Source organism: Mycobacterium leprae TN (assembly GCF_000195855.1).
Classification (GTDB): domain Bacteria; phylum Actinomycetota; class Actinomycetes; order Mycobacteriales; family Mycobacteriaceae; genus Mycobacterium; species Mycobacterium leprae.
The window spans coordinates 2,652,889-2,710,559 of the sequence record NC_002677.1 but is presented as its reverse complement, the minus strand read 5'-3'; the positions used below and the strand labels follow the sequence as shown (position 1 = coordinate 2,710,559).

Annotated in this window: 44 protein-coding genes, 2 tRNA genes and 14 pseudogenes (1 of these 60 running past the window's edge); 34 read left to right on the top strand and 26 right to left on the bottom strand. The window is 57.7% G+C overall.

Annotation, left to right across the window (positions count from 1 at the left end):
- Positions 1-292 precede the first annotated feature (292 nt).
- Positions 293-436: a hypothetical protein gene (locus tag ML_RS19570; RefSeq protein WP_368730472.1), complete on the bottom strand. Its 144-nt coding sequence runs from the start codon at positions 434-436 to the stop codon at positions 293-295.
- A gap of 190 nt (positions 437-626) precedes the next feature.
- Here ML_RS19570 and ML_RS19565 point away from each other — a divergent pair.
- Positions 627-1,185, top strand: a pseudogene (locus ML_RS19565) (LysE/ArgO family amino acid transporter).
- 577 nt (positions 1,186-1,762) lie between these two features.
- On the opposite strand, the gene ML_RS11680 reads toward ML_RS19565, so the two are convergent.
- The 3 genes from ML_RS11680 to ML_RS11670 form a co-directional block, all read right to left on the bottom strand.
- Positions 1,763-2,122, bottom strand: coding sequence for a nucleotidyl transferase AbiEii/AbiGii toxin family protein (locus tag ML_RS11680; protein WP_010908807.1), 360 nt, complete (start codon positions 2,120-2,122; stop codon positions 1,763-1,765).
- Positions 2,123-2,513: 391 nt separating this feature from the next.
- Complete coding sequence (locus tag ML_RS11675) at positions 2,514-2,828, bottom strand: hypothetical protein (RefSeq protein WP_010908806.1); 315 nt, start codon at positions 2,826-2,828, stop codon at positions 2,514-2,516.
- Positions 2,829-3,091: 263 nt separating this feature from the next.
- Positions 3,092-3,175: transfer RNA gene (locus ML_RS11670), tRNA-Tyr, on the bottom strand.
- A gap of 69 nt (positions 3,176-3,244) precedes the next feature.
- Here ML_RS11670 and ML_RS11665 point away from each other — a divergent pair.
- Positions 3,245-3,732: pseudogene (locus ML_RS11665) on the top strand (DUF520 family protein).
- A 62-nt stretch (positions 3,733-3,794) separates the two neighbouring features.
- Here ML_RS11665 and ML_RS16740 read toward each other — a convergent pair.
- Complete coding sequence (locus ML_RS16740; protein ID WP_231846629.1) at positions 3,795-4,166, bottom strand: hypothetical protein; 372 nt, start codon at positions 4,164-4,166, stop codon at positions 3,795-3,797.
- Between the two features lie 323 nt (positions 4,167-4,489).
- Here ML_RS16740 and ML_RS16735 point away from each other — a divergent pair, with 323 nt between their 5' ends.
- From ML_RS16735 to ML_RS11650, 3 genes and pseudogenes are all read left to right on the top strand, one after another.
- Positions 4,490-4,672 (top strand): hypothetical protein, encoded by a 183-nt coding sequence (locus ML_RS16735; RefSeq protein ID WP_231846628.1) that lies wholly within the window; start codon positions 4,490-4,492, stop codon positions 4,670-4,672.
- Positions 4,673-5,140: 468 nt separating this feature from the next.
- Positions 5,141-6,136, top strand: a pseudogene (locus tag ML_RS11655) (NAD(P)H-dependent glycerol-3-phosphate dehydrogenase).
- Positions 6,137-6,411: 275 nt separating this feature from the next.
- Entirely contained in the window at positions 6,412-7,902 is a 1,491-nt protein-coding gene (locus ML_RS11650) for a SulP family inorganic anion transporter (protein WP_010908805.1), read from the top strand.
- A 527-nt stretch (positions 7,903-8,429) separates the two neighbouring features.
- Here the strand turns inward: ML_RS11650 and htpX are convergent.
- Entirely contained in the window at positions 8,430-9,293 is an 864-nt protein-coding gene (htpX, locus tag ML_RS11645) for a zinc metalloprotease HtpX (protein ID WP_010908804.1), read from the bottom strand.
- Between the two features lie 110 nt (positions 9,294-9,403).
- Complete coding sequence (gene grcC1 / locus ML_RS11640; protein WP_041323298.1) at positions 9,404-10,411, bottom strand: nonaprenyl/(2E,6E)-farnesyl/geranylgeranyl diphosphat synthase; 1,008 nt, start codon at positions 10,409-10,411, stop codon at positions 9,404-9,406.
- A 15-nt stretch (positions 10,412-10,426) separates the two neighbouring features.
- On the opposite strand from grcC1, the gene menJ reads away from it, so the two are divergent.
- From menJ to ML_RS11630, 3 genes are all read left to right on the top strand, one after another.
- The gene (gene menJ, locus ML_RS11635) at positions 10,427-11,653 is read left to right on the top strand and encodes a menaquinone reductase (RefSeq protein ID WP_010908802.1); all 1,227 of its coding nucleotides are present in this window, start codon (positions 10,427-10,429) and stop codon (positions 11,651-11,653) included.
- 400 nt (positions 11,654-12,053) lie between these two features.
- Positions 12,054-12,176, top strand: a complete 123-nt coding sequence (locus ML_RS17595; RefSeq protein ID WP_269147031.1) for a hypothetical protein — start codon at positions 12,054-12,056, stop codon at positions 12,174-12,176.
- A gap of 28 nt (positions 12,177-12,204) precedes the next feature.
- Positions 12,205-12,543 (top strand): DUF732 domain-containing protein, encoded by a 339-nt coding sequence (locus ML_RS11630; protein WP_010908801.1) that lies wholly within the window; start codon positions 12,205-12,207, stop codon positions 12,541-12,543.
- A gap of 17 nt (positions 12,544-12,560) precedes the next feature.
- Here ML_RS11630 and ML_RS11625 read toward each other — a convergent pair whose 3' ends face one another.
- The 7 genes and pseudogenes from ML_RS11625 to ML_RS19560 all read right to left on the bottom strand — a co-directional run bounded on the left by ML_RS11625 (position 12,561) and on the right by ML_RS19560 (position 20,389).
- The gene (locus ML_RS11625) at positions 12,561-13,253 is read right to left on the bottom strand and encodes a demethylmenaquinone methyltransferase (RefSeq protein WP_010908800.1); all 693 of its coding nucleotides are present in this window, start codon (positions 13,251-13,253) and stop codon (positions 12,561-12,563) included.
- A gap of 129 nt (positions 13,254-13,382) precedes the next feature.
- A pseudogene (locus ML_RS18190) lies at positions 13,383-14,376 on the bottom strand (glycosyltransferase).
- Between the two features lie 153 nt (positions 14,377-14,529).
- Positions 14,530-15,057: a DUF3592 domain-containing protein gene (locus ML_RS11615; RefSeq protein ID WP_010908799.1), complete on the bottom strand. Its 528-nt coding sequence runs from the start codon at positions 15,055-15,057 to the stop codon at positions 14,530-14,532.
- A 27-nt stretch (positions 15,058-15,084) separates the two neighbouring features.
- Positions 15,085-16,755 (bottom strand): 2-succinyl-5-enolpyruvyl-6-hydroxy-3-cyclohexene-1-carboxylic-acid synthase, encoded by a 1,671-nt coding sequence (gene menD / locus ML_RS11610; RefSeq protein ID WP_010908798.1) that lies wholly within the window; start codon positions 16,753-16,755, stop codon positions 15,085-15,087.
- Between the two features lie 243 nt (positions 16,756-16,998).
- On the bottom strand, positions 16,999-17,796 hold the full coding sequence (locus ML_RS11605) for an alpha/beta fold hydrolase (protein ID WP_010908797.1): 798 nt from the start codon (positions 17,794-17,796) through the stop codon (positions 16,999-17,001).
- The gene (locus tag ML_RS11600) at positions 17,759-18,763 is read right to left on the bottom strand and encodes an o-succinylbenzoate synthase (protein ID WP_010908796.1); all 1,005 of its coding nucleotides are present in this window, start codon (positions 18,761-18,763) and stop codon (positions 17,759-17,761) included. The genes ML_RS11605 and ML_RS11600 overlap by 38 nt, the downstream gene beginning before the upstream one ends.
- Positions 18,760-20,389 (bottom strand): annotated as a pseudogene (locus ML_RS19560) (amidohydrolase). The gene ML_RS11600 and the pseudogene ML_RS19560 overlap by 4 nt, the downstream one beginning before the upstream one ends.
- An 82-nt stretch (positions 20,390-20,471) precedes the next feature.
- Between ML_RS19560 and ML_RS11590 the strand changes: the two are divergent.
- From ML_RS11590 to ML_RS11535, 12 genes and pseudogenes are all read left to right on the top strand, one after another.
- A pseudogene (locus ML_RS11590) lies at positions 20,472-21,991 on the top strand (AMP-binding protein).
- A gap of 70 nt (positions 21,992-22,061) precedes the next feature.
- Positions 22,062-22,498 (top strand): annotated as a pseudogene (locus tag ML_RS16710) (PNPOx family protein).
- 196 nt (positions 22,499-22,694) lie between these two features.
- Positions 22,695-23,102: a hypothetical protein gene (locus ML_RS11580; protein ID WP_231846624.1), complete on the top strand. Its 408-nt coding sequence runs from the start codon at positions 22,695-22,697 to the stop codon at positions 23,100-23,102.
- Positions 23,099-24,001: a 1,4-dihydroxy-2-naphthoyl-CoA synthase gene (locus ML_RS11575; RefSeq protein WP_010908793.1), complete on the top strand. Its 903-nt coding sequence runs from the start codon at positions 23,099-23,101 to the stop codon at positions 23,999-24,001. Before ML_RS11580 ends, ML_RS11575 begins: the two co-directional genes overlap by 4 nt.
- A gap of 22 nt (positions 24,002-24,023) precedes the next feature.
- Positions 24,024-24,907: pseudogene (locus ML_RS11570) on the top strand (SDR family oxidoreductase); the annotation flags it as partial.
- Positions 24,908-25,654: 747 nt separating this feature from the next.
- On the top strand, positions 25,655-26,071 hold the full coding sequence (locus ML_RS11565; RefSeq protein WP_010908792.1) for a VOC family protein: 417 nt from the start codon (positions 25,655-25,657) through the stop codon (positions 26,069-26,071).
- A 97-nt stretch (positions 26,072-26,168) separates the two neighbouring features.
- Positions 26,169-27,413: an inorganic phosphate transporter gene (locus ML_RS11560; RefSeq protein WP_010908791.1), complete on the top strand. Its 1,245-nt coding sequence runs from the start codon at positions 26,169-26,171 to the stop codon at positions 27,411-27,413.
- Positions 27,410-27,700 carry a hypothetical protein gene (locus ML_RS11555; RefSeq protein WP_010908790.1) on the top strand — a complete coding sequence of 97 codons (291 nt, stop codon included), beginning with the start codon at positions 27,410-27,412 and terminating at the stop codon, positions 27,698-27,700. Before ML_RS11560 ends, ML_RS11555 begins: the two co-directional genes overlap by 4 nt.
- Positions 27,701-27,729: 29 nt before the next feature.
- Positions 27,730-28,032, top strand: coding sequence for a DUF3349 domain-containing protein (locus ML_RS11550; protein WP_010908789.1), 303 nt, complete (start codon positions 27,730-27,732; stop codon positions 28,030-28,032).
- 68 nt (positions 28,033-28,100) lie between these two features.
- Positions 28,101-29,183: an o-succinylbenzoate--CoA ligase gene (menE, locus tag ML_RS11545; protein WP_231846811.1), complete on the top strand. Its 1,083-nt coding sequence runs from the start codon at positions 28,101-28,103 to the stop codon at positions 29,181-29,183.
- A gap of 256 nt (positions 29,184-29,439) precedes the next feature.
- On the top strand, positions 29,440-29,577 hold the full coding sequence (locus ML_RS11540) for a hypothetical protein (protein WP_156511821.1): 138 nt from the start codon (positions 29,440-29,442) through the stop codon (positions 29,575-29,577).
- Between the two features lie 64 nt (positions 29,578-29,641).
- Positions 29,642-29,806 carry a hypothetical protein gene (locus tag ML_RS11535; protein ID WP_156511822.1) on the top strand — a complete coding sequence of 55 codons (165 nt, stop codon included), beginning with the start codon at positions 29,642-29,644 and terminating at the stop codon, positions 29,804-29,806.
- Between the two features lie 1,328 nt (positions 29,807-31,134).
- Here the strand turns inward: ML_RS11535 and ML_RS19555 are convergent.
- The 4 genes and pseudogenes from ML_RS19555 to ML_RS14440 all read right to left on the bottom strand — a co-directional run bounded on the left by ML_RS19555 (position 31,135) and on the right by ML_RS14440 (position 34,235).
- Positions 31,135-31,748: pseudogene (locus ML_RS19555) on the bottom strand (hypothetical protein).
- Between the two features lie 52 nt (positions 31,749-31,800).
- A complete protein-coding gene (locus ML_RS11525) occupies positions 31,801-33,297 on the bottom strand; it encodes an alpha,alpha-trehalose-phosphate synthase (UDP-forming) (RefSeq protein ID WP_010908787.1) in 1,497 nt (498 codons plus the stop codon).
- Positions 33,298-33,462, bottom strand: a complete 165-nt coding sequence (locus tag ML_RS11520; RefSeq protein ID WP_111481079.1) for a hypothetical protein — start codon at positions 33,460-33,462, stop codon at positions 33,298-33,300. It lies immediately after the preceding gene.
- 551 nt (positions 33,463-34,013) lie between these two features.
- Positions 34,014-34,235, bottom strand: coding sequence for a hypothetical protein (locus tag ML_RS14440; protein ID WP_172591923.1), 222 nt, complete (start codon positions 34,233-34,235; stop codon positions 34,014-34,016).
- Between the two features lie 321 nt (positions 34,236-34,556).
- Between ML_RS14440 and ML_RS11510 the strand changes: the two genes are divergently transcribed.
- The gene (locus ML_RS11510) at positions 34,557-34,793 is read left to right on the top strand and encodes a hypothetical protein (RefSeq protein ID WP_010908785.1); all 237 of its coding nucleotides are present in this window, start codon (positions 34,557-34,559) and stop codon (positions 34,791-34,793) included.
- 366 nt (positions 34,794-35,159) lie between these two features.
- A pseudogene (locus tag ML_RS11505) lies at positions 35,160-35,998 on the top strand (enoyl-CoA hydratase).
- 898 nt (positions 35,999-36,896) lie between these two features.
- On the opposite strand, the gene ML_RS18185 reads toward ML_RS11505, so the two are convergent.
- Together ML_RS18185 and ML_RS18180 are read right to left on the bottom strand one after the other, a co-directional pair.
- Positions 36,897-37,169, bottom strand: a complete 273-nt coding sequence (locus tag ML_RS18185) for an NAD(P)-binding domain-containing protein (RefSeq protein ID WP_306455880.1) — start codon at positions 37,167-37,169, stop codon at positions 36,897-36,899.
- Between the two features lie 386 nt (positions 37,170-37,555).
- Positions 37,556-37,762, bottom strand: coding sequence for a hypothetical protein (locus tag ML_RS18180; RefSeq protein WP_330944724.1), 207 nt, complete (start codon positions 37,760-37,762; stop codon positions 37,556-37,558).
- An 88-nt stretch (positions 37,763-37,850) separates the two neighbouring features.
- On the opposite strand from ML_RS18180, the pseudogene ML_RS18175 reads away from it, so the two are divergent.
- A pseudogene (locus ML_RS18175) lies at positions 37,851-38,568 on the top strand (SDR family NAD(P)-dependent oxidoreductase).
- Between the two features lie 119 nt (positions 38,569-38,687).
- Here the strand turns inward: ML_RS18175 and ML_RS11490 are convergent.
- The gene (locus ML_RS11490) at positions 38,688-40,238 is read right to left on the bottom strand and encodes an LCP family protein (protein ID WP_010908783.1); all 1,551 of its coding nucleotides are present in this window, start codon (positions 40,236-40,238) and stop codon (positions 38,688-38,690) included.
- A 271-nt stretch (positions 40,239-40,509) separates the two neighbouring features.
- Here ML_RS11490 and ML_RS11485 point away from each other — a divergent pair, with 271 nt between their 5' ends.
- From ML_RS11485 to ML_RS11450, 8 genes are all read left to right on the top strand, one after another.
- Complete coding sequence (locus ML_RS11485; protein ID WP_145985215.1) at positions 40,510-40,692, top strand: hypothetical protein; 183 nt, start codon at positions 40,510-40,512, stop codon at positions 40,690-40,692.
- Between the two features lie 1,634 nt (positions 40,693-42,326).
- The gene (locus tag ML_RS16705) at positions 42,327-42,530 is read left to right on the top strand and encodes a hypothetical protein (RefSeq protein WP_049769868.1); all 204 of its coding nucleotides are present in this window, start codon (positions 42,327-42,329) and stop codon (positions 42,528-42,530) included.
- Positions 42,531-43,565: 1,035 nt separating this feature from the next.
- Positions 43,566-43,856 (top strand): PPE domain-containing protein, encoded by a 291-nt coding sequence (locus tag ML_RS19920; RefSeq protein ID WP_041323279.1) that lies wholly within the window; start codon positions 43,566-43,568, stop codon positions 43,854-43,856.
- A gap of 1,366 nt (positions 43,857-45,222) precedes the next feature.
- Positions 45,223-45,390 (top strand): hypothetical protein, encoded by a 168-nt coding sequence (locus tag ML_RS11475; protein WP_156511942.1) that lies wholly within the window; start codon positions 45,223-45,225, stop codon positions 45,388-45,390.
- A 16-nt stretch (positions 45,391-45,406) separates the two neighbouring features.
- Positions 45,407-45,637, top strand: a complete 231-nt coding sequence (locus tag ML_RS11470) for a hypothetical protein (RefSeq protein ID WP_111481078.1) — start codon at positions 45,407-45,409, stop codon at positions 45,635-45,637.
- A 522-nt stretch (positions 45,638-46,159) separates the two neighbouring features.
- Positions 46,160-46,420, top strand: a complete 261-nt coding sequence (locus tag ML_RS11465) for a hypothetical protein (RefSeq protein ID WP_145985214.1) — start codon at positions 46,160-46,162, stop codon at positions 46,418-46,420.
- Between the two features lie 2,364 nt (positions 46,421-48,784).
- Positions 48,785-49,516: a chymotrypsin family serine protease gene (locus ML_RS11455; protein WP_010908781.1), complete on the top strand. Its 732-nt coding sequence runs from the start codon at positions 48,785-48,787 to the stop codon at positions 49,514-49,516.
- A gap of 1,104 nt (positions 49,517-50,620) precedes the next feature.
- Entirely contained in the window at positions 50,621-50,761 is a 141-nt protein-coding gene (locus ML_RS11450; protein WP_156511940.1) for a hypothetical protein, read from the top strand.
- Between the two features lie 32 nt (positions 50,762-50,793).
- On the opposite strand, the gene ML_RS11445 is transcribed toward ML_RS11450, so the two are convergent.
- Positions 50,794-50,868 (bottom strand) — tRNA-Thr (locus ML_RS11445).
- A 25-nt stretch (positions 50,869-50,893) separates the two neighbouring features.
- A pseudogene (locus ML_RS16700) lies at positions 50,894-51,445 on the bottom strand (hypothetical protein); the annotation flags it as partial.
- Between the two features lie 88 nt (positions 51,446-51,533).
- Between ML_RS16700 and ML_RS11440 the strand changes: the two are divergent.
- Positions 51,534-52,231: pseudogene (locus tag ML_RS11440) on the top strand (response regulator transcription factor).
- Positions 52,232-52,294: 63 nt separating this feature from the next.
- Positions 52,295-53,701 (top strand): annotated as a pseudogene (locus tag ML_RS11435) (sensor histidine kinase).
- Between the two features lie 8 nt (positions 53,702-53,709).
- On the opposite strand, the gene ML_RS11430 reads toward ML_RS11435, so the two are convergent.
- Positions 53,710-54,114 (bottom strand): HIT family protein, encoded by a 405-nt coding sequence (locus tag ML_RS11430; protein ID WP_010908780.1) that lies wholly within the window; start codon positions 54,112-54,114, stop codon positions 53,710-53,712.
- A 441-nt stretch (positions 54,115-54,555) separates the two neighbouring features.
- Positions 54,556-54,840, bottom strand: a complete 285-nt coding sequence (locus ML_RS11425) for a DUF222 domain-containing protein (protein ID WP_049769866.1) — start codon at positions 54,838-54,840, stop codon at positions 54,556-54,558.
- Positions 54,841-55,954: 1,114 nt separating this feature from the next.
- On the opposite strand from ML_RS11425, the gene purD reads away from it, so the two are divergent.
- Entirely contained in the window at positions 55,955-57,223 is a 1,269-nt protein-coding gene (gene purD / locus ML_RS11420; RefSeq protein WP_010908779.1) for a phosphoribosylamine--glycine ligase, read from the top strand.
- A gap of 374 nt (positions 57,224-57,597) precedes the next feature.
- Here the strand turns inward: purD and ML_RS17585 are convergent, their stop codons facing one another.
- A protein-coding gene (locus ML_RS17585) for a gamma-glutamyltransferase (protein ID WP_269147029.1) crosses the window boundary here: on the bottom strand, positions 57,598-57,671 show its final stretch. 151 nt of this gene lie beyond the right edge of the window; 74 of the gene's 225 nt are visible here — the last part of the coding sequence; the start codon falls outside the window, past its right edge; its stop codon occupies positions 57,598-57,600.

Here is a 57,671-nt window from a genome sequence, read left to right as displayed (position 1 = left end):
TAGGTTGCTAGCGTTTGATGTAGGACGCACTGGCGACCGGCGCATAACTCCCGAGGGCCGCACTCGACGATCTGACATCGGTGCGCGTTCTGTGGTCTATCGTACTCACCACGTCCTCCTCACGCAACAACTGTGCCGGAATAGTCCTGGTCCTCAATGCGGATTCGAACAGGACCTCGTCCAGCCGGCTTAAGACCTGGAGCAACCAGGCCCGCCAACAAGGCAGTGTTCGCAGCCAGCGCGGCGCGAGTGCACGTCACGTCGTCCCGCAGCCGGCTGATAGCCTAAGAACTCAAGCAAATCGTGGTATGTGCTGTAAGTCGCAGCAGCGGTATGCTGGCCGTCGTTGCCACACAAGGCTTTTCTTGACCACCAGCGCCCTCCCTATCCGCTGCTCAAGCAGCTTAACGCGCTGGCTGACCGTCGACCGGGTAATTTGTAACCTTCGGCCTCCGCATCAAAACTGCCCAGTTCGATCACGGGCATTAAGGCGGCCAGCTGGTTGTCATCCAACAGCTGTGTAACAATTAGACATTCTACTGATAGCTAAAACTATTTTTAGCTCGACTGAAATCGCTGGTAGCCTTAGCGTCGATGCGGTCACTTCCCCTTTCCTGCTCGGCGTTATGATTGGAATGGCACTGATTGTGGCGAGTGGCGCTCAGAACGCCTTCGTGCTACGCACAAGATACCCGACGGCAGCATGTATTGGCTGTGCTGGCGGTATGCGCGATTTCCGATCTCGTACTGATCGCAACTGGCGTGTCCAGATTCGGAGCGGCTGGTCACCAGCCAACCTCGACGTCGTCGCAATGACGAAGTTAGGCGGCACGGCGTTTCTAATCTGTTATGGCCTGCTAGCCGCCCGGAGTGTGTGCCGTCCCAGCGTCCTGAAGCCCATTGACTCCGCGCCGGCATGATTGGCCAGCGTGGTGTTGACCTTTTAGCCTTCACCTGGCTCAACCCCCACGTTTACCCTAGACACCGTGGTGCTGCTCGGCACGCTGGCCAACCAGTAGTGGTGACTGCTAGCTATTCGGCGTGGGCGTGGTAGCTGCCAGCACCGTACGGTTCACCACGCTTGGATTTAGTGCGCGCGGGCTGCTCGCCCGGCCCAGCGATTGGCACGCCTTCGATAGGTTCATCGCGGCTACCATGATCGACCACGTCATTGTAACGGTGTGATATTAGGTCGCGGCGGTATCGAGCCGATCCTGCGCACATACGAGACGGTGATCGCGGTGCACGCAGCCAGCCAGACCGCCCAGCTAGGCAATAGCGAGTAAGGATTCCCTCGGAACGGTCAGCTTCAGTGCTGCGGAAGCTGATCGACGGGCTGATCTCTTTTCGCGGCGGAGCACCACTCCACGACGGGGCTGCGTTATCCGGATCATCAGTTATCTTCGGCGTCCGGGATAGGATCGCGCCAGTCATCAGGCACTTCGATCTTGGCCTAAACACCAGCATATTCTTTAAACAGATTTAGAGCAGGTTGCCTCCGTCGATGAGTTCGATTGGCTTGTTCTGCGCGAATTCGAATGAGGCCTTCCCGTAGCCGCTTAGTTGTTACCCGAATTCCTTTCTCTGCTCCTTTGTTTGCAAGGTAACGAAGAGGTCGCATACTGCGTATACGCCGATAGGGTGCTTATATCGCTTGGCCTGGATCACAACTTGGCCGCCGAATGGACAGCCCACACTTCCTCGGCGATCCTAGCCTTCTCCACCTGCCTAGCTGCAAGCGCTTCGGCCTCCTGTGATCGCTTCAACTTGGTTTGCGAATGGTGGGCACCGGGGGGTAGATGGGGTACCCAACGCTGACATCAACATGAAAGGTCAGGCGTGCACTGGCCAGTGTTGTGGTGGCGGTAACTTGCACACCGGAGTAGTTATCCTCTTTGCTGGTCACCTCGGCAGTAGCCGAATCAGCTTGGTATATCAGGACGTCATCATCAGGAAGACGACTTGTGAAGACGGGGCGAACCAGGTTAAGAACTGTGGCGGCGTCGTTGTTGACGTCGATACCGGACAGATCGATGTCCCGGGTTGGGTGGCAATTACCGGAGGCGGCCAACAGCACACCGCCTTTAAGTACCGAAGTGGTTACGTACCGGGCTGGCTGCACAGGTCAGGCGGGGAATCCTTCGAACGCGTGGAGCTAAAGCAATTCTGCGGTGAACCGTCTTTTTCGCGCACTTGGCGTCGAAGGTCCAAGTACGCTAAGTTAGATATAGCACGTTTCACGCGACTGCGCGCGCTCATCGCAAGATGGCCAGCGTTGCGCGCAGCGCGCGCAGGAACACTTTTGCCATGCGCAGCAGGGTGCAAGGTTGGCTGTTGCGACGCAGCCAGGCTTTCAATACTTGGTTCGCCATGTTGGTGTAGCCACCCTCGCGGTGGTTCAGCCGAAATGCGTGAATGAGACTTCGTTCAGCATTATATGATGCTGATGGTCCGGGTTCTCCGGTATCGGGTGTTTCGCATCCTATGTCGAAGTTTTCGGGGTCGAAGTGATATCATCGGATAGGGATCTTTATCTGCGGTGTCCACAATCCTCGAGGAATGGTGATATCGATAATCCCTGAGGATGTTTGTGGCTGACCAACGGCTGAGTGCAACGCGATAGTGGCGCGCAGAGATTTGGCTGCGATCTCCACGAGGTCTTCTTCACTATAACAATCAATTTTCCGATACAATTCGCGGGCCAGTGGAGTGACCTTCTGGCCGGCGATCGACTGCCGCAGCTGATACTCGTCAATGTGCTGGAGCACTTCGGAAAACCGAAAGGTGTTGAGCAGATCGGTGAGGATGGCGTGGTGCGGCTCGTTCACACTGTACAACTTCCGACAGAACTACAGGGGGTAAAATGGCTTTGGCTTCGTTTATGTTGATCGTCCTGTGGCCGTGGAAGCGCTAGTTGATGACATCAGCGTTCTCTATGCTTAATGGAGGATTGTGACTTTTCCCGTTGACAGATATAATTCTGTCATCCTGGGTGTGCTCATGTGCAGCTATTTTCGCTCACATTATGACACCCTGACCAACTCAGGCATATTCAAACGCGTAACCAGAAACCAAAACGGTCGCTGACTTTTGGTGGCAGGTACAGGATTCGAACCTGTGTAGCTTTCGCGACGGATTTACAGTCCGCTCCCATTGGCCGCTCGGGCAACCTGCCGCCTAGTAGGGTACAACGAGTGGGCAGACAGAACACAAACAGTTGTCACCCGCAGAAGGGACGGACCGAATGGTGGACCCATCGTTCGCCATCGTCAGCAAGGTCGGCCGGCAGGAGGTCGACAATGTGCTCAACCAAGCCGCCAAGGAACTAACGACACACTTTGATTTTCGCGTCACAGACACCGGGAGCAGGTGGAAGGCCGACGAGGCCGTCGGGCTGACGTTGTCCATCGAGGAGCGGGTCAAGGCTGCCGTGAACGTTGTCAACGTAAAACTGATCTGCCGCGACATTTCAATGTTTAAAGCTTTCGACGCCAACGAGCCACGGATCTCCGGCAAGATGTACAAAATTACCGGTACCCTCAAGCAAGGTATCGACAATAGGAACGCCAAGAAAATCACTAAAGCTCATCCGCGACGAGAGGTCCAAGGCCGTTAAAATCCAGATGCAGGGCTACGATTCGCCTCACCAGCAAAAGGCGTGACGACCTGCAGGTCGTTATCGCGATGCTGAAGAACGCCGGCCGTGATGTCGCTTTGCAGTTCGTCCGCTAAACAGTAGATACCTAGGCTCATAAGGAGGTTCCGACCATGATCCCCCAAGAAGTTAACACCGGCTAAGTCGACGTGGTTATCGTCGGCGCCGGTATTTCCGGCCTTGATGCGGTCCATCGACCCACCGCGCGCAAGTATGGTATCGACCCCACGACCACCACATCCGGTTCAACAGTTCCGTGCGCGCAGAGAACTGGGATTCGGCTACCGACACCTGGATGGTGATCGTCGAACAAGTTGGTGTAAACCAGCTCTTGTTCTGCTAGTTCGTGTTCTTTGGTAGCAGCTACTACAACTACGACGAAGGCTACGCCCCAGATTTCCCCAGCATAGAGTAATTCAGCGGCGGTGTGCATCCACAGCACTGGTCGGACGAGTTGGGCTACACCAGCAAAAAGTATGGTAGTGGTCGATATTGTCGCTCCCGCAGTCACGCTAATCCATCGCTAGCCGACTGGGCCGAAAAGGTAACCATTCTGCAGCACTCACCGTGCTATCTGATGTCGGCATACAAATACAGCAAGTTCGCTTTTGTCTCTTGTAAAATGTTTCCCCGCCGGACTTCCTATTTCTATCATCCGGATATACAAAAGTTACAAGCGGCGGTGTTGTGGTTCATCGCCCACAAAACACCGAAGGTGGTAAAGTGGATAGCACGACGCACGGCTGTCAGCAACTTTCTTGACGGCTACAGTGTCGACACTCACTATTAAACCGCGGTACCAACTGTGGGATAAGCGGATGTGCCTGATCTCCGATGCCGACCTCTACCGCGCTATCGCTGCGGGCCACGTGGAAGTACGTCGACCATTTCGACGCCACCGGTATCGCACTCGAGTCCGGCGGACATCTCGACGCTGAAGTCATCATCACCGCCGCCGGGCTGCAGTTGCAGGTGTTTGATGGCGTGGCGATCAGGCTGGACAGTATCAATATGTAAGGTTAATCATCAATCTCTGTGACTGCTTTGTCTACAAGGTTCATATGCTCGAAGCATGTACCCAACCTGTTCTGGTGTGTGTGGGTTGCACGAATGCGTCCTAGACTTTACGCGAACGCCTTGACAGCATGATCCATAGCGAAATTCTTGGCGTGCATGGATTCTCACGGTTATCCACACTCAGATGCCGATCCTACAACTGAAAAATCGCCATGGGACATCAAGGTCGATTAAGTACTGCGATCGCTGCACGCACTGCCCAAGTTAAGCACTAAAATATACACTAAATACAACCGTGGAACGTCCGGCAGAAACGCTTCGCCGACGCGATCTAATATCGGTTCGACCGCATCAACGGCGGCGATGGTGTTTAGCAATACGCTGAACCCTAAGTACAGTAGCTGAGAACAGTGCGCACTTAAAGTCGTTGTTCCCGATGACGGCTCGTGGGGCACCACCGTAGCGTAAATCTGCGCGCACCGCGGACCGACGCTGCAATGGGTACGCTCCTAGGTAACAACCAAGAGACATCAACGAACTCACCGCAACAGCCGCTGCCTCGGAAACGACATCGTCCTGAGCAACATCCTGCACGGCTGCCATTTAGTTCTCGGAGGCCGCTTAATTAATGTTCCGACGTCGTCATGGGTTTACCCTTGATGGTTTTTCTGAGGCATACTCAAATCAAAATCAAACTAGCCAAGGAACTGCGGCTGTGGGTGCCGGTGGTGTCGCTGGTCCAAGGATTCCCGTCGGATGTCACGAGATCGTCGAGAAAGTGCTGCCCGGTCATCCGGTGGGAATCCTGTATGTGATGGGCCGAACATCGCCCGGGAGGTGGCCGAAGTATAAGCCGCCGTTGCGGTGCTGGCGATGCTCGACCAACATCTGGCTACCCGGCTGGCGACGTTGTTCCACACTTGGCGCTTCCGCGTCTACACCACCGACGATGTCATCGAGCGGGTGCGCTGAAGAACATCTTCGCCATCGTGGTCGGGATGGGTTACGCATCGGGCATCGGTAAAACACCCGCGCGCTAGTGATCGCCTGCGCGAGATGACGAAGTTAGGCATGGCCTTTGGGTGGGCGCAGCGAAACTTTTCTCGGGCCTGGCCGGTCTGGCAACCCCATCGTCACTTGTACCAATCAACTTAGCTACAACCTCCACGGCGGTGAACAACCAGGCTCGGGGAAGACGCTATTATGAGATCATCGCATCGATGAACCCGATCGCCGAGGAGGCAAGGCCGCCAGTGTGGTCATGGAGTTTGCCGGAGAATTCGGTCTCAAACTATGCCGATCACCCGCGAAGTCGACGTGGTGATCAACCATGCCTCGACCGTAGAACGAACCTATAGTAGCGGCCTGATCACCGAAGTCCTCGGCCATGATGTGCACACTCGAGGTGCTAGTCTCACCAAACAGTACGTGTTGTTTAACTGCAAGGATTCGGTATGCACGTGATTCGCCAACTTGACCCACACCCGGCCGCCCCAATACCATCGAACCTGCCAGTAGGCAGCTACTCTGACTCGAACAACGGAGCTGGAGTACTTTTGTATTCTACCTCTGTGTAGGTGAGTTGCATAGTTGCTATGCAACGCCAAAGGCCAATACGGGTTAAGGGACGGGATGTTTGCAACGTGCCTCAACGATATATAAATTATGTATATGCTATATATAACTAACTATAAAATAATAAAACCTTAAGAACCTATCGAGATCGAGGGAGCGACTGATTGCGATCCGCTATCCGGTATGACTTGCCCGCGTCACTTGTAGTGTTCCTGGTAGCGCTCCCGTTGTCCTTGGGCATAGCAATCGCCTCGGACACACCGGTGCTCGCGGGCCTAATTGCCGCTATTGTTGGAGGGATCGTCGCTGGAGCCTTGGGTGGATCACCACTGCAGGTCAGTGGTCCTGCAGCCGGGCTGACAGTCGTCATAGCCGATCTGATCTCCGATTTCGGTTGGGGAGTAACGTGTTTTATCACTGTGGCAGCGGGTGTTCTGCAAGTACTGCTGGGGCTTAGCCGCGTTGCGCGAGCCGCACTGGCAATATCGCCCGTCGTAGTACACGCCATGTTGGCCGGTGTCGGCATCACGATCGCACTTCAACAGGCCCATGTACTGCTCGGCGGAAAATCGAAAAGCACTGCTTGGCACAACGCCATTGGCTTGCCAAGTCAAATCCTGGGTGCGCACCGGCCTGGGGTCATTCTTGGTGTATTAGTGATAACTATATTGATTGCCTGGCGGTGGGTTCCTGCCCGAGTGGCCCGGATCCCTGGCCCGCTGGTCGCGATCGTGGTCACGACGCTTGTCTCGGTGGTGTTCCCGTTCCATGTGTCGAGGATTCAGGTCGACAACAGGTCTTCGCTGGATGTCTTGCAGCTGCCGAAGCTTCCCGACGGTCACTGGGGCGCCGTGGTGTTAGGCGTGATCACAGTTGCGCTCATTGCCAGCGTCGAGAGCCTCTTGTCGGCGGTTTCACTCGACAAAATGCACAACGGGCCACGCACCGACTTAAACCGCGAGTTGATCGGGCAGGGCGCTGCAAACATAGTGTCCGGAGCGATCGGCGGGCTTCCCATCACCGGGGTAATTGTGCGCAGTTCAACCAATGTCATCGCGGGTGCGAAATCCCGCGCTTCGTCGATCATGCACGGAATTTGGATCCTGCTTTTCACGATTCCGTTTGCCGGGTTGGTTGACCAGATCCCCTCTGCAGCACTTGCCGGACTACTCATAGTCGTCGGAGTTCAGCTGTTGAAACCTGCCCACATCGAAACCGCCTTGCGGAACGGGGATCTCGCCGTCTACCTGGTGACAGCCGTCTGCGTGGTATTTCTCAATCTCCTGCACGGCGTAATGATAGGACTCGCCGTGGCTATCGCGTTGACCGGATGGCGGGTGATACGAGCGAGGGTCGAGGCCCAGCCCGTTGGTGACGAGTGGCACGTCCTCGTCGCGGGAGCGTGCACATTCCTAGCTTTGCCCCGGCTTACCCGCGTACTAGCTTCTGTCCCTCCCTGCACGCGGGTCACGGTCAATATTTCAGTAAATTACCTCGATCACGCCGCGCATCAGGCGATTCACGACTGGCAGCGACAACATCACGCCACCGGTGGAACGGTTCACATCAATGGTGTGGTCGAGACCGGTCACTTTTCTCGCTGCGCCATGGGTGACTTGATCGGACCCGAACAGCAGCCAGAGGCCGCTGCGTAATTTCCCTCCCACTAGATTGCACTGATTGGAGAGAGGAGACACACGCTTTGCCTAGTAGCTTCGAGAGGCAAGTTGTGCATGCAACGCGGTGATGTCCTGACGGTAAACTTGCCGCATTAACTGCGTTCGGTGGAGGGGTCTGGTAACTTACTTCAGCCACATAAACTTGCATGTCAGCGACAAGCTGGTAGCCACCTCAGCGGATATTGGCGATTAGGTGTTGGTCGGTGGTCTGTGCCCGCCGCACTAGTGTCACTAGTGTATGGCGGCCTCGATACAAAGTGCGACGTTAGGATGTTATTTGTCGCCGTCAGGTTACTTCGGCGTAGTAAGTATATGCAGTTTTACGCCGGATTTGATACAGCATGTGATGGTCGATTGACCACACCATCGCTCGGCTAATAATAACGTAACGCGAAGGGGCTAGACAGACAGCAGGAACATGCGATATCAACTCAGCGAAACCACGCATGTTCTGACCCGAAGGTCAGCTCGACGTTTAGACCAGGAGGGGTGCAGGTTAGTTCTTATCGACCAGCCACCATCGTTTCTAGCCGGCGAATGCGGTCTTCGATCGGCGGGTGTGTCGAGAACAGTGACCCGATCCGATCGCCAACACGGAACGGGTTGGCGATCATCAAGTGCGCCTGGCTGGCCAGCTGCGGTTCCGGGGGCAACGGCGCTGCCTGTACGCCGCTGGAAATCTTGCGTAACGCCGACGCCAGGGCCAGAGGGTCGCCGGTGAGCATAGCGCCCGATTCGTCGGCCTGATACTCCCGCGATCGCGATACCGCTAGTCGCACCACCGTCGCGGCGATCGGGCCCAGTAACGAAACCAGCAGCAGTGCAAAAGGATTCTCTTCGTCCCGGGTGGTGCCAAACGTGCCAGCCCACATGGCCATGTTGGCCAGCGCGGTAATCACGCCTGCCAGCGCACCGGCCACACAGGAGATCAGAATGTCACGGTTGTACACGTGAGAGAGTTCGTGCCCCAGCACGGCACGCAGCTCGCGCTCGTTGAGGATCTCCAATATGCCGGTAGTGCAACACACCGCGGCATTGCGTGGATTACGGCCAGTGGCGAAAGCGTTGGGCGCGTTTGTATCACTTATATAGAGCCGCGGCATCGGCTGGTGCGCTCCGGTAGCCAGCTCGCGCACGATCCGGTACATCACCGGTGCTTGCACCTCCGAAACCGGTTGCGCATGCATCGCCCGTAACGCGAGCTTGTCACTGTTGTAGTACGTGTAGACGTTGATTCCTACAGCAACCAGGGTCGCAAAGAAAAGCGCCGTCCTGCCAAATATCGCGCCGACAACCACGATCAATGTGGACATACCGACCAACAGGACGAAGGTCTTCAACCTGTTTGCTTGGGGATGCCAGGTCATTCAGTGTCCTCCTTGCAAAGGTTTCGACACACAACGGTTCTTGCGGACTACTGACAATTTAACGCCCAGGACAACCCTGCGGGTTCCGCGACCCAGGAGTTGCCTGCGCTCTAACCGTGCCGGTTGGTTGTGTAGTCGACCAGAGTCGCCAGCGCATCCCGACTGGGGCCGTCGGGCAACTGAGCCAGCTCGCCACTGGCCTGGTCCGCGTAATGCGCCAACACTTGCCTGGCCCTCGCCATCCCGGGCGACGCCCGCAACAGCGCTAGTGCTTCGACTACCTCTGCGTCGTTGTCGACGGGTCCGGCCAACAGTGCTCGTAGCCGCTCGCTATCGGGCCCGGTCTCACGCAGCGCATAGAGTATCGGTAAAGTGCGCACGCCTTCACGCACATCTGTGCCGGGAAGCTTGCCGGACTTGGTGTAGTCGCTGTCGATATCGATGATGTCGTCGGAAATCTGAAACGCGGTGCCCACGATGCTCCCGAGTCGGCTCAGCCGCTCGACCTGCTCGGCGTGTGCGCCAGCAAACAAACCACCAAGCCGACCAGCCGAGCCGATCAGACAACCCGTTTTTTCATACACCACCTTCAGGTACTGCTCGATCGAATCTGCACCTTCCGGCACACCGCGGGTTTCGCGCATCTGCCCGGTCACCAGCTGGGCAAACGTGTCAGCGATAATCCGCACAGCATCCAGTCCAAGCTGTGATACCAACCGCGACGCCGTAGCAAATAGATAATCGCCGGCAAGAATGGCAACGCTGTTACTCCATCGCAGGTTGGCACTGGGCGCCCCGCGCCGGACCTCGGCCTCGTCCATCACGTCGTCGTGGTAAAGCGACGCTAGGTGGACCAGTTCAATGACCGCACCGGCTATTATAACTTCTGGAGCGTCGGGCCGGGGTCCGATCTGGGCGGATAGCACTGTAAACAGCGGTCGGAACCGCTTACCACCGGCTGCGAACAAGTGTAGTACTGACTCGGTCATCACCTCGTCCGTGTCTCGCAACTCGGCATCCATGAGTTGCTCGATCCTCACTACCCTGTCTTGTACAGTCGCCGCAAACGCAGCGTCTCCGAAATTAATGCCCGCTACCACCATCGGCGTAGTCGTCATCCAACCAACATACTAGTGAGGGTGGAGACTAGCGCAGACGTGGTAGTGGTGGGCGCCGGACCAGCGGGGTCAGCTGCAGCCACCTGGGCGGCACGCGCCGGTAATGATGTAATCGTCATCGATTCGGTTTGCTTTCCTCGAGACAAGGCCTGCGGTGACGGGTTGACTCCGCGCGCGGTCGCTGAGCTGAAACGGCTAGGGCTGGACGACTGGCTAAATACCCGCATCCGACATCGCGGTCTACGAATGAGCGGCTTTGGCGGCGAAGTGGAAGTGGATTGGCCCGGCCCGTCGTTCCCGTCAACCAGCAGTGCGGTGCCACGACTAGAATTAGATGACCGGATACGTAAGGTCGCCGAGAATTCCGGGGCCCGCATGTTGCTCGGGACTAAAGCTGTCTCGGTTTACCATGATTCATCGAGACGGGCAGCATCAGTGACGTTGGCCGACGGCACCGAGGTTGGCTGCCGCCAGTTAATTATTGCCGACGGGGCCCGGTCTCCGCTGGGTCGCAAGCTAGGCCGGAGCTGGCATCAAAAGACCGTGTACGGCGTTGCTGCCCGTGGGTACCTGACCACTCCGCGCAGCGACGACCTCTGGCTGACATCGCATCTGGAACTACGTTCCCCCGACGGAGCCGTGCTGCCTGGATACGGCTGGATTTTCCCGCTGGGCAACGGCGAGGTGAATATCGGCGTTGGAGCGTTGTCGACATCAAAGCGGCCAGCCGACCTGGCGTTGCGATCGCTGATCTCGTACTATACAGATCTACGCCGTCACGAGTGGGGCTTTTCCGGCCAACCGCGGGCGGTCTCGTCGGCGTTGTTGCCGATGGGGGGCGCTGTTTCCGGAGTAGCCGGACCAAACTGGATGCTCATCGGTGATGCTGCAGCGTGCGTCAACCCGCTCAACGGCGAAGGCATTGACTACGGTCTAGAAACAGGCCGGCTGGCCGCCGAGCTGCTGGACTTGCGCGATTTGTCGTACGTGTGGCCTTCGCTGCTGCAGCAGCATTATGGTCGCGGATTTTCGGTCGCACGCCGGCTGGCGTTGTTGCTGACCTTCAAACGGTGTCTGCCCGCGATCGGTCCGAGCGCGATGCGCTCTACTTCACTGATAACCATAGCCGTGCGGGTGATGGCCAATCTGGTCACCGACGACGATGCCGACTGGGTGGCGCGGGTGTGGCGAAGCGGCGGGTGGGCATCATGGCTCGTCGATCGCCGACCACCGTTCAGCTAGTCCAATTTTGCCCTTCTCTCGCAATAACAATTGCATTGGCATATGCCAGAGCGGTCGATATACATGGGGTCATGACCACGGGAGGCCGGGTAGCGAGGTCTGACCACGATTTAACTTCGAGGTGGCTGACCTCACCTCAATGATTTCACTTGCTACTGACTAGGATCAGCCAGCAGGTTCGGTAATATTCTATCCTGGATAGCAGGGCTTGATCCACTCGATCCCGGTCGAGGCTTGTGAGGGCTACTAGCAGTCGATACGCCGCATTGCAGCACCGAGTGCTGCAATGCTTTGCGCTGTTCTTTGACAAGGCGGCGATACTTGGCAGGCCCGATCAATGCGATAACCGAAGACGAGCTGCGTTAGGTGATGTCCGTACCTGGTCGTCGACGAGACCAGGTTGGCCTGCCTGTACGCCAAAGCGCCGAAGGACTTTTTCGGGATGCCTGGCGTTGAGCTGCGTGAAGAACCCAACCGGCTAGTGTCGATCGGTGGTTGGCTGCTATCGGTGCATCTGTGCTGATGAAGCGGCTAAGTATATCATCCGGCTTATGAAGGGCACTGGCCTAGCCGCTAACGTTGCGATGGCGGCCGCCGCTACCGTACTGGCTGCACCGGCCCTGGCCGACGACTACGACGCCCCGTTCAACGCACAGCTCCACAGCTACGGCATTTACGGCGCACAGGACTACAACGCGTGGCTGGGCAAGATCGCCTGCCAGCGACTGGCTAAGGGCGTAGACGGGGATGTCAATAAGTCGGCCACCTTCATCCAGCGTAATCTGCCGCTATACACCACGGAGGGGCAATCATTGCAGTTCCTGGGCGCCGCGATCAATCACTATTGCCCTAACCAAATAGGCATCCTGCAACGTGCCGGCGCTCGCTAGGTTTTCTTCAGGTCGGCTTACCGCACCGGCTTATCTGCTGCATGCAAAGCCACAATTCCGCCGGTGAGGTTACGCCAGCGCGGCGACGCCCAACCGGTCCGCGACAGCTGGCAGGCCAGCGTAACCTGATCGGGCCAGGCTCTGATGGACTCCGCCAAGTAGATGTAGGCATCGGGATTACTAGACACCAGTCGCGCCACTTGCGGCAGTGCCCGCATCAGGTATTCCGTGTAGACATTGGCGACCAGCGCATTGGTGGGTGTGGAGAACTCGCACACTACTAATTGACCGCCGGGCCGGGTGACGCGGGCCATCTCGCGCAGCGCCGCCTGATAGTCGGCGATATTGCGCAACCCGAAACTGATAGTGACTGCATCGAATACACCATCGCTAAAGGGAAGTTGGGTGGCATCTGCGGCCACCTTAGGTACCTTTCGCGCACCGCCGGTTGCTAGCATCCTGACCGAAAAATCCGCAGCCACACACCAGGCGCCGGATTTACTCAGTTCCGCTGTGGACACCGCCGTGCCTGCGGCCAGGTCCAGCACTTTCTGCCCGGGCCCAATCCGCAGCGCCGACCGCGTGGCTCGTCGCCAGTACCGATCTTGACCCAGCGACAGCACAGTGTTGGTCAGATCGTATCGGTGGGCGACGTCGTCGAACATCGCTACGACATCCCGGGGGTCCTTGTCCAGGGCAGCGCGACTCACGACGTCGACGCTACCGGGAGGCAAATCGATTGTGATGACTCGCTGTGCCCGATGTCGCCGCGCTTGCGATTCTAACTAGGAGGCCCGAGCCCCGAGTCTGCCTCGTACTTCCTGGTAATGGCCAAGCAGCTACTTACGTATGACCGGCCAGAGCACACTATGCCGGGAAGCTGGTGAGTAGCTGTGGCGTTCTGCGACCAGATGGGCAACAGCGGTGGGCAGCAGTACGGCGCAGCACGGGATGACCAGGTTGCGTGGCCTGCCGGCGTCGGAGATGACTACCGACAGCCCTGACGCCAAAGCTTTCTGCACAATTTCGCAAAGCATCTCGTGCTCATCGGTATGCACTAATATATCCATACTGGCATACGCAGCGGCGAGCTCATCGCCATACAACGCACCAGTTAAAACCGCTGTGGGCATTGTTGATTGCAGTTTGCGTTGGTCGAGGCCGTAGTCGACGACGCCGAGCGGCCGGGTATCGCTAGCTGACAGTGCCGTGGGAGCTGTTCAACCTGTATTTCCAGCGCTATCCGGTTCACAAAGCCAACGATGGGCTTGTCGTGCAGTGATCAACTGCTGCCTGAGTTCTTAGTTGCGCACCAAACGGCGCGAACCAAAACATGTCGACCTCCGCACGCACACCGAATATACCCGCTGAATACGGATTGTTAACATGGGATTCCATAGTCGCAATTAACGGCGCCGGGGTGCGGTTGGCAAGGCTGTGAAGATGACGGAACCATGCCTACGCCGCCCGTGTCGGGATCGGAATTCCGTAATTCGATACGAAACTCGAGACGTCGGTTTGGTATATCGACGATTGTCGGCACATCAAGACGACGAGCGGCCCGTATTCCGCCATGACCTAGTAGCGTCGGAGACGTTAGATGCACCCCACGTCCGGATGATCGAATCCGCGCAGTACGCCGACCAGTCGAGGCATCGGCAAGCCTAGCAGCAACGTGGTTTACTTTCGAAAACATTCGTGATGGCACCCGGTGCACCCGAATGCCGTCGTGAATTCGCTCTGCGCGGTGTGCCATCCGACGGGGGTATCGGGGTGCCTATCACCCGAGTTTTTATGCCAGGTTCCACGCAAATGTTCGAGAATCCGAATCATTGGGTTGCTAAAACCGTTGACATGCGGGAGGAACTACTCGGAGATGAGATGAGAGTAACGCGCACACCACTACCGTGTTCATCAGTGTCAGCGCCGGCTTTCGACACAGTTACCTACGGGCGTATCTCATGTGAAATCTGCCGGTTGGGCACCTTAGGAAGTTGGTTGGCTCGGCACAGCACTCGATTCGGTGTGACGGTCCAACCTTTTGTCCAGCACTGCCAAAGCGACTAGCACGACAGTCGCAGCCAGCCAACACACTACCGCGATAGACCCGGCCGGGATAATCGCCAGTCCGGCGTTGCGGTGCCGCACGCGGACCAGGTTCGGATCATTCTTGTTGTATTCAACGTAAATCCGCATGCCTGTGGACAACTCAGAGAGATATAATACACCGAGTTCTGGTCGGTAGGTGACGCGCTCGGGGGTGACGAACTCGATCGTTGAGCGCCGCGGCCCAGCGCTAAGTACTTCCGCTTGCGCGACCCCCATATTGTGTTGGATCGTCAGGTCATTGCGCCAAGCGCCGGCCACAAGCAGCACCGATTGCAGCGTGATCAAACCGGTCACGATCAGCACCGCAATCCGCCCCCATCGCATGATAACTCTGGCACGAGTACTGGGCGGTTCGTCGCTGCGACCATGAATAAGGATGCGCAGCAACGACTTCGACAATATCACAGTTGACAATACCTCATAATAGCAACCTCACAATGTTGCCGTGATTGCTGCATGCAACTGGCGCAGCGAAGATCGGTCGGCCTTGACTTCCAGCACGCGCATGCCAACACCGGGTTCGTCGAGGGCTTCCCGCAGCTTGTCGACCTCGATCTGTCGACCTTCCACGTGGTACGCGCGACACAACGCTCCTACGTCGACGTCGTGCGGAGTACCGAAGATGCGCGACGATACGGCAGACAACCTCGGGTCGCCTTGCTCCAGCAGTTCGAAGATACCCCCACCGTTGTCGTTAGACACTACGATTTTCAGCTGCTGCGGTGTGGGTTCGGTGGGGCCGATCAACAGCCCCGAGCTGTCATGGACGAATGCGAGGTCTCCGATTAATGCTACGGTACGAGCCGGGCGGTCTGTGCTACCAGCGTAGCCGGGGGATCGTTCATATGCTAGCGCCGCCCCGATCGCGGTGGATACGGTGCCGTCGATGCCAGCGACGCCGCGGTTGGACCGCACCTGAATACCGTCAGTGGACAAACCAACCAACGCCATGTCGCGCACCGGGTTGGACGCCCCAAGCACCAGTTGGTCACCGGGCCGTAGTGCATCTGCCACAGCTGCAGCGACATGCAAACCCGTGATTAACGGATGAGCCGCGAGCTGGCTGCGCACCGTCGAGATCGCGTGCTGGTTCATCTCCGCACAGCGCTGCAGCCAGGCCGGATGCGGTGTCCCGGTGGTTACCGCCCGAGTACCAGCGGCCTGAGAATTGCCCGAGACGTCCGGCCAACACGGCCCAGTGGTAAGCGCGTACACCGGCACTTGTGGGTCGGCCAGTAGCGCCGACACCGGGCGGTGCAGTGTCGGGCGACCGAGCATGATCACCTGCTTCGGGTGCAGCAGAGGCAGCGCTAGGGGGTGCAACGGGTAGGGCCGGTACGGTCCAAATGGCGCGGTCGGCTCAGCAACGATCGGCAATTCGGTCAGGTTCGGGTGCACGCCTGCACCGTGCCCGGCGATGACGACGGTGTCGGCTGACAAGTCGATTTCCAGCGGCTGGTCGAACGTCACCTGCGGTATGTAGGTCCACGGCTTTCCGCCGGGCCGGCCCTGCGGTGTGATGGCGCCGTGGGGTTCCGGGTCGGGTATTAAAGGCTCGCGCAGTGGGATGTCGAACTGCACGGGGCCGGCGTTGGCGGTACGAGAACCGGTGGCAGCCACCAATACTCGGCAGGTGGCCGATCGCCAGGTTGCGTTGAGTGAATCGAGCCGCTCCGGCGCGTCCTCTGCTAGGCCTAGGCTGATGGCGGCACGAACTTGGGTGCCGAAGTAGCCCAGCTGCTCCATGGTCTGGTTGGCCCCTGTGCCGAGCAATTCATAAGGCCGGTTGGCCGATAACACGATCAGTGGCACCCGGGCATAGTTGGCTTCGACCACCGCTGGGCCAAGGTTGGCGACGGCAGTGCCCGAGGTCATCGCCACACACACCGGCGCGCCCGCGGCGACCGCCAGCCCGATAGCCAGATACCCGGCGGTGCGCTCGTCAATGCGTACGTGCAGCCGTATCCGGCCGGCGTGGTCGGCGTCTTGCAGGGCGAATGCCAACGGGGCGTTTCGCGACCCGGGGCACAGCACTACATCGCGGACGCCGCCGCGGATCAGCTCGTCAACGACGACGCGAGCCTGTGTCGTCGAGGGGTTCATCCGTACAGGGTGTCATAGCCCGGCAACAATGCGGCCGGCGCGGCTTAGCTAAAGCTCTTCCCTCATAGCGAGGGGCTTGACGACGGGGTGATCCGGACCGCGGTCTCAGTTTGGCTCTGAGACCGATTTAAAGAAACTCGAAAGTGTACAAGCGTCCCCGTGCAGGCCTGTTAAGCGATGGTTTGTGACGTTTAGCAGCGGATGAGGGTACCCGCCACGGTGCCCGATGCGCTCTGGCCACGTCTAAGGCCACTCGCCTTTGACGCCAGCGAAAAACTGCAGCGCTGCGGCGTTGACGGCTTCCGGACGCTCGAAAAACCCAAGATGACCAGCATCTGGTATCTGCAGGTAGCGGCCGTTAGGCAGGACGTCGGCGACCTCTCGTCCCAGAGACGGTGGTGTCACTACGTCTTCGGCGAAGCCAATCACCAACACCGGCGCGGCGATGCTTCGGTAGGCCGGTAACCGGTTGTTCTGCGGGGCGACATCCGTTTGACAACGCAGTCCCGGGGTGGACTTGATCGGCCACATGTTAAACATGGCTATCCAGTCGGCTACGGCCACGTCATCATTGAGTGTTTTGCGTGACAAGTTTTCCAGCAAACGAACTTTTGCATTGTAGCCTGATGGCAACTGGATGCCGGAGTCATGGAACTCGGCTTCGGCGGCGTGAAAGAACTGGCGGGTGCGGTCCAGCCGGCCACGGGTGGCCATCAGCACGGCAGCTCTGACCAGTTCGGGGCGGGCAACCATGAGCTCTTGGGCGATGAATGAGCCCATCGACACCCCAACGATGCGCGCTGGGACCGCGCCCAGGGATTCGATCAGTACCGCGGTGTCAGCGACCATGGTTTGCGTTGTGAAACCTTCGGTATTTTCTGTGGCGCCGATTCCGCGATTGTCGAAGGTGATGACGCGATAGCCGGCCGCCAAGAATGCCGGGACTTGATGCGGTTGCCAGGTGCGTCCTGCGCCGCCACGGCCAGCGATGAAAACAACAGGTTCACCGGTCCCGCGGTCTTCGTAAGCCAGATTGATCACCTGCACACGGTACAAGCAGCGAGTAGCAGGTCTTGACTCGGTCGATCCACCACTGCCGTCGGGCAGGCGGCGTGCCCAGCGCCTGCAGCCGCGCTGGGTCAGGCGTTACCGGTCCGACCGGAAGGAAACCATCGACAGGCAGCATAGGTTCGGCGACGTCTGCGACGAACAGCCTGCCGGTGCCCAGCCCGCAGGCGTAGTCGAGTTCGGGTAGGGCCGCGGCGGCGATCAGTCCGGCGGTGATCCCGACCACCGAATCTAGCGCGCTGGAAACCACCACCGGGATATCGATCTGCGCTGCGATAGCCAGGAACGATGCAATCCCGCCCAGCGGCGCGACTTTCAGCACTGCAACGTCGGCAGCGTGCGAGCGGACCACCGCCAACGGGTCGTCGGCCTTGCGGATGCTTTCGTCAGCAGCGATCGGTATGTCGACCCGGCGGCGCAGCGCGGCGAGCTCGGCGACTGTGGCACACGGTTGTTCTAAGTACTCTAGCGGGCCGTCGGCGGTCAGGGCAACGGCCGCCTGGGCCGCCGCCTCGACGCTCCAGCCACCATTAGCGTCTACTCGCACGGTTTCCACCAGTTCCCGCACCGCGTTGACCCGGTCGACATCGTCGGCGAGGTTTTGTCCGGGCTCGGCCACTTTAACCTTGGCGGTGCGCACGCCAGGAAAGCGGGCAAGCACCTCGGGTACCTGGGTGGCGGACACGGCTGGCACGGTGGCGTTGATCGGGATCCGGTCACGGCGACCCTCCGGTGGCTCACCGTAAGCGGCCTCAATGCCCGCCACCAGCCACGCGGACGCCTCTAAGGGCTGGTATTCGAGGAAGGCCCCGAACTCTCCCCATCCTGCTGGGCCGTCGATCAGCGCCACTTCGCGGGTGGTGATGCCGCGGAAGCGCACCCGCATCGGCAGAGCCACTACATGTAGCCGGTCCAACAACTCCGTCAGGGTGGGAATCACTGCGGGTACACCCGGCGACCCGCCAGAAACGTCGCACACACCTTGAAGTCGGCGATCCGCTCGGGCGGCACGGTCCGCAGATCGGCTGACAACACCATCATGTCAGCGTACTTGCCGACCTCCAGCGAGGCGATCACATCGTCGACGAACAGCTGCCAGCCGGCATCGATCGTCTGTGCGCGGATTGCCTGGTTGACCGTCAACCGCTCCTCCGAGTCCAACACCCGGGCTCTCGACGCGACCTGCGTCGCCGTCACACTAATGATGTTGCTCAGTGGTTCTTCGGGTGTCACGGTGTGGATCGTTGTGCAGTGATATCCCCATACTGGTTGCTGCCGTGGATCCTGCTTAAATCCAAAGACATCCGCGCTCTGGCCAAAACAGGATGTCGATAATGAAGTCACCACTAGTAGTGGATTTGGTCGATGACTATGCTGCAGATGACAACCAGCGCGGCGGCACGCTGCAATGGGTTAGGCCGGATGGTGCCGACGTGTTCGAGGCGAAAACGATGGTTGGGACGCGGATGTCGGCGCAGCATCTCCTCATACACGTCGAAGATGGTGTCGACTTTGGCATCACATCACTATAGTAAATGGCAGGTTAGTGGCCAACCCAACGGAAAGTAGGCGCCGACGATTTCAGCCAGCTGTTCGCGGGTGTAGTTTAGCGTGTCCGTAAGAACCCGCCGGCGCACCAATGGCGCGGGTCGTGGCTGTGTCCAAATAAGGATTAAAGACAAGATAAAGACAACGTGATGGTGCCAACCCATGGTGAGCTGTACACCCAGCAGATATTGATCCCCACCTAGCGCAGCATTTTGTCGCCCTCGCCGGGACGGCGTCGGTGGACAACTGCGGATTAGAGATTCGTAGTTGCGCAGCAGGATCATTAGATCGCCACGCGGTCGCTCAACCAGCGGTCGAAACACCGGGTCGAAAACCATCTCGGAACATGTGGTCAGACCCACACGGTTGAATCGGGTGCATTCGACGCGCAGCATTGCCGGATAGTCGCTGGGTTCGATGGCAGCGTCTAACAATGGAAACACGCGCCAGCTTCCTCGGCCGTGCCGCTGAGTTCAAACAGAGCTATCACGGCCGTACTTAACGTCCTTAGGATCCGGCGTGTCTGTGTTCAACCCCGGCACGCCGTGCCTCGTGCGGGTTGAAATAGGCCTTGTTCCCAGAATTGCGGTGATCACCAACGGCTCGCCCGGCGCAATCGCAATGTCGTCTGGGGCAGTCCGGACCGCAGTAGTAGGTCATAACTGTTGAGGTACACGCCGGCCGCTTGCCTTGCGGCGGTCCTCATGACGAATCTCCTCGACGACTTCATCGACATTGTGTACGGTGACAGATCTTATGTCCGACGATGCGATCGGACAGCGCGACATTATCCATCATCGGATCGCCATTGTCTTCAACAAATCTCAGCATAGCACGACCATAATTAACATTAATTGTTACCGGTGCTAGTACCGATGAACTCCCTATCTAGGGACCGGTTACCGATGGCGGTGATCTGGCTGTCAGCAACAGCAAGTGCCTCAGCGGTAAACTGTACGTCGTCTACTGTCAAAATGCTTCCAGTAGTGACTAACCCAGCCTCGAGGTTTGTATCGATCGTAGGCGGAAATCACTAGTGGCGATCACGAGTGTGGTGAGGTGCTGGACACGAAATTGAAATACGTTGCTAATTCTACTACATGGGTGACGAAACTGTGACGCAACCCAACCCATAATCGCCATTTACTTGATAGGCGTGCTGAAGCGCCACAAGAATCAAGCCCATACTGTTACTCGGCGGCACTACGCTCATCGATGGCTAGCTGGCCTACCGGATCAGCCAGTACCCGCAAGCACTCGATGCGTTGAGTGGCTGACACTGGAGCGGCAGTCGTACTCCAGTCACTAAACCGTACCGAAATGCTGATGACCATTAGTACGGCCAGAGTCGGGGCTATCGGCGAACGGCGCTACACTTGCTCGGTTCGCTGGAAGATCACGCTTATGTGCTTTCCGACGCCGGCATAAGCTCACTGATCATCGACCCTAACCCGATGTTCGTCGGGCGCGCGTTAGGGCTGCAGCAGCCGGTGAACTCGTTCAAGCAGATCCTGACTATCGGTCCGATAACCGAAGAGCGCAAAGAGGTGACCCGAACTCTACTCCTAGATGGCCAAGTTCGCGCCGCAGCCGCTGATGGCCGCGGACCTACCACCGGACCAGGTCATCTCATCTGCCTGATCTACACCGGCAAACCCAAGCACCGCATAGTCGATCGCTACCATGGCGGTAATCCAACTCATCGAATAGGAATGGACAGAGAACCCGCGGTTCTTGATGTGTACACCGCTGTTCCACACCGGCATGGCGTTCTTCACACCTCCCCTCATCAAGGGAGGAGAAGTGATCGTGCTAGCCAAATCCGATCCGAACGAAGCTGCTGAAAAGCACCTAGAAACAACAGCGCTAGGTGAAGATACTAGTGTTGTCAATGCTATACTTGTTGATTGGATACCCGGATTCTCACACCCGGGACCTGCCTTAGCGCGAGACCGTCTATTACGCCGCTTAGGCGATCAAACCCGGTGTGGCGGAACAAAGCAATACGGCGATTCATACCGATCTTCGGTTCTGGTGACTTCATGCGGATGCCAGAAGCTGTTCATACGCGTCGCTCTGCTGAGCGAGGACGGTAAAACTGTTCCACAGGGGGAGCCGGGCGAAATCTGTTTCCACGTTCTGCTGTTGGCCGGCGGTTACTGGAATTTTCCGAACGTTACAGCCGAGACGTTTAAAAACGGCTGGCTGACCACCGACGATATAGCTTGTGAAGGCGAGGACGAGTTTTTTGCAAAAAAGTAGCAGGTCAAGGACATGATCGTCACCGGAGACTTCAATGTGTTCCTGCGGAAGGGCAAAGATGTCATCGCTTAGCATGCGGCTGTCGCGCAGGTATGTGTGGTTTGGTGCATCGGACGAAAAGTGGGGCGCGACCGTCACCGTGGTGGTTATGTTGCGCGCTGCTGCGGCCCGCGATGACGCCGCGATCGCTGCCATGACCGCCTAGATCCAGGACGCTATCAAGAAACACAAAGGCGTGGTGCAATCGCTCAAGCAGGCAGTGGTTGTCGCGACTCTGTGCCGTTGATGGTGCCGGACAAACCCGACAAAAAAGCTGTGCGCGCAGTTCCGGAAAGGAGTTGACCGGGCTGTCAACTAATGCTCTGCAGGCGTACGTGACTATTGTGGCAGGCATGACAAAAGGTGAGAGGATCAAGCTGCTGTAGTGGCTGAAGCCGACCAACAAAGTTTTCATCGGAATATCGCGGCTTGGTTTACGCTTCGGCGGTGAAAGCCCGGTTCGTGTTGACAATGCCGGGCCACAAATCCGGTTTTCCCCGGTCGACACCGGTCACGCCGATGACAGTGGACGACAAGCGGTTACGTCGTCGGCTGCTTACCTGGCGCAAATTCAGTGTAAAACCTCTGGGCTGCAAGCGAAGGTATGCCTAGCTTAGACCAGCATACATGGACGCTGCCGGATGGTGGAGCAGACGCCGAGGACGCCAAACCGCTGTTGCGGGTTTGGCCCAGCGAGGTACCTACCGGTGTGGGTTGCATGAAGCAGTTCAAGCTGGTCAATGGGGGACTCACAGAGAAGGTCGAAATGTTGACTGGAATTTGTCCGGTGGTCCGTTTCGACTCGGCGCGGTTTTTCTTTGCGTAAGGTCTCGGACCGGGCGGCACACTTACCCCAGCTGGCGTGGCCATCTGCCAGATCGACGATATCGACCGCGACGACCGCACGGACACGCTATGAATTAAGCCTTTTGTGGTGCTGGCGATGCCAACCGAATCGTTGGTGTCACCACCCGCGCGGAGCGAATATCGACGTGCAGATGTCTTCAGCGAGACCAATACCGATGCGCACCTGGGTAATCTCCACCCAGAATGACGGCGGTCACCAGATCATAGACAGCCACGGGCGTGGCGCACGACTGTATACGTTTGTTGACTACCGGCTGCAAACAGTTGTCGACACGTTGGCCGCGCCATTCCTGTTCTTTCTACAGAATGTGCGGTACCGCAGTATCGGGGTGAACTACCGCGATCTCGGTGGGGACCGCCAGCTGGTAGGCCTGCAGGCCTTGGAAAAGACTAGCCAGTGGACGGTGCGCCGAACCACGATCGACCTGGCCGGCACCCTGGCGTCTATCAGCCGATCCGATACTGTAACGACCACTTCTGCGCACGACGCCGTGGTGACATCAGCACAGACAATCAGCTGCGGGGATCTAACCACCAACCAGGACGGAGTCCAAGAACCTTGAGTAATAATCCTTTTGATGCCAAATTGTGGCGACTTATCGACGGTTTCGGCGATTTGACCGACATTACCTATCACCGCTACGTCAACGGCGCCACGGTGCGGGTGGCGTTCAACCGTCCCGAAGTACGCAACGCGTTCCGGCCGCACACTGTAGACGAGCTCTACCGCGTCCTTGACCATGCTCGGATGTCGCCCGACGTGGGAGTGGTATTGCTAACCGGCAACGGGCCTAGCCCGCGCGACGGTGTCTGGGCATTTTGCTCTGGTGGCGACCAGCGCATTCGCGGGCGCTCCGGCTACCAGTACGCAAGCGGTGACACCGCGGACACGGTTGATGTCGCACGCGCAGGCAGGCTACACATTCTCGAAGTACAGCGATTGATCCGGTTCATGCCTAAGGTGGTGATTTGCTTGGTCAACGGGTGGGCTGCTGGCGGTGGACACAGTCTACACGTGATCTGCGATCTCACTTTGGCCAGCCGCGAACATGCCCGTTTCAAGCAGACCGATGCCGACGTAGGTAGCTTCGACGGTGGCTACGGCAGTGCTTATTTGGCCCGTCAGATAGGCCAGAAGTTCGCACGCGAAATCTTCCTACTCGGCCGCGCCTACACTGCCGAGCAGATGCATCATATGGGCGCGGTAAACGCTGTCGCCGAGCACGCAAACCTGGAGACGATGGGTCTGGAATGGGCGGCAGAGATCAACGCCAAATCACCTCAGGCACAACGGATGCTGAAATTCGCGTTTAATCTGCTCGACGATGGTCTGGTGGGTCAGCAGCTTTTCGCGGGTGAGGCTACCCGGCTGGCATACATGACCGATGAGGCCGTCGAGGGCCGCGATGCGTTCCTGCAGAAGCGTGCCCCGGACTGGAGTTCGTTCCCGCGCTATTTTTGAGCGCCGCTTAAATTCCCCACTTATGAGCAAAAATCCGCTGCGTTGGTTCACCAATCAGATCACGTTGGCCGGCATGCGACCGCCGGTTTCGCCCCAACTACTGTATAAACCGGCTTGCGATCAAACTCGCTGAACTCAGCGGTAAGCGGATCCTGTTGACTGGAACCTCGTCGGGCATCGACGAGGTCGCCGCCGAACAGTTCGCACGAAATGGCGCCACCGTGGTCACGGTTGCCCGCTGCCAGGATCTGCTCGATGGGGTTGTGGACCGGATCACGACAGTGGGGGGCATGGCACTGCCGATCTCGTGTTACATTTCGGACGTGGACGCAGTGAACACGCTGATCGCTGATGTCCAAAGACGCCTCGGCGGGGTCGATATCCTGATTAATAACGCCGGCCGGTCCATTCGCCGTCCACTGGCTAAATCGTTAAAATGCTGGAGCGATGTCGAGCGGACCATGGCGCTCAACTAGTACGCCCCCCTGCGGTTGATGCGCGGGTTTGCAACCGGGATGTTTGAGCGCGGTGATGGGCACATCATCAACGTAACCACATTGGGCGTGTTGTCGGAGGACGCGCCGCTACACTCGGTGTATATTGCATCGAAGCGCGCTGTTAGCGGTTAGCCGGATCGCTGAGACCGAGTCGGGCCGTCAAGGTGTGCATTCGACGCCGCTGTGTTACTTGATTACTCTCTCGTGGCCACTCCGTTAATCGCAGTTAATCGCACCGACGAAGGCCTGCCTACCGTGGGATGCCCGTGTTAACGCCGCATGAGGTGGCCGAGTGGATTGTGACGGCCAGTCCGCAGCCGGCCGTTACGTATCGCACCGCGGGTCGCGATTGTGGCCGGGGGCGTTAGACACTGTCGGCCCCCGCTGGGTCAATGCACTCATGCAACGGACACTCAAATACAACAGCTCCCCATCCAGCTCGGCGCCTCTCACTCACCTGAGGAGTTGGCCATGTCGGACCTCTGCACCATCATGCTCGTGACCGAGCGCGACGCCCTCGTCAATATCACGTAGTACCGATGGGACACGCCATCACTGTACAGCAGCTTGGACGGTGCACGATATCGTTGCGTACCTATAGGCCATTGCCTCGCTGAAGCCAGCCACCCGCCCGCTGGGCATGACCAAAGCCGGTTTCAGCTTCGATAAGTTCACCATTGGTCAGATCGCCAACCATAGCGGCACTGAGTCCGGTTGCTATCTTAGAGTCCGGTTGCTATCTTAGAACGAGTTCCGTGGCCTACAGAATTCCACCTCAGCACCGCCGGGATCCACAGCTTCTTGGTCTGGCGAGGTGGTCAGTACACGGCGCCAATGTCCTTCGCCAGTTGGGCATCCCACACACCTACACACCAAACTCAGTGCGCCAGGTGATTGACTTCATACAATGGATACAATGGCTCGAACACGTTCATCATAGGTTCGAAAAGCCGGATCGCTAGACTCGTCTTCTACGTCACCGACCACGACTGCAGCACAAAGTGGGCGAGAAGGTCGAGGGCTCATTGCTATCGCTGCTGCTTGCCCTGGCTGGCAGATCGCGTGCGACGACCTCACTGGGCCCAGCGGTGGATCCTCTGCGAAGCAAGTGCGCGACTAAAATCACTATCGTCAATACGTGGTAGACACAAAGGCCATGGAGATCCTGGCCAGCCGGATGCTGCTCCGACCGACAGACTATCAACGGTCGCTGAGCTTCTACCGGGATCAGATCGGGTTGGCGATTGCCCGCGAATATGGTACAGGCACAGTCTTTTTCGCCGGACAGTCGCTTCTCGAACTAGCCGGCTATGTCATTCAGGGGGCACCGGACCACTCCCGGGGGGCCTTTCCCGGTGCGCTGTGGCTGCAGGTCCGCGACATCGCCGTAACCCAAGCCGACCTGGAAGGCCGCGGCGTCTCCATCACCCGCGAACCGCGTCGGGAACCGTGGGGCTTACACGAGATGCATGTGACCGACCCGGACGAGATTACCTTGATCTTTGTAGAGGTTCCTGCCAATCACCCGCTACGCCGGGACACAAGGAGTGAACGCCCCAGAACACCGGATTAATTGCACGGTAACATTTGGCGCTGGGTCGCAGCTTACCTGCGATTCATGCAACAGTTAATTCGACAATGGATTGCCCAGACCACGAGAATCAGGCGCTGTGAACATCAATTTGTTCCTCTTGATCATTGTCGTGATCACGGCACTGGCCTTCGACTTCACCAACGGTTTTCACGACACCGGGAACGCCATGGCGACCTCGATCGCCAGTGGTGCGCTCGCACCAAAGGTGGCGGTGTTCTTCTCTGCCATTTTGAACCTGGTCGGCGCGTTCTTGTCTACCGCAGTCGCAGCCACGATTGCCAAGGATCTGATCGAGGCGGATCTGGTAACGCTGGAACTGGTGTTCGCCGGCCTGGTCGGCGGTATCGTCTGGAATTTGCTGACCTGGCTTCTCGGTATCCCGTCGAGTTCCTCGCACGCACTGATTGGCGGTATCGTCGGCGCCAGGATCGCTGCTGTCGGCGGTCACGGGGTGATCTGGAGCGGTGTCATATCCAAGGTGATTATTCCGGCCATTATTGCCGCGTTGCTGGCCATCGTTGTTGGGGCGGTGGCCACCTGGTTGGTCTACGCGATCACTCGCAGTGTTCCAGCTATGAGCACCGACACCAGGTTTCGGCGCGGCCAGATCGGCTCGGCGTCGCTAGTTTCACTTGCACACGGGACCAACGACGCACAGAAGACGATGGGCGTGATCTTCCTGGCTCTGATGTCCTATGGAACAGTCAGCAAGACCGCTTCCACGCCGCCGCTGTGGGTGATCGTGTGTTGCGCTATAGCCATTGCCGCGGGTACCTACCTGGGCGGCTGGCGAATCATCCGCACTTTGGGCAAGGGGATGGTGGAGATCAAGCCACCGCAAGGAATGGCCGCCGAATCATCCTCGGCCGCGGTCATTCTGTTGTCCGCACACTTTGGTTACGCGTTGTCCACGACCCAAGTCTGCACTGGTTCGGTGCTGGGCAGCGGGTTGGGCAAACCCGGCGGCGAGGTTCGGTGGGGCGTGGCTGGTCGGATGGCCACCGCGTGGCTGGTCACGCTTCCGTTGGCTGGTTCGGTGGGAGCAGTCACCTACTGGATCGTGCATCTAATCGGTGGTTATCCCGGCGCGGTCATAGGGTTCTCGCTGTTGGTCGCGGCCTCTGTCGCCATCTACATCCGGTCGCGTAAGGTCAAGGTCGACCACAAGAACGTCAATGAAAACTGGGAAGGCAGCTTGACCGCTGGACTCGACGGTTCGGACGAACATAAGCCACACTCTGATGTGGGCCCTAAATTGAGTGCTACCCTGCCTCGCTACCGCTCTAGTCACCACACGGTTGGCGTAAGGAACGCCTCTTGAGCCCTTGGTTCAACTACGAGGCCACCCTCAAGATCCTTCTTTTCAGCACGCTGGCCGGTGCGGCATTGCCGGGGCTGTTCGCGCTCGGGATCCGGCTGCAAGTCAACGACGCTGGAGACGCTAGCACCAACAACGCCACTCCACACCGCAAGCCAATCCTCGTTACACTCGCTTGGGTGATCTACGCGCTGGTTCTTATGGTGGTCATCCTCGGGGTGCTTTACATCGTCAGCAGAGACTTCATCGCTCATCACACCCATTACCCGTTCCTGGGAATTAAGCCCTAATTGTACCGACTGCGCAGAATTGCAGCAAAGTGAACCGATTCCTTACTTCAATCGTTTCGTGGCTGCGCGCGGGATATCCGGAAGGCATCCCAGCGACCGATACTTTCGCGGTGCTCGCGCTGCTAGCCCGCCGATTGACCAACGACGAAGTGAAACTCGTCGCCAGAGAGCTGATACGGCGCGGCGAATTTGACAAGATCGACATCGGTGTAATGATCAGCCACCTAACCGACGAGCTGCCGTCCCCGCAGGACATCGAACGGGTACGGACACGGTTGAACGCCAAGGGCTGGCTGCTCGATAACGCACGGGACAACGGAGAACCCACATAGCCGTCCTTCGCTCGCTTAGCGTTACGTCGGGTTCCGCAGCTCCATTGTTGCTGCCCACGCTGGAACGAATCCTGGATGGCCGCGCTCCCGCAATGGTCGTGGTACCGGCTCAGCATGAACCCATCGCTGCGCTGCGTGCTTTGCGAGTAGGTGAAGAGATCGACGACGATGTGGCTTTAGTGGCCACCACGTCGGGAACGACAGGTGTGCCCAAGGGCGCCTTGCTGACTGCCGCCGCCTTGACTGCCAGCGCGTCGGCCACCCACGACCGCCTTGGTGGTCCGGGCAGCTGGCTGCTGGCTTTGCCGCCGTATCATATCGGCGGGCTTCAGGTGCTGGTGCGTAGCGTGCTGGCCGGTTCGGTACCCATCGAGTTGGACATTTCTGCCGGGTTTGACCTCGCCAAACTGCCGGACGCGGTGGGTCGATTGGGTACCGGTCGACGATACACGTCACTGGTCGCTACCCAGCTGGCCAAGGCGCTCACCGACTCAACGGCCACGGCCGTGCTAGCCGAATTGGATGCCGTCCTCGTTGGTGGCGGACCAGCTCCCCGGCCGATCCTGGATGCCGCAACATCTGCCGGCATCATGGTGGTCGGCACCTATGGGATGAGCGAGACTGCGGGAGGTTGCGTTTACGACGGCGTCCCGCTGGATGGTGTGTGCATACGCGTACTGGTCAATGGCCACGTAGCGATCGGTGGTGCGACCTTGGCCAAGGGCTATCGCAATCCGATCGTTCCCGACCCGTTCGCCGAATCGGGTTGGTTCCACACAGACGACCTCGGTACTGTCGATGGCTCGGGTGTGCTAACAGTGCTGGGTCGGGCCGACGACGCGATCAGCACGGGTGGGCTAACCGTGCTGCCAGGACCCGTCGAAGCTGCGCTGTGCACCCATCCCGCGGTCAGCGACTGTGCGGTGTTCGGGCTTACTGACGACCGGCTAGGTCAGCGGGTAGTAGCCGCAGTGGTACTGACTGACGGTTACGCAACGCCGACGCTGAGCATGTTGCGGGCACATGTCACCCGCAGACTGGACGCCATGGCCGCACCGCGCGAGCTACACATCGTTGATACACTGCCACGACGTGGCATCGGAAAGGTCGATCGCACGGCGTTAGTGCGCCGGTTCGCCAAGTCCGGTTAATTAGGCTGACCGATCGTGAAGATAGGTCGCCGAAAGACATTGTCCGTCGCAGCAGCGGTTGAACTGCGGTATCCATCCGTGGCGAGACACCCGGCTAGAACGGTTTGCCATGCACGCCGGCGTCGCACCGATATCCGGCCTATTGGGACGTCCATTTTCGTGGCGAGTGCTGACGCCGGGCACTTGGGTCACCGCCTGCGGGTAAGCCCTTTTCGCTGTTCGTGATCGACGGCTGGCAGCAAGGCTTGGCCAGCAAGTGACCACCAGGGATGAGTATCTGTGGGCAGTGCCTGGCGTCATCGACATCCCAGCAACGCTACGCACGTTCTCCAGTCGCATCCTCGACTTCCGGCCCAACGTCTGGACCACGCAATGTCGCCGGGTGCGCTGCTGACGTTCGTGTAGCTAGACCGAATCGTCCTGCACGGACAAGCAGTGTCTGGGCCGGGCTGCTGTGTTTGCTGGTCAGGTCCAACGCGGCGGCGGCCATGGTAATTGCCGTCCGCGAACTGGCCGGCACGTATACTGCCCGACGGGCAGCCTCCCTCGTCGCGGTAGAGCCCACAGCGATCTGGGGCACGGCCTTTGCAGATGGATACTTCGCCGATGTCGCCACATCATAGAGTATCGTACTGTCAGTGCTGACGGTCCACTGTTATAGTGAATTTTTCTCGTGCTAGCCGCCCCGCGCGGCTCTTTTGCTCGGCCGGGGGAGTTTTCATCAATTACAGCCTAATGTTGACGAGGCTTTCGGCAGTGGCAGTATTAGGTTGGCTTTCCCCATGCATAGGCTAACTTTAGACCAGCCCTGCGGGCCCTCGGCCCGCAGGGCTGGTCGCCCCCGTGAGGGTAGCAGTCGCCTTTGCCGTCGCGGGGTTGTAATGGTTCGATGGCTACATTTTCTGCAACAGCGTTATTAGCAGGGAGATTGCTAAGGACCCGCCGTTCTAGTATAGGGCGTAAGCCAATCTGGCGTGTCCGGTGTGAGCAATCGGGCTGGACAGTGTTGCGAGAATTAACCGGGTGTTCAATCTGGCAACCATCCGTCAGCGAGTCCAGTCGTTCACGGTTGTCGAGCATCTAGGTCCTACCACGTGGTTGCCAACTTGGCCTGAGTGGCGTCAAAAATCGTGCGGTTCCCGGGCTCTGCTGTCTTGTGTCTGTGGCGGTGAGTTGTTCGGTTGGTTTCATAGGTGGTGGGTGAAATGGCTGTTTTTGCGTTTTATGACTGGCCGATATGTTCGGTAGTCGTGGGGGGCAGCCCGGAATCCTGTTGACGTGTTTTGCTGTGTTGCGGGGTTTTTGTTGGTGGGTGGCTGACTGCCTGCTTTCGATGAGGCTTCGTGTGCTTTGCCGCAGTGGACACGATTAGCGCGGCGCACGTAAGCATGTCGGTGGTGGGTGCTGCTTGGTCTACATGTTGATGATGCCAGGGGCTGGGCACCTGGGCTGTGCTGAAGGCGATATCGATGCAGGCGTGAGTGTGAGGATAGTTGTTAGCGCCGCGGGGTAGGGGCGTTTTAGTGTGCATGTCATGGCCTTGAGGTGTCGGCGTGGTCAATGTGGCCGCACCTGAACAGGCACGTCCCCGTGCACGGTATAACTATTCGCACCTGATGTTATCCCTTGCACCATTTCTGCCGCTGGTATCGGTGTCGGCGGCTTGTTGACCGGCCCTCAGCCAGCAAGCAGGCATGCCGCCGGGTGCAGCAGTATCGTGTTAGTGAACAGTGCATCGATGATCCGGCCGTCGGCGGCACATACGGCAACCTTCTAGCGCAGATCAACCACCCACACCCCACCAGCCCACCACAACACCACCCAAACCAAACCAGCAAAAAATAACCACCAAATGACCATCACGACGACACCTTGAAGTCTAAACGGACAAGTTACTGGTTACTGGCCGGGCGGGATTGACAACACATAGTTTGGCCGTGCCTAACTCGGCTCAATAACACGTGGCAATATTATTGCAGTACAAAATGGATAATGTTGGGCTGGGGCGGTTTCGCCTAACTGCAACGAGAACGGTTGCTTGATTTAATCTCTGGCCGCAGGCTGCACCGTATCAAAGTGGTATGCGTAACTAGCCGAGCGTGACGTCATCGGACGAATGCGTTTCGGTGGACGGTAAGGTGCCGCCCCGTTCGGACACGGTGTGCCGTCGGGTTGTCTCAACTGGAAAATCCAAAGCACGCTAGCCAACCGAGTCCTGGCGCTGAATTTCTGCAGTCGGTCGACACGGGTTATCTACTCAAGTGTCTGACTCATCCCACATTCGGAGTACATCGGAACGCCCAGGTGACAGGATTGGAATAATTGGCTTGGTTTCGGGTTTCGGATGGCTGGTCACACAATGTGGTTATGTTCCCAGATAACCGCGGAGACACCGGCTTGGTTGAAGTTGTAGGTGCCGTCCGGCGGTGGGCCAACGGCACTTTCGGGATCGGCGGATTGCAATGCAATTCCGAGTGCAACGGTCGTGAGGATGACAGCACCAGTGGCCAACCCCGCGACGGATGTATGGCACGGCGCGCCTCTGTTCGCGCTGCAATTGAGTATCCATAGCGTTTCGGCGACAACACCACGGTGGGAAGTGACATAGAGATGCAAGTTATGTCGCGTCGCGCGCCGGCGCTTCGGCGAGCGCGTCGAGAAATGATCGCGCCCAGCGATCGACGTCATGGGCGAGCACTTGGCGTCGCAGCGACCGCATCCGGCGCCGTGCTTCTTCGGCCAGCTGGTTGAGCGCCGCTTCGATCGTGTCCTTAACCCCTTCTAGGTCGTGTGGGTTGACTAGATAGGCCTGCCGGAGTTCCGCGGCTGCTCCGGTGAATTCGCTGAGGACGAGCGCACCGCCGAGATCGTTGCGGCACGCGACGTATTCCTTGGCCACTAGGTTCATCCCGTCCCGCAGCGGGGTGACCAACATGACATCACTTGCCACGTAGAACGCGATGAGCTCGTCGCGGGGAATTGGGCGGTGCAAGTAGTGCACCACGGGATGACCGACCTCGCCGTATTCGCCGTTGATATGGCCAACTTGGCGTTCGATGTCGTTGCGTAAAATCTTATAGCTTTCTACTCGTTCGCGGCTCGGTGTCGCTAGCTGGACTAGAACGGTGTCGTCGCGCTTCGCCCGACCCTCGGCGAGCAGTTCAGCGAAGGCCCTCAATCGAACATCGATGCCCTTGGTGTAGTCGAGTCGGTCAACGCCGAGCAGGATTTTGCGGGGGTTACCTAGCTCAGCCCGGATTTCGCGGGCGCGGCGCCGGACGTTGCGGTCGCGGGTGGCTTGGTCGATTTCTTTGGAGTCGATCGAGATGGGAAACGCGCCCACTTGGACTGTGTGGGACTTCAATTGCACTTCACCGAACCGTGATCGCACACCAACCAATCCGCGCGACGTGTTAGCGCCGAGCAGATGTCGGGACAGGAACAGGAAATTCTGCGCACCGCTGGTCAGATGGAATCCCACTAGGTCGGCCCCGAGCAGACCCTCGATGATCTCGGTGCGCCATGGTATCTGCATGAACAGCTCCACCGGCGGGAACGGGATGTGCAAGAAGAAACCGATGGTCAAGTCGGGCCGCATTATGCGCAGCATCTTCGGTACCAATTGCAGTTGGTAGTCCTGCACCCATACGGTCCCACCGTAGGCGGCTGTGCGTGACGTTGTTTCGGCGAAGCGCCGGTTGACATCGACGTAGCGTTCCCACCATTCGCAGTGGTAAATGGGCTTTACGATGACGTCGTGGTATAGCGGCCACAGCGTGGCGTTCGAGAACCCCTCGTAGTACTCGGCGACATCATGTGTGTTCAGCCGTACCGGATAAAGAGTAAGGCCATCCTGCACGATCGACTTGATGGTCAAGTCGAGGTCCACGTTGTCGTTTATTACGCCCGGCCAGCCGACCCAGGCCCCGCGCCGCTGACGCAGCAGCGGCTCTAGCGCTGTGACCAACCCGCCTGGACTGCGCTTCCAGATCGCAGTGCCATCGGGAAGTCGCACCTGATCAACTGGCAGGCGATTGGCGACCACTACAAAGTCGGAATCCCCGAGGTGCTTGTCACTTGAGGTCTTCGAGCCATGGTTACCCCGCGAAGTCATTTACGTCTCGTGTTTCGCTGGCCCAATGCCGAGCATAGATAGGAAAATCCGGCACTCGTCCGCGTCGTTGGCATACGCGGCGACGACGCGCCTGGCCTGGCTTGCCGTGCTGTCGGCCAGTGGCTCGACGTCGTCGATTTCGCCAGGGTCAGATTTCGTAGACATTACTTAACTGTAAGGGTAACGCGTACTGCGTCGCAGCCTGTCGCATGAATTTTAGCGTTTATCATGGTCAGATTAGTGGCCAGGGGAGGAGGTGGACAATCAGGGACCGGCTGGTGCCGATACCGACTCAAGCCAGGCAAATCACGCCTGGCTGAGTGTACGGCACAGATCGCCGAGATTCTGGGCAGGCTGTCAATGTCGACACGGTCAGGACGCGATTGAGATCGATCTCCTAGCTAATTCGAGGCATCCGTGATGCCGTTTTGTTGAGGGCGTGCAACTGGGTGGCTATCGGCCCTGGGGTGGACGACTGCCGCACAGCTGACGGCAGGTGCTTTGACCGGTGCCGAGGTCGAAAAACGCGACGGTCCAAGCGCGAACAACTGGTTGTCTGACGCACTTCCCGTAGCCTGCCGCACGTTTGTCGGTTTGAGCTGATGCTTGTCAGTCAGTGGCAAGTAAAGAACTGTGCTGCGGGAAAATAATATCCTAAACGGCATGGAGACTCGCCTGATGGCGCTCAAAACTCCGGGAGGAAAAAACAATGATCCTCATTCCAGCCGATGCCCAACAATATCGCCTTCTCGAGGTCGTACATTGGCAAGCGCTGTTACAGTGAGCAAGAAGTCGGTGTCTTCATCGACTTGGCCGAGCAGGAGCGGACTCGACATATCGAGGAAGACGTGGAGTTCCGCAATCGGAACGCTGAACTGCGCAACCAGGATGGGGCTCCGCAACCGAGAAGTTGCGCTGACCGAGCGAGAAACTGCCATGTTTAATCACGAAGGCCAGGTCGTCCAGTACAAGATTCCTATATTTACCAGCACGAAGCGCAACTTTCCCATCTGGAAGCTCAACTCGCTCAGTGGGGAGCCCTGCTTCCTCAGCAGTTAGCTCAGCTTCGCCGTCGGGAAGTGCAGCTTGCCCAGCCCGAAGTGCAGGTTGCGCAGCATAAGGCTGAGCTAGCTTGGCAGGAAGCTTAACTGGCCCAGTGGTAAACTGGGTTTCGCCAGTGTGAATCGGAGTTGGGCCAGCAGTTGGACTGACAGCAAGCAGTGGCCTTCAGCGCTGGCGTAGAGGTGGCAGACTAAGAGATGACGCGGGCGGTATCAGCCTGGGTCGCAAAACGGGTCAATTTTGCGTCACATCGCAAGGAGGGGCGGACAATCGCTTCGGTTCACGACCGCTATGACATGGAACGGATGGCGATTCGGGTGGTGGCAGACACGCTCGGTAACACCATCCCTGAGACAGGGTACGAGCGGCTGTGCAGGAGCGATATTGACAACGACGGTTCAGCCGTGGCTTCCGAGCAAATTCTCCCCAATTGACCAGTCGAAGCAACAGAACGCAGAACATGCCCGTCTCGTGGCCTTACTCAGGACTGCCGCGGCTCTTCTGGCAGCGGCACTTAATCAGCCGTAGTGGTGTGCCGTCGGAACCGACGGGTAGAGCAGGTCGGGGTGCACGGTCGGACTGTTCGATGTTGGAGGAACTGTTGGCATGGTGAAGATTTGCAGCTACTGACACCGATCAACCTGGCGGCGAACGCTCTGGGTGTTGGCTGCTAATGTGCAAAGGACCGGGGGCCGGGTATGCAGCGATCCTGATAAGTGAGGTAGGCCGAATGACAATTTCCGGCCAAATCAACAAACAAAAGAGTTTTGGTGGTCTAGAAGACTCTCGATGGCGATCGCATCGCGCGGATCTGGTTCAACCGGTCCGGCGTTCACAACGCGCAGAACTATACCTTAGCTGTTTCAACTTGATGAGGCGTTTTGCCACACCGAGGCTGACGGCGCCGTTCGTGTGGTGATTTTGGCGGCGCGCAGCAGGAATCTTTCCGCTGGTCACGACTCGGGCTCGGACCCGGAGTTATTGGAACACAAGCTCGGACCGGTGCAACATCCGGCCTTCCGTTCACACGATGCTACCCGCGATGCGGTCGCAGAGAAGACCTAAATCTGCGGGAGGGGCACTACATTAATTCTAAAACACCTGTCGCTGGCGTGACCTGCGTAAAGTCACCACCATCCAGGTTCAGGGCGACGCGGATATTTGCAGGCTTGATGCTGATCTGGGCATGCGATCTGATTGTTGCTGCTGATAACGCTGAAGTTCAGCGATGTGGTTGCGGTGTGCATGAGTATTACGTGCGTCGAATATTACGCTCACCCTTGGGAATTTGGTCCGCTTAAGGTCAAAAAGCTGCTGTTGATAGGCGATGCGTTTGGATACCGACGAGGCCTATCGGCTGGGCATGGTGTCCACGGTTTTCCTGCTCAATGAGCTGGGCAGGCCAAGACGCTCGAGTTCGCCCTCCGCGTCGCCGAACGGCCCACGATAGTGACGCTGCTGATCAAGATACTCGGTCAACGCTGCCTTCGATGCTATGAGATTCACCGAGGCGCTGCGGCATAACTTCCACATGCACGAGCCTTGGGTACGCCTATTGGTCAGCCCACAACGAGAGCCGGTACCTCCGGTTGGCCTGCCGCCCGATGTGGAGGACTGGCGCACCGCTAAGCTGGCGTAAGTGGGCTTGCCACGCTGTGCCGTAGCAGCTACGGGCGGGCCACATGTTTCTATTGCGAGAACCTGCTTTTAGTTTGGGCGTAAGGGAACCAGGTGCAGCTTTCTTTAGAAGAATCGGATATTACTACATGTTTACCGGCCCTGGCCGCGGACTTGTCGCGGCCGGGGCCGCCGTCACGATCGTCGGGGCGACACTAACCGGCTGGTAGCGGCTGTCAACAGCATACAAGGACTCGAGGCTCAACGGCGGCTCGATTCGCTGTGCGACCGCCGACAGAACCGGTGAAGACGAAAACGCCCGTGTGGTGGATGCCGCGACGGTTTGGCACGGTTGGCTGCATGGTGTGGGGTGCATTGTGCGGGCCGGCTCGGAAGGCCATCGGGCCGATCTAGCCAGATTGACTCTGTAGGCGTGGCGACGTACCGTAGCCCTGGATATCAACGGGGCCAGATACATGCTCAAGTACGTGGCAGGTTAGTGATGCACGGTGGTGCTGGTTCATTCGTCGGAATTGGTCCGTCGCTGGCCAGTAAAACCCCCTGTTGGTTTGGCGCCTACGGGGTCACCAAGTCGCCTGTTGATCACATGTTGATGTTGGCCTGTCGATGAGCTCGGCTCGTCGTGGGTGAGGGGCAACGGTATTTTCGCCCAGACTTGGTCCGCACGGATCTAATTCTAGCCCGTGACTGATTCGCCGGAGCGGAACGCGGGATTACCGAATCTGCACACCGTTGCCACGGATGGGTGAGGTCGATGACATCGCCAACCTAGCAATGTTTTGCTCAGCGATGTGGCCAGTTGAATCACCGGGTAAGTCATCAATGTCGGCGGCGGGCAGATATTGCGACGCGGTCTCAACTTCTCTGCGATGTTGGAACTCGTGTTCGGCGCCGACGGTCTAAGTGGGATGGTGTGAGTCTGGGGTGGACGCCGTGCCGGTGTCGCGGTAGGTGAGCGTAGTGACGGCAGACCAGTCCAGGTGTCTGTTGCTGGTTGCCGCCAGGCTAAGCAGGCGGCCGTGCAGTAAACTGGCTCCGGGGAGCGGCATCTGCAGGTCTGATGCGCTGGTGAACACCGGCCTCCCGTCTTTGAGGCTGAGTTTCGCTACGAATCCGGCCGGCTCGAATTCCTGTAGCGCGATCAGCCCGCCGTAGGTCTGATACGCCAGCACGGTGAACAACGTTGAGGCGAGGATGTCAACTGCAGCTTGTCGACTACTGCCTTGGCGACCAGCGCGACGGCCTCGCCGACTGCTTCAATGGTCGACGTAAGCAGGAAGTTTCCGCTCAACTTCACCAAGGTGACGGTATGCGGTTGGTCGGATACCACGAAGGTCTGCTGGCCGATAGTGTCGAACAGCGGGGCGCAGCGGCTCTAGAGCTTCCGGGTCGCCCGCGGCTATCACGAAAAGTTTTGCCTTAGAGGAGGCTTCGGTTCTGTAGAACACCGGTGCCCGCCGGTATACGCTGCTGACCGGCTTCAGCGTGCGCGGCCGTCGGGCGCTCCAACAGCGCGACGCTGATGGTGCTCGATGAGATAATTGGGTGGCGCCAGGGGCTAGCAAAGTTCACAATTCTGTCTTGGCCAAACGCCATGTCCTCGACCGGCCCGATAGTCGGAGAACATAGAGAAAACAACCGCACCACTGCTGGCTTCGGCTGCGTGCCGCCGTCGCGCCTTGCCGAACGAGGGATTCCGCCTTTGTCGGGTGAACCGGTTGTAGACGGTGACCTGGTGACCGGCTTTCAACAGCTTGGCAGCCATGCCGCTGCCCATGCTCCCCAGGCTGATAAATTAGATGTTCATGTCATCCACCATGCCGGGTTTTCCGAGGCTTGGTGAAAGATGAAGAATGTGCTATCCGAGGCGTCTCGCAGGTTATCGGACCCTAGGGACCGGTGCGGCGTCGGGTATCGGTCAAGCCACCGTGTTGCGGCTGCTGGACGAGGGGGCCACTGTGGTAGGGGCCGCGACATCGCCGGCGGACGGGCTGATCAAGTACCCGTGCTCGGGCCGATGAGGCGGCAATCGGCAACCAGCTGACCACTATCCAGATATAGATGTCGTTAAGGAGGATTCCGTCATCGAGGGCGTACGCTGGGCAGTTGAAACGTTCCTCGGCTTGGATTCATTGATTAACGCTAGCCAGAATCTTGGGTGCAGCTCACACTCCTCAAATCAGCACGCAGCAGTGGAATCGAATCATCCCCTCAACCCGGGACCGGTACTTTCCTGGTGGTCCGCGAAGTACTGCCGACGCTACTCGCCGAATTCGCGCAGCGCGATTGTGCATTTCAGCTCCACTTCGGCATCTTTTGCGCGCCCGTAGATGGAAGCATACGCGGCTAGCAAGGTCGGTATTCAGGCTTTTACCCATTCATTGGCACTCGAATACTCGAGGGAGGGTTTGCGTGCGGTCTGCGTTGGGCCGGGCTACCTCCCGAAAGATGCTGCTTGGTCGCTGTTTCTCAGGCTCATGCCTATACCGTCCACTGCGCTGCAATCCAGCAGCATCGGGATGGCCAATCCTGCTGCCGTTGTTGGCGTCGATCGCCATGCCGGTGTCCTAGGACGTCCTAGGAGGCACGTTCATCACCGGCACTGAAATTCACATCGACGAGGTACCTACGCCTAGTAGTCTGATTAGTGGCGATCCTAACGCTCGGCGTCGCCGTGTTTGCGATCGCCACTAGTTGACGCAGGGGATGCCACCGCCGTCGATAGGTTTCCCTTGGTCGGGCGTAGGGTAAGGGCTGGTGTTGTAGCTGTACGGAGGATATGTTCCGACCTTCTGAGAAGTGATGGTTTCGTCCATTGTGCTGTCCTCGTCGGCGGGCAACGAATAATTGGTGTCAACGATCACTCGGATGTGTCCGGATGCCAACTTAGGATCCGCTTGATTAGGGGCGTCAATGCTGAGCAGGGTGGCCACGTTCTGGGCATCAGTGTCTGCTCCGGCGCCGTATTGGATCGAGGTGGTAGTCGGCTCGCCTGAGCTGCGGTCGCGGACCTGACCTGCAGTGTAGCCGTGCTTTTTCAGCGTTTGGAATACCTCGCTGGCGAGTCCGGTCAATCTTCCGGCATTTATCACGTCGACGACAGTGGACGGATTTGGCTTGCTGGGAGTTGCTGTTGCGGGTGAGGCGGTGCCGATCGTCGACGCTACCTCAGCTTTGATAGCGACCGGGTCAATAATGTTAACGGCTTGCCCATTGATGTTATCATAGCGTACTACCGGCAGCGTCCGGAATTGGGTACGGTTTTCTCCTACGTCGTTCGCGAGCGTTCCTAATCGTTGGATCAAGTCTTCGTTCCAACCTGCCGATAACACGACATCTTTGCGCGCCACCGCCATCAAGCTCCTGAGCTTGTCTAGGTTGGTGAAGGTGCCGGTGTCCCCAAGCTCCCGCATGACTGAGGATATGAATGCCTGCTGTCGATGGGTGCGGTCAAGGTCCCCATTGTCGAGGCCATGACGCTGCCGGACAAACGCGAGTGCTTCTGAAGCATCCAGTCGTTGTCGCCCGGCTGGGAAGTCGGCACCGGAATATGAGTCGTAGACGGCGTGATTGAGGCACACTTCAACACCACCCAAGGTGTGGGTCAGATCATAGAAACCGGCTAAATTGACCTCGGCGAAATAGTCGATCGACACGCCGGTCAGGCTTCGCACTATGCGCAAGGTTGCTGCCCGGCCGGCTTCGCGCCCCTGTGTCTCCAGCTCTTTCTGATCCGTGACACCCTGGTCGATGAGTTTCTGGGTGACATATTGCTTGGTCAGCCCGTAGGCCTCTTTGATCTTGATGTGATTGTATCCGGGGACGTCGCTGAAGGGCACCCAATCATCGCGGGGGATCGAAAATGCGACTGCTTTGTTGTCGGCACCGACGTGCACCAATATCAGGGTGTTGGTGTTGTAGCCCCCGTCGTTGGAATCGCCAGCGTGCAGCTGCTTCAGGATCGACCAAGGTAGATCATTACCCTGCTGGTCTTTGCGTGAGTCTAAGCCTATGAGCAAGATGTTTATGTTGTTATCGGTGGATCGCGGATCGTCCGTGGTGAGAGCTTGCGAAACGGTGATGTCTTCTAGCGCACGGTGGGCTACCCAATAGCCGGCTCCAGTCAGCAGCACTGCGACGAACGATGTGAGCGTCATGAAGCTCCGAGTCAGCGCTATGCGGATTCGCGACGGCTTATGAATGGCGCGATGCCGGTGCCGAGGATTGTGGGAACGCGCCATCAGAAACCTCGACTCATTACGAGCGCACCACTTAGCACCGTATAAACGGTTTGCGGTGATGTCGCAGACAGCATGGCATCAAGTATGCGGTAGCTTGCTGTGAAGCCCCCAATCGAATGGGCTCTCTCGAAGGTCGATGTGGGCAGAATCACCTGACCGGATGCGGCGAAATTCCTGTCTGTATCTGGCCCGTTACCAGTATAGCTTGACTAAAGCCCCGTAGCGTTTGTACGACCCCCCGGGGTCTTGGGCCTGACCATAGTAGGAGTAGGTGTCTAACTTGATCGACCTCAACTCGTGCTCGCTAGGTAGCCCAGTACCACCGTCGCCGGCTGTGGTGCACGGTTTCCGGCGGGTGTGGGACAGGACACCGGCGGGGCTGCGATTGGTCATTCCGATCGCCTTGTTGGCGGATCGTGGGTTTCTAGGTCTGTATGAAGTCGTCGCGAACTGATCGGTCACGGCTGCTGAGCAAACTCCTCTGCCAGGTGCGGTCTGGGTCAACATCGCCATCTTCTATGACAGTGTCCTCGGTCGATGTCACGCATCTGCGAGGTATGAGGTATGTAGTGTTGCGGCTGGCTGTTTGATTCACTTAGCCATTGCGGCCGAGCATGGATTCGCAGACTGCGGAGCTTACTTATCACATCATTAACAACGGCACGAAATTCATCATTCATCCAACTGGGTCCACAGCAGGGCGCCGATGATTTGTTGATTGCTGCCATCCAAGGCGACTGACAGACCAATTAAGGTGGCACGTCCCAATTAAGGTGGCACGTCCGGACCTACATCGGCACTGATGCCGCCAGGACCGCTCTGAATACTGTCGAGATCAACCTGGACTTGACGAAATTCGAAAATCACCAACGAGAGGTGCACTCCGGGATCACTATATTACTTATTACTTCACTTTTCGGCTCACCACCGAGCGTGGCCGCCAGGTACGCAACATCTGTCACAGTTAGCAAAGCCGGTGTTGGCGTAAGGGGTCCTCGACAGTACAGGTATTCGATGTGCCAGGGGCCGGTTATCCAGTCGGCGCGGAAGTGGTAGCCCAGTTGTGGATCAGCGTCATTCACGACGCCAATCCTCCCACGTTTGGCGTAAAGCTGGGCGGATCCCAGGTCACGGACTGGGGGTTGGATGGTACTTCCGGCGTACGCCCCTTTTGCTTCGCGATCTAGTCATCGACGACCTGCTACTAGGCGTTGGCTTGATCTTCGCTATAGTGTGCTGAATCGGCGGGGCACATCGCATTCGCGTCTCACATGCGTTCGGTCGTGTCGACCAACATAACCTCGGTTACTGGTGAGTATGCTGCTGCGTAGCCCATCAGCACGGCCGTCATGATAAATCCGGTGATTGCTGTGGTGCCGAACGAGCCGGCAGGTCCGCTGCTTCAATTGAGCATGCTCCCCTTCAGGGATGCGCATCGGATCTTTTTAACCGAGCGGTGTACTTTCGGGCCCGTGTGGGGATCAGTTACCGGACCTTCTCGGTTTCGTTGCCCGACTTGCAATAGAGAAACTGTATAGTCGAACTCATGACGATTTCGGCGATGTATGCACCAAGTGGTTCAATTTAGTATTTAGTGTATTCTTTTTAGTGAATGTTGTCTTGCGTGTCTAGTGTCGTAGCTACAGATTAGCCCGGCGCACTACACTATACTTTGAACGGTATCGTGCGCGTCGATTGCAAGTACAACGGCGATCCCGATCGCAAGGTGCCCGGTTCAATGCGTACCGTGCCGGTGAAGGAGGCGCCGTGGTGGCGGTGAATACGGCTCGGCTTGGGTGGTACGGTAAGCGCCGCCGCCTATCATCTGATGTTCCGGGGGATGTCGGGTGCTGGCTTGGAGTAATACGAGCTTACCCAAGACAAGGGCTCCAGCCATGACGAAATTGCGGATCATTCGCCAGTTCTATTTCGAAGCCTCCGGTTATGTTCCGCTGTTATTATGAGTTGTGCTAGAAGCTGGCCGCTGACGCTCAGCGCGACGTCTACCAACTTACCGGGGGACCACCAAGTCGCTGCACCGTGCCTGGCAGCATGCGCTCCAGTCCCCAATGGGATCTGCCGCACTAGGTGCTCGACATCGCCGAGCTTATAACCCAATTCTCGCACTTCAGTCCCCAGCCCACCGATATCGCACTCTACGAAGCCAAAGCCGGATTCGCGTGGCCGGAGCCGACCGTGCGCGCACTTCCGGGTTTAGCCGAAAAGGCAGTGTTAACATTGCAATTCGATGCTCCAATGCTAGCTTGTGATGAAGAACCTCTGCAGCGATAAGTGTGCTAACTGGGCGCGGGTCCTATGTCGCTAAGCAGTATGGTGGTTTGCCTGAGTGGCTTGGGACCACAGGTGCTGGATCAGTTCGGTATATCTGCTTATGGTGGAACGTTAGGTGACGTATTGGTCGTGCTGAAAGTTGGCACTTCCGGATTCGAAGACCATCTATCTTTATCTATCGAGAACGCTCCAGGTGAACATGTTTACAGCTTTCCAGCGATAAATGGACAGGATGGTGGTTACCCACTCGTGTCCTACGTTGAGCGGAGAGCTGTTCCACCTGCTAATCATCCATTGGCAGGAATCTAATGGGGCAAAAACGATCTAGATTCACGGCATGCAGAAAAAGCCGCAAGGCACAATGACTGAATCGCCCAAATGGCGTCTAGTTCAGAACCCCGAGGGTGGCTGATGTAGAGAAAAATGACGCATTGCAGGGTTTTCCTTAAGAGAAGCAGAGTTAGTATGTCTTTTGTGGTCGTAAACACCTCGGCGTTGTGTCAATCAGCCTTTGACTTGAAGAACTTCAGTGAAGAAATGCGTGAAATCAAGGATACGGCAATCATAGGTTTAGTGCTCCTGGCTAACGACTGTGTGTCGAAGTTGGTGGCGAGCAGCCTCCACGAGCACTTCACCCAACAGAATCCTCTCAGATCTCGAAGATTCTTGACCTGTAGCGACTTAAATTTGCTCCTTAGGGTCGAGGCGTATGAGGACCCGAGAACCACAAGACCCAAAACGTCCACTGATGTAACTGAAGATGATACCGGCATCGCAAACATCGATACGAGTGCCGGCAGTCGTTAACAGCCGAAGGGAATGAAGAGATGCCTGATAGAAAATATCACTGAAGATCAACTCCGGCCACCTGTTTGACTTCCTTAGTTATGAGTTTGCCATACGTTAATCTAATGCTACTAGATTAACTCTAGTAGCATTATGTAACTGCGCTGGTTCTAGGGAACTATGATACTTCATCGACCGTTTCGAGGTGTTGGCTTATCAAATGTCTTTCACATTTGAGTTGTTGAAGGAGTGGATCAGGCGCTGCAAGAGCAGTGGTCAGGTCAATCGGCGATATGGATGGCCGAGACAGCCGAGAATTTTCAGCCGGTGGCTCGATGCCTTCTTGCTAGAGCCTGGGAAGACCGTCCTTTAAGATCCATGACATCGCGCGGGGCTATTCCAGAAGCATTGTGTGGAATGAAGTCGCCAGGAGAGATTGCCGATAACCGTGCTCAGCGGGAGACTTTGATTTCTGGGTTAGAGGGACACGATGAGGTGATCGCGGCATTCGATAGCGAATATGAGAGGTTCTGTGCCTAGGACGTCAAAGCGATGCGTTTGTATAAGATAACGCTGTGTGCTGCGTTGGTGGTCATGTCTTCGCGGAAGGAACAGCAGGCTGATCCTGAGTTGGTTGGGATCCATATATCGTGGCGAGCGAGCTAGCGATTTGATTGTTTGATCTTGTTCGAAGATGGTTTTCTGATCGGCGAGTAGTGCGATACCGCTGGTCTGCTTTGAAATATTGAGGTGACCCCGTCGTAGTAGTCCAGCCCGGTTTCTGAATCAGGTTGAATCTTTCTTGGTTCGTAGCCGGCTTCCTGCTTGAGATATATCGCCTATAGGGAACGAGCGCACGTGACTGTTAGTGGGCGTTTTCGTATTCCTCAGGTGGGACGTAGTCGAGGATGCTGTGCCGGTGTTTCTCGACGGTCCGGTGTAAGACTGCCGTAGTGTAACTGTGTTTCCGCCGTTCGCGTGGTTGGCTGTTGATGGATATGGTGCGGCAACAGGTGTGGTGTAAGCATTTGTTTTCAGTCGGTCGGCTGGGAGACGTTGAGCTGGTCCATATGGTTTCGCGGTTGGCGGTGCGGGCAGCGGCGAGGTCTTAGTCGCGTTCTTTAGAGTTGCGGCCGTAGCTCGACGATTTGTTGTTCGAGAGTGACAATGCGTTGCTGAATTCGTCGATGTCGATGGGTGAGCCCAGTCCGGTTGCGCGCCAGGCGTGTTCGCCGAGAATTTCGGGTAGGCGTGGGTCTCGAGTTGTTGGGTGCTTGCGGCCATGCGTGTGCAGCGCTGCTGGGTGACGAGCAGGTCGGTTTGCCGTAAAGAGCGGGTAAACCCAGGGTTGATGTCGGGTTTGGTAGTTGGCCGGGTTTCTGTGACGTGGATTCGTTAGAGCAGGTAGCGGTGGCAGTAGAGGAATGTGCGGTCGACCCCGGCACGTCGAGCAATGCCGGTAACGTTGAGTTCTACGCCGTCTTTGACGGCGTTGTCCAGCACGGCTAGAATGTGGTTGGCATCTGTGTAGGCCGTCGATCATCGTGTCGTCGGTAGGGTGTGGTGTTGGTCGTCATGTGGTTCTTTCCGGGCGCAGGTTGGGAATGGTTGGCGGGTAACCAGGTCTGCCGCGCATGATGCTGCGGTGGCGGTACACGACGGTGACGGCTTGTTCAAGTTGTTATCGCTGTCCATGTTCGAACTCGCCAAGCCAGTTTCGGATCTAGTCGATCAGACGGCGGACCTCTTCGTCTGATGGCACCCCGTCGGTACGTGTCCAGTCATCGAGGTCGATGGTGGCGCAGGAGTTCGTGGCTGTGCAGCAGATCATAGCGTTAGGAGTGTAGGTCGGGCAGGTAGGAGACGTCGGTGCGGAAGTAGTCACGACCGGCGCAGCGGAACCGGAATGGGTCCGTCCTTAACGTTGGACGGTTCGGTGTTAGAGGCTGAATGGGACGGCTACTTTGTCGACGGCGCGGTGGGCGTGCTAGGAATCCAACAAGGTGTGGACTGGCGCCATATGCGGTTGCTGTGTCGGTCGAACTACAATGCAGTGGCGTGGTCGACGACTTGACGGTGTCAAGTTTGCGGTGCGACATTGGTTCGCCCAGCACTTCGACGGGAACGTCGGCTTCGGCGTGGCGTTGGGCGTAGCTGTATCGGTAGGTGGAGAGCAGTATCTTGACTTTGTCGTATTCGATGCAGGCACCGATGTGCAGCAACGGCATTTGGTCGATCTGTTCGGTGGGGCGAACGCCAAGCTGAAGGCGGTGATCGCCCGGTGCCCGCCGGGATTCGCTGGTTGGTGGGCAGTAGTTTGAGCTTGCCGATTACGATTTTAGGGTAGACAGTCCGTACCCGCTTCTCTAAATGAGAATCACGGCGGCGATTTGCTTGTTGATGGGAAGGCGGCGTGCGGGTCGTTTGGCCTTGTGGCTGTCGTAGATCAGTACGGGAAGTCCGTCATCGGCTCGGGTCAGGCAGTCGTAGTCTAGTTCGCAGATTTCTTCAGGCGTTATCTGGGATCGATGGCCAGTTCAATGGCGGTATGTATCTCTGGAGAGGTTAGCTGATTTAGGTGTGTGCAGAGCTGATACATGATTTCTGGGGACGTCCTCAGTTTGCTAGTCGTGGTTATTGTGCAGTTCTGACCCGTTCCGGTGGCGCGCCCGCCGGGACGGGTCAGTCCTATGGCGGAGATGCGTGTGAGCACGGTGCGGACTTCCGGGTCTCGCCGCTAATCGGCCCAGCCGATTCCAGGTAGGCCAGCCGGTGCAGGAACGCTTCCGTATCGGCTCGCCCCAACACCGCCGGGTGTGTGCCGCGGTCTTTACGCATCCGCAGTGACTCCTATAGTCGTGTCAGGCAACCCGATGTGGTGGCCGCACACCACCCAGGCCAGTGCCGGTGCGCATCGCAGTAGCGACTGTCGTGATGGCGGCTTTGGTGGGTGCACGCGGAGACCGCGCACAAAGCCAGCGACTCAACTGTTTCCCCTGACGATGGGTGAAGAACTGCTCGACGTCGACGCCCGGAAACGCACGGTTGCTGCTCGGCGTGAGCCGAGTACAGGCCCGACTGCGCCAAGCTTCATTCCTGCGTGAAGCCTTCAATGATGCAGGTGTCGGGTTCGCGGACCGACCGTTGGCGACTCTGCGATGGCAGTGAAACGATCTCGTGTTTACACAACTCGTGTTCGGTGAGTCGACGCTTACATTAGGCGCAGATCCTCGACGCTGCCCGTGCGGTCGTCGAACAGTCCGCAACCTACACACAGGTCAGCCCAGCAGCGGACTACCTGGGGTGCTGAACGACAGCACACGTCGTCGTGGGTCCCGCTCGGCCTCGCCAAGAAGGCAGGTTCAATCACCGCGGCGTGCCGGTTGACGCGCTCGCTGACGAACACATGTAGCTATGTCGGTCCGCTCGGGCGGCCTACTTAGCTAGCTTGTGCGGTGTTTACCAGTCTACCCCGGGCCGATTTGCGCGGATGTTGGACCAGCTCGACTACTTCTCATAATCGGCCTGGGTCGGGATGCAGATAGACCTGCAACGAACTCATCGACACATGCCCCCGCAGGGCGGTGATCTCGCCCGGGACGGCACCCGCGTCGTTCAGGTTGCTGCCCGAACGCGTGCAGCAGTCGATGCTGTGTCACACACTCAATCCCTGCCTGAAGCGAGCATGCGGCCATCAATTTGTTAATCGCATCCAAGGCCGCATCGGCGCCCCGATTGGTTTGGCGAAACAGGTTGACCAACAAGAATTCCGACTTGTCCGATCGTCACAGCGCAAACCGCTCGAAATTGTAGACGCCGAATACCTGTACCAGTGGAAAATCCAGCAGTAACACGTCCTGGCGACGGGACTTTGTTCACGCCCCGTTCGGATTCTGACGATCCGCCTCGTTCAGGTATACCGTAGCATCTCACAGCCCAGCAGCTTTGAGTCGGTCAGCAGATGGACATCCAGAGTGCTGCAGTCTATATAACTGGGTTCAGCGCAAAACGGCCCTGACTCAAATCAATAACACGATCAGTCGATCCCGAGCTGACCCAGAGGCCCGGAACAGTGTCACCATCTCGGCGTAACTGGCATGGTACACTGCCGCCTCTGGCTTGTGCAACCTATGTCGTGCCTGCGTCCGCCAGGCCATTCGATATTGCTCACCGAAGGTCTGTTCAGGCAGATCACACTTGTTAGTCGGCTCTTAGATCAGTGGCATCAACTCGCCAGACGCTTGTCCGGATGTCACCGCGTGGGCGACGAACCCCTGCACTGGCGGTCAGCACACCGTTGATCCGCCATGTACCACGCACCAGCTAGACGCCCGGAACAGCCAATACGTGCCCATCCACCACAACTGCGGCGCTGGCTTGCGGTCCTACATGCCGCAGCCAGGTGATGAACAACCCCAGTGCCCCCACGTCCCCATGCCAGTTCTGGCCGGTACGGACACACCAACTCAGGAACAATGCGATCGCACCCGGGTATACGACCGCGTGGTCAGCTTCGAATCGTCACGACCAAATCGGACATGGCGCAACATCGCCCTCGCCGTGGCCACCATCGTCAGGTCTTCGTTGAGCACCGTCCAATACCGCACCCCAGAGGGCAACCTCACTGAAACGCCCTAATCCCGATATCCTGCTTGTAGCAGGCAGTTTTACGACTACCAGACATGAGGGCCCACCCACCGCCCGGCAGATCTGTCGCACGCGCGTGTTGCTGGTTTGTTTATATAACCCTCACGCAACAGGTCGACTTAACCCCAGAAAACGTCTGCGTCGGTTGTAAACTCGCTCGATCCAGTCCATCGTCGGGTATCCGACGGTGTCGAGGGCCCGCGGCAGGCCGGTCCGAAGCGGATTGCCTGGACTGGTTGCCTCGGTGAACACGATCGACGCATACTGACTGCCTGCCATTCGCAGTGATGAATCAAATCTTCTTCGATGCTGTGGCCGTGATGGTTGCGCCGCCACAGTGACGTCTGGAGAGCTGTGGTGAGCATGGCAGTATCTTTAGTCTTGTACACCTGCCAGCTCGCAATCGGTGGTTGGGAGCCGTGGCGGTGAAGTCACGGTCGAGTAGCTCGGCGGCGTGCTGGGCATCTTTGCCACCTGGGATCGTGGTGCGGTGTTTTTGGCTCCGGGGTAATCCCACAAACCCGTCATCGCGCATCAGCCAGTCCTCCAAGCCGCTTGATGGCCTTTACGCCACGGTTAGACGGCTATCTTGCGGTGCTCATGCAGAGTCGACGGTGGTAAGCGGCGCATCGGTGCGGTAAACATCCGAAACGGTGTGGATCGAACCGATCGATAATGAATCGAGGTGATCCAGCACTAGCCTCAACCGCGCGCTCACGCTACTCGACCGGGTAAGCTTGGCCATAATCGCCATCCTTCTCACCGAAGGAAGCGGCATTAAACCTGAAACGGTTCATGATTTAAGTGAATCTTGTGTTTTGATGCGTTCAATCTACTGGTTTACCGGGGAGACGTGTGCGACCGTACGGTGGTTGCGAGGATTGGGATTGGCCAGCGCCGCGGTCATCGCCCCGAAGGTATTCGCGAGTATGGTGCTCGCCGAATATGCCCCGAGTCCGGGTCTCCGGCTCTGTGATGAAAGCAGCATTTGCACCGCGGCTTGCGTGGCTCGAGGCAACGACGGCAGTTCCTATCTCCTGACCATTGGACATTGCGACGCGTATGACGGTTCGGTATGGCCCTATGGGCCAGATGTCCCACTGGGCAAGCGCACCGTAAGCGAAAACGAAGGCGACAGGAAGGATGCCGCTATCATTCTCCTTGACCTCAGTCAAGGTTACTCAAGCGGTGATGTATACAGCCAGCTTCTCCGGAATGTGTTGAGCGAAAATGAGATTCAGTTAGGTATGTTGTTCTGCAAGGTCGGTGCCATTACCGGTGAGACTTGCGGAACCATCAAGAGTATGGACGGCGATGTGGTGGAAGCCAGCGTGTACAGCTTGTCGGCCGGCAGTGGTAGTCCTGGCTTCGTGAAGAACGTAGACGGCATTGTGAGTGCAGTCGGGATCTTGATGTCATCACCAGAAGGTGACGATCACACGACGTACTTCGTACCTATGCCTCCATTGCTTGAAAAACGAGGCTTGCAATCCTTCCCTGAAGTACTCAAGCGACTCAGTCCCCGTCTCGTCGGGTGGGGCAGTGGCTCGTAATCATTTCCATCGATTCTCGCCCGCATTCTGACGTTTGCCGCCATGACGTTTAGTACCCGATAGCACCGAGGGTCGGCGATGTCATTTGTTCTTGTGGCGCCGTACATGCATGGAGATGGCGGCAGCGGATGTAGCGTGGATCGGTGCCTCAGTGGCGGTTGGCAATCTGGCCGCACTCATCCCGACGACTGAGTGGGTGGCGGCGGGCTGCGTATCACGAGCAGTTGGTACGCGCCCTGAGTGCAGTGGCGGCATCGTATGCGGATACGGAGGCAGCCCCATGTCTATGCAGGGGGCCGTTGGTGTAGTGAGTTTAGCCGTTTCCACGGTCAGTGACGCTTGGATTGGTAACTCGTTCAGCCAGGTGTCGGTGTGATGATCGATGCCTACCATCGAGGCGCTGTGTGGCTGCGATCTGATCGGCCACGATGTCGCCGGAGCTGCGGTAGTCCTCAGCAGTCGATGGGCAACGTGGCAAGCCCGATAGACACTGCGGTGCTCGGAGTTCAACTCACTCAGCTGGGCCAACTACGGGCGCGGCCATCGTCAACGTGCTAGCGTGCGCAGGGCACCTTTGCTGGGATCTTCGAGTCGAAGTTGATAAGGATGCAGAAGACCGCTTAACCGTTGGTTGGCATGCTGAGAATGAACTCGCAGGTGTTGGTCGGGTTCAATGAAATCAACGCTGGCCTTTTCGATGCCTTACAGTAGATCAATCTCGCGGTCCTGGTATATCTTATGTAGGCTCGTGCTCCTGGACTCTCAGATTTCCTTGTCCCGATGCTGACCTGCTAGGTGCCACCAATTTTAGCGGGGTGGTTTTGACTAGGCCTTTACTAGTGTGCTTCAAAACGATGTATTCCACCGTCGTGGTCCACCCGATCTACACCACGAATATTCATATCATCGATATCGCGTATTCAAGCTAATTTGTGATTGCGGTCGGAACGTTAACCAACAGGGTTGAACGCTGGTGTTTAGGGGTCTCGCCGGCGTCCTTGTTTACCGAACTGTTCGCCGACACGCATAATCTGATTATGGTGCCGTAATTTGCGGTCTACAACATTGGATCATCCCTTATTCACTGGCGATCCAACGACGATTATGAATGCGGTTCAAGTCAGTGTCGACGAGGTCGGCGCGGCGAATGTTCAGTTCCTTATCGCGGTGACTCATGACGTGATCGAGGTAGTGGGCGGCAGCTTGGCTGGCCTATCGACCGATCTGACTAACCGGCTGCCGTAACTGCGCGCTCAGACCGCGCGTGCATTGACAGTTGGAGCCCCCTGTCAGGATTGAACTGACGACCGCTCGCTTACAAGGCGAGTGCTCTACCACTGAGCTAAGGAGGCGTAAAACCGGTGCAAGCCTAGCTGCTCATTCGTCGGCGTCGATGACGCGTTGCGACCGCACCGACCAGGACGGTGAGTGCCGAGGTGAGTAGCGCTGCAGTGACATGCGTCGTTAAGTAGTGTTGTTGGGTGTGTTGACCACCAGGGTCAGCACGGAAACGGCGTCTTGCAGGGTGGCGATAGCGGGCTCCAGCGCTTCCATCTCGGGCATCAGTCGACCCAGAGTGTCGGCAAAGTTGGTGAGCTGTTCGAGTTGATCCCTCCTTTACCGTCAACCTGTCGATCAGTCCGTCTTCGGCGAGCAGCCGGTCGGCCAGCCCGCTCAGCTGCAGCGAACTGCAATCCGCCGCCTTCCTCAGTCAGGCGGTCGCGTAAACTGCCGGGCGTTGTCACCTAAGATATCTCCTAACCCGTTCGGACGCAGTAGGCGATCCACTGGCCTGTCCGATGCGATCGGGCGTCCCAACTGGTGCATCGCCATCCAGCAGTCTGGCCAGCTGGTTGGTGCACGGCAGGGCGTTATCGTTCTGAGCATGCTGGCCATTGCGTTCAAGCCGGTTTGGTAACTGGTTTCCAGGAACTACCTACTGGACTGCGAAGCTAGCGTCCAAACGAGTGCGACAGATGTGAACTGATGGCAACCGGATACCCCAAGCGCAACCACCCTGGAGGGGCGTATCCTAGTTGTTGACGACGAAGCCAACGTTGTCGAACCGCTCTAGGTGACATCAAATTCCAGGGCTTTTAGGTCCAGGCTGTGTTTAAAGGAGCCGCGGCAGCTGGACTAGGCTCGTAGTGCTCGGCCGGACGCGGTGATCTTGGACGTGGTGATGCCGGGGATGGACGGTTTCGGGGTGCTGCGCTGGCTGCGCCGACGACATTCACATCCCAGCGTTGTTCCTGATCGCGCGCGACTTGCTGCAGTACAGATCGCCGGTCTGACCCTAGGCAGCTACGACTATGGTGACGGAGCCATTCAATCTCGAGGAGGTGGTCATTAGGCTGCGGGTCATACTGTGCCGTGTCGGCAAAGGCAGGGTTGGGCAGAGCAGCACCTTGTACTGCCCGCCTATCCTTCGCCGATGTCGAACTCGACGAGGAGACCCACGAGGCCTGGAAGGCCGACGAGTTGGTATCGCTTTCTCCCACCGAATTCACGTTGCTGCGCTGTGTTGTGATTAACGCTGGCACAGTCTTGAACACACCCAACATCCTCGACCACGTGTGGTGTTATAGATTTGGTGGGCCCGTCAACATGGTGGAGTCCTATGTGTTGTATCTGCGCCGCCAGATCGACACCAGGGAGAAGCGGTTGCTGCACACCTTGTGTGGGGTAAGTAACGGGTTGCGGGAGCAGCACTGAGTTGTCGCATGTGGACTCGACTGTATGACGATTATTGCTATATTACAACAATTTTGACGCGGAATGTCGTTGCGGGTCTACTTGGTTGCCACCGTCCTAGCGCTGGTGGTCTGTGGCTTAGTTACCTCGGGGGGGGGTGCTGTCGCCTCGATCCTGTGTTTTACTTCGGTTAATTATATCCGAAGGTTAATTATATCCGAATCAATATATCCCAAGCCTGGGCATAGGTTCATTTCACTTGTGTTCAGAGTTTTAGACTCGCCACTGTCTAAAGTTTTACGTGCGGGGATATTGGTGTGCGACAGCACTACCTTTACGGTCATCAACGACCGCAACGCTGAACCGGTACTTTCGTCCAAGAATGATTTGGACCTTAATCCGACGACCCTGCCATCGGTCAACGGCTCTGATATTCAGTGGCGAGTGGTGTCGGTGCGGAGGTCGCACGACCTGATCACGGTCGTGGTCGATCTGTCCGATGTTCAGCACAGGGTCAGGTCGTTGGCCTAGTTGTGGTTCGGCATCGGGGTGGCCGGTGCTGGTTGTGGTCGGGATTGTCGGTTATGCGGTCGTGCACCGTAGCCTGCGGCCGCTGGCTGAAGTCGAATAAACCGCTGCGGTGACAGCCGCAGGCCAGCTGGACCGTTGCGTTCCGGAACGTGATACCCAAACCAAGACGGGTCGACTTTCGTTGGTGCTCAACGGAATGCTTACCCAGATTCAGGAAGCGCTGGCGTCCTCGGAGTCTTCTGTCGAGACGGCCCGTGGTTCAGATGACCGGATTTAGCGGTTCATCGCCAGCGTCAACCACGAACTACGCACTCCGTTGACCACCTGCGGCTTCGCTGAGTTGTATCGGCAGGGCGCCTGCCTGTGACGTGGCCATGTTGATGTCGCGGATCGAAAGCGAAGCAAGCTGGATGGGCCTGCCGGTGGACGCTTTGTTGCTGCTTGCCTGGATGTGCAATGGCCGCTCGCACACCGTGTATAGTAGATTGCTGGCGCTGGTCACCGATGCCGTGCACGACGCGCAGGCAATCTACCCTCAATCGCACGATCACCACGGAAGTTCTCGACGGTCCCGGGATTCCCCGAGGTGCACGGTGATGAGCGCCGGATATGCCAGGTGCTGAGCAACTTTGTTGCCAATGCTTTATAGGCATACCTCGGAACGCGTCGACGTCACCGTCCAAGTCGGCACCGATGGCGACGACGCGGGTGCTCGAAATGGTTGACCTGGGGTTCAGGCAAGAGGAGAGGCGCTGTGGGTCTTCGAGCGGCTCTATCGCACCGACTCATCTCGAGTCCGGGCCAATGGCGGTATCGTACTGAGGTGATCGATCGTCGATTCTTTAGTGCGTGCCTACGGTGGTGTGGTTACTGCGACCACTTGCACCGGGGCAGAGCTGCTGCTGCGTCACGCTGCCGCGAATAAGCGAGGTGTCCGCGTATGTTTTAGCATGGCGATGACCGCCAGCTCACGCCAGCTGAGTTAGAGCTGCCTTGATTTTGTCCTGAGCTGCGTCGAGGGATTCCGGTGACGGGTTGCGGTCGACGTTGGCAAAGCTAAAGTTGCTCAGGCTATGGGTAGGAAACACATGGATGTGCAGATGGGGTACTTCAAATCCGGCGATGATCACCCCGGCCCGTTCGGCGTTAAACGCCCGGCATACGCCCTTGCCGATCAGCTGACTCACGGCTATAACGCGACCAAATATCGCAGGATCCACGTTCTGCCACTGATCGATCTCGGCGCATGGCACTACTAGCGTATGGCCTTGTGTCATTGGCTCAATAGTGAGGAATGCGACGACGTCGTCGTCCTCGTAGACGAAGCGGCCGGGTAGTTCGCGGTTAATGATTTTGGTGAAGATCGTCGCCATGGCCTCAGCATATGCATGACGAAGTGCTGTCTGGGTGGCGCGTCCCCACAGCGCCAGGTGCACACAAGTCGTTACACCGCACCTGGGCTATCATCGTTTCCGTCGTGCAGGAGTTTTCGGGGTGTCAGAAGGTGTTGGTTTTGGGTTGGTCGTGGTCTAAGTGGGGGGTGGGATTCATTGGATTGGGTGTTGCTGTTGGTGTGTTTTCGTGTGGTTCAGCCGCTGGGTTTGGGAGGTGGTGTTGGGGGCCGCGGCCAAACGGTCAGGTTGTTGATGTTGGTGGTGCGGTAGGTGGTTGTAAGCGGTGATGTGGTGAACTTCCCAGTAGTAGTAGTAGTCGGGTACGGTGTATCCCGGCGCGGTGCAGTCACGGTCCTTGGCGTACAACAGCGATTCGATGTGCCGGGGGCTAGTCGCTTGGTGTGGTAGATCGCCAGGGCTTTAGGTCTTTATTGAATGATGGCGGGCCTGCTGTGTCAGGTGTATCACGTTACTCATGGGTAAGCTGCTGCCGCAGCCGGTGAGTACCTTGTCGGCGGTGTCCTCCAGCTCACTCAGTGTCGTTGTGACGATGATGGATTCCGGTAGCATGTTGTGCTGGAGCAATTTTTCCGACTCCAGCGGGGCGTGCAACGCGGTATCGATCCCATCATGATTATGATGCGTGGGGTCTCGGGTGTTTTTGTTGATGTCCTGTTTAGCGGTGGTGGCCAGTTTGGGTAGCACCGCTTCATAAAGTGGTGCGTAATTCGGGGGTGGTCACGCCGCGCAGCGCCGATATGCTGTTGGCTTCTTGCTTGTCCAAGGTTAGTTAGCGTCGCCGTGCGCGGTCGTTGTTGCTAACGGAAGGTACTGAGAAAGTGGGGAGATCAGTTTAGGTTGTTGGCTGCGTTGAGGAAGTTGAATGCTCCGTCGTAGCAAGCCGCCACCAATCGCCAAACAACATTGAGTTGATCGCACGAATGTCACATAAATATAATTCTATCGGAATCACTTAACCCGGTGCCACTGAAGTTATTTCGTACCACTCTGGGTTTGCGATTAGCCGTGATGGTGGTTGGTCGGGGGGACGTTATGCGGTGATATGTGTGTCTGTCCCATTCGCAGTTTCTGTGCATCGACGGATCTATAGCTGTGTGTGGCCAAGTGCTGCGTTTTTTCGAGTGTGTGGTGTCGGAACTGATGTAGATGAAGCCTTGACGGGATACACCTGGTTACGTGTCACGTCTTGGTTCTTTGCGTTTTCACCGAGTGCTGAAGCTGGGGTCTATCAGGCTAGCAACTATGCTGTGCTCAACCATGCTAATCACCTTAGGAACAACATGCTGACGGTAAGCGATACAGCAGTCGACATATCCTCCGCGCTGAACCAGGCTGACTAGATAACGAATAATTCGACACCTGCTAGCAGGACAGTAGTTGGTGTGTCTCGTCGCGCCCAGCATCTCGGGTATGTGCTGAAGCGGCGTCGGATCGGACCCTGGTGAATTGGTCCATGAGGGCTGCACCTCTCGTCTAGGTCGAGTGTTCGCCGAATCCAAAGTTTAGCGTCGGACGATGGGGCTTCCGCAGGATATCGCCGAAAATCGCGCTGAGCGAGACAAGCTGGCCACGACCCACTAACTCGGGCACTACAGCGGCTTTTGATCAGCAATCCCCCGACTACTGGAACTCGGATGTCAGCATGATTAACTCTTTACATATACTTATGCTAGGCAAATGGACATTGTGTTACAGTATTTTCTTTGTGGACGCTGCCGCCCTCGATCTCCTACGCGGCCGGGTCTGTTTGAATGGCCCGGCGCAACGGTCGAGTAATTTCCAGCTAATCTGACGTGTCGTGCGCGTCCTGGTGATTGGCTCCGGTGCCCGTGAGCATGCCTTGCTGCTGGCACTTAGCAGAGATCCGCAGGTCAAGGGATTAGTCGTTGCTCCCGGCAACGCTGGCACCGCCCGGCTGGCCGAACAGTATGACGTCGACATCAGCTCCGGAGAGGATATCGTCGCTCTGGCTCGTGATGTCCGGGCCGACATGGTGGTCATTGGTCCCGAGCTACCACTGGTGCTTGGAGTGGCCGATGCGGTGCGTGCTGCCGGCATCGTCTGTTTCGGTCCCAGTAAGGACGCTGCTCGCATCGAAGGCTCAAAAGCCTTCGCCAAGGAAGTCATGGCGGCGGCTGGTGTGCGCACTTCCCGGAGCGAAATCGTCAATAGTCCAGCACGTCTGGATGCCGCCCTGGACCGGTTCGGGCCACCCGTCGGTGACTTGTCCTGGGTGGTGAAAGATGATCGTCTAGCGGCTGGCAAGGGCGTTGTGGTAACATCGGATCGCGATGTCGCGCGCACTCATGCTGCGGGATTATTAGAAGCCGGACACCCGGTATTGCTGGAGTCGTATCTCGATGGACCCGAGGTGTCGCTATTCTGCGTCGTAGACGGTAGAACTGTGTTGCCGCTGTTACCGGCTCAAGATTTCAAGCGGGTCGGTGAAGGCGACACAGGACCTAACACCGGCGGTATGGGCGCCTATGCTCCGCTGCCATGGCTTCCCGATGAGGTTTGTCAACAGGCTCTCACCAGCATCGTCGAACCCGTTGCAGCCGAATTGGTTCAACGTGGAAGTCCGTTTCGCGGACTACTGTATGTGGGTCTTGCTGTCACTGCCAGCGGGCCAGCAGTCGTTGAATTCAATTGCCGCTTTGGCGATCCGGAAACCCAAGTTGTGCTGGCTCTGCTGGATTCACCGCTTGGTCAGCTCCTCTACGCGGCAGGAACTGGTTCGCTGGCTGACTTCGGCGAATTGCATTGGCGTTCAGGAGCTGCCGTGGCTGTAGTGTTAGCTGCCGAAAACTATCCCAGACGCCCCCGAGTCGGGGATATTGTCTTCGGATCCGAAATCGAGGGGGTATTGCACGCTGGAACCACTCGCCGCGACGATGGTGTGATCGTCTCGTCAGGTGGGCGGGTGCTATCGGTGGTGGCGACCGGGGATGACCTATCTGCGGCGCGCTCCCAGGCATATCGCATAATCGGATCAATTCGATTGCTCGGCAGCCATTTTCGCAAGGATATCGGATTTTCAGCGGCAAAGGGCAGGATCCATATCTAGCAACGAAGTTAAGAGAAGTAGAGAAAAATGCTGCACTGTGCGTTGTTCGGTGGCAGATTATTAAGATAAAGCTTAGAAAGCTGCGGCTTAGTTGTACTGGCGTGCATCCCTTTTTGCTAGATATCTCGCCTTCGATACGGCAAATCGCCTGTAAGTCCCCAACCCGGGGGTAGTAGTTCACGGTCACCGGATCATGCCCGCGCCGCAGCAGTTCATCCAGCTGTTGACTGCGAAAAATCTGGTTAGCAACTGGCCTGAAGGCTATGCATCTAGTGGGAACCTCGATCCGTCGTAGGCTGTCTGCGGATTTTGCCCGTGGTCGGCGATAAGCACTAGAACTTGCATGTGTCCCTGGGGCTGCATTGTGCTGCCCATCACCGGTGCACCGTCTTTGCTAACAAGGCCCCGAATGATTGTGTGTAGGTGATGCTTGCTATGTCCAACAAGG

Bases quoted from the DNA above. Each gene is read 5' to 3' on its own strand.
- ML_RS16735 (WP_231846628.1), top strand. From the start codon at position 4,490: ATGCCGACCTCTACCGCGCTATCGCTGCGGGCCACGTGGAAGTACGTC.
- htpX (WP_010908804.1), bottom strand. From the start codon at position 9,293: ATGACCTGGCATCCCCAAGCAAACAGGTTGAAGACCTTCGTCCTGTTG.
- grcC1 (WP_041323298.1), bottom strand. From the start codon at position 10,411: ATGACGACTACGCCGATGGTGGTAGCGGGCATTAATTTCGGAGACGCT.
- ML_RS11630 (WP_010908801.1), top strand. From the start codon at position 12,205: ATGAAGGGCACTGGCCTAGCCGCTAACGTTGCGATGGCGGCCGCCGCT.
- menD (WP_010908798.1), bottom strand. From the start codon at position 16,755: ATGAACCCCTCGACGACACAGGCTCGCGTCGTCGTTGACGAGCTGATC.
- ML_RS11580 (WP_231846624.1), top strand. From the start codon at position 22,695: ATGCGCACCTGGGTAATCTCCACCCAGAATGACGGCGGTCACCAGATC.
- ML_RS11565 (WP_010908792.1), top strand. From the start codon at position 25,655: ATGGAGATCCTGGCCAGCCGGATGCTGCTCCGACCGACAGACTATCAA.
- ML_RS11525 (WP_010908787.1), bottom strand. From the start codon at position 33,297: ATGACTTCGCGGGGTAACCATGGCTCGAAGACCTCAAGTGACAAGCAC.
- ML_RS11520 (WP_111481079.1), bottom strand. From the start codon at position 33,462: ATGTCTACGAAATCTGACCCTGGCGAAATCGACGACGTCGAGCCACTG.
- ML_RS14440 (WP_172591923.1), bottom strand. From the start codon at position 34,235: ATGGCAGTTTCTCGCTCGGTCAGCGCAACTTCTCGGTTGCGGAGCCCC.
- ML_RS11510 (WP_010908785.1), top strand. From the start codon at position 34,557: ATGACGCGGGCGGTATCAGCCTGGGTCGCAAAACGGGTCAATTTTGCG.
- ML_RS18180 (WP_330944724.1), bottom strand. From the start codon at position 37,762: ATGGCTGCCAAGCTGTTGAAAGCCGGTCACCAGGTCACCGTCTACAAC.
- ML_RS11490 (WP_010908783.1), bottom strand. From the start codon at position 40,238: ATGGCGCGTTCCCACAATCCTCGGCACCGGCATCGCGCCATTCATAAG.
- ML_RS11475 (WP_156511942.1), top strand. From the start codon at position 45,223: ATGGGTCCGTCCTTAACGTTGGACGGTTCGGTGTTAGAGGCTGAATGG.
- ML_RS11455 (WP_010908781.1), top strand. From the start codon at position 48,785: ATGCGTTCAATCTACTGGTTTACCGGGGAGACGTGTGCGACCGTACGG.
- ML_RS11450 (WP_156511940.1), top strand. From the start codon at position 50,621: ATGAATGCGGTTCAAGTCAGTGTCGACGAGGTCGGCGCGGCGAATGTT.
- ML_RS11430 (WP_010908780.1), bottom strand. From the start codon at position 54,114: ATGGCGACGATCTTCACCAAAATCATTAACCGCGAACTACCCGGCCGC.